Origin of the sequence: Cupriavidus gilardii (assembly GCF_017598945.1) — a bacterium.
GTDB lineage: Bacteria > Pseudomonadota > Gammaproteobacteria > Burkholderiales > Burkholderiaceae > Cupriavidus > Cupriavidus gilardii_E.
This window is the reverse complement of the sequence record NZ_JAGFTW010000003.1, coordinates 1-56449: the sequence shown is the minus strand read 5'-3', so window position 1 is coordinate 56449 and position 56449 is coordinate 1. Positions and strand designations below refer to the sequence as shown.

The following is a 56449-nucleotide window of genomic DNA, read 5'->3' as shown; positions in this document are numbered from 1 at the left end:
ACCGATCATCAGCAGGAAACTGAGGCACAGCACCACCACGGTAGGGTGGGCATTGACGAAGCGCGTCAGCGGCTTGGAGGCGAACAGCATCACCGCGATGGCGACCACCACCGCCACCATCATCACGCTCAGATGGTCGACCATGCCGACCGCGGTGATCACCGAGTCCAGCGAAAACACCGCGTCCAGAATGACGATCTGCGTTACCACCAGCCAGAAGCCCGCATAGGCCGGCTTCTCGGTCTCATGGTGCGACTTGCCTTCGATCCGCTCGTGCAGCTCCAGCGTGGCCTTGACCAGCAGGAAGATGCCCCCGCCCAGCAGGATCAGGTCCCGCCCGGAAAACTCCAGCGGCCCGAGCGCGAACAACGGCCGCGTCAGCGTGACCAGCCACGACATCACCGACAGCAGCCCCAGCCGCATGAACAGCGCCAGCGACAGGCCGATGATGCGTGCCCTGTCACGCTGGTCCGGCGGCAGCTTGTCGGCCAGGATCGCGATGAACACCAGGTTGTCGATGCCGAGCACGATCTCGAGCACGATCAGCGTCGCCAGGCCAATCCATATCGTGGGGTCAGTCAGCCATTCCATGTGAGCGTCGTCGTGTTGGGAAATAGGGCACGGCACGGCCAACAGGAGGGCCGCGGGAACCGGATACGCCACAGTGTAGGGCCGGGGCGGGTTCCCGCGTCAATAGGCGTCAGGATGACAAGGATTGCGGCGCGCGCGATGCCGGCCGGCTCAACGCGGCGTCATGACGGTGTAACAAGTTGTGGCCGGCTTGGGCCCGACGATGCGAGCCTGCGGGGGCTTTCCCGCTATCGCCGATGATCGAACCGCCGCGCCAGCCGTTCGCCGGCGAACTGCACCAACGTGACCAGGGCGATCAGGATCGCGATCACATGGAACATCACGGCGGTTTCGTAGCGCTCGTAGCCATAGCGGATAGCCAGATCGCCAAGGCCGCCGGCGCCGACCGCCCCAGCCATCGCGGAGGAGCCGATCATCGCGATCACGGTCACCGTGGCACCGCCGATGATCGCCGGCATCGCCTCGGGCAGCAGTACATGGCGGACGATATGCCAGCGGCGGCATCCCATCGCCCTGGCCGCCTCGACCAGCCCGCGGTCGATCTCGTTGAGCGCGACCTGCGAGATGCGCGCGAAGAACGGAATCAGGTGGGCGCTGAGCGGCACCACCGCGGCCCAGGTGCCCATCGTGGTGCCGACGATCATGCGGGTGACCGGCAGCATCGCCACCAGCAGGATGATGAACGGGATCGAGCGAAACATGTTGACCAGCACCGACAGCACGCGATGCAGCCGCGGCCGGGGCGCCAGGCCGGCGGGCGCGGTGACGGTCAGCACGATCGCCAGCGCCATGCCGGCGACGAACACCACCGCGCAGGCGCTGGTGGTCATCAGCAGCGTCTCGCCAAGCGCCTTCAGGTATTTGTCAGCCATGGGCGGCATCGTATGCGGTCTCCTCTGTGGTTCGCGGTATCGGGTTCCATGCTGCGCGTGCGGCGGCATCCGGTGTCGGCATGCGCTGCCGCAGCGGGCGCAACAGTGCGACGGTCGCCTCGGCGCGCGGTTCGGCAAAGACCTGCCAGACCGGCCCCTGTTCGACGATGCGGCCCCGGTCGAGCACCAGCACGCGCTCGCACGCCTCGCGAATCACCGCCATGTCATGCGTGATCAGCACCACGGTCAGTGCGAAGCGTTCGTTGATATCGCGCAGCAGCGCCAGGATCTGCTCGGTGGACTCCGGGTCCAGCGCCGAGGTGGCCTCGTCGCACAGCAGGATTTCGGGCCGGTGCACCAGCGCGCGGGCGATGCCGACGCGCTGCTTCTGCCCGCCGGACAGCATCGCCGGGTAGGCGCGGGCCTTGTCCGACAGACCGACCAGGTCCAGCAGTTCCATCACCCGTACGGCGATGTCATGGCGCGGCACACCGGCCACGCGCAGCGGCAGCGCGACGTTGTCGAACACGGTCTTGGCCGACAGCAGATTGAAATGCTGGAAGATCATGCCGATCCGGCGGCGCAGCGCCACCAGGCCGTTCTCGTCGAGCTGGCCGATATCGCGGCCGTCGATGCTGAGGCGGCCGGCGTCGGGGAGCTCCAGCATATTGATGGTGCGCAACAGCGTCGACTTGCCGGCGCCGCTGCGGCCGATGATGCCGAAGCGCTCGCCGCGGCCGATCGCGAACGAGATATCGTCCAGCGCCGGCGCAACCGAACCGGTGTAGGTCTTGCCGATCGAGTCGAACACGATATGGGGTTCGGCTCGTCGCAATGGCAGATTGGCATGCATGACAGCTCCCCTCGGATCGTCAGAAGGCAGGGATCACGGAGCCCTGGTACCGCGTCTGGATGAACTGGCGCACCTCGTCGGACTGGTAGGCCTTCACCAGCCGCGGCACCCACGGCGCATGGCGATCCTTCTCGCGCACCGCGATCACGTTCACATAGGGATTGCGCTCCTTCTTCTCGACGGCGATGCCGTCGCGCGTGGCGATCAGGCCGGCCTGGTACGCGAAGGTATTGACGATCGCCGCCGCGTCGACGTCGGGCAGCGCGCGCGGCAACACCACCGAGGCGCTCTCGACGAACTCGAGCTTTCGCGGATTGGCAGTGATGTCCGTCAGCGACGCCGTGCCGGTATAGGGATCGAAGCCGGGCTTGAGCTGGATCAGCCCGTGGTCGCGCAGGATCACCAGCGCGCGGGTCTGGTTGCTCGGATCGTTGGGGATGCCGATGCGCGCCCCGGTCGGCAGGGCCTCGAGCGACTTGACCTTGCGCGAGTAGAACGCGATCGGCGAGATCAGCGTATTGCCGACGTCGACGATCTTGTACCCGCGCTGCCGGATCTGGTCGCGCAGGAAGGGGATGTGCTGGAAGGCATTGGCGTCGAGATCGCCGTTGTTCAGCGCCTCGTTGGGGCTGGCGGTCCCGGTGATGACGATGGTCTGCACCTTCAGGCCCTGCTTCGCGGCCACGCGCGTGACCACCTCCCAGATCTCCTCGTCGACGCCGCCGCGCACGCCGACCTTGAGCGGGCGATCGCCGGACTGCGCGTGCGCAGCGCGCGGTGCCAGCGGGGCAAGCGCGGTCAGCGCGATGACGAGGGAAGCGAGGGCGGTGAGGAGCGAGCGTCGTGTCATGGTGTGGCGAGCAGGAGTGAGGAGCACGGTAAGGAATGGGCGGCCTGCGCGAAGTCGCGCAAGGACATCCGCGCAAGCCGATGCAAGGGGCCGATCTGGCAGCGCTCAGGCCGCGGCGCGCGCCGGTGCCCTGCCGATCGGACGGGTCAGCTGCAGATGGTCGCGCAGCGTCGACCCTGCGTACTCGGTACGGAAGATGCCGCGCCGCTGCAGGATCGGCACCACGCCGTCCACGAAGTCCTGCAGGCCATCGGGCAGCGCGTCCGGCATCAGGTTGAAGCCGTCGGCGGCGCCGTGGCGGAACCAGTGTTCGATGTCCTCGGCGATCTGTTCTGGCGTGCCGACGATCACGCGATGCCCGCCGCCGCCCGCCAGCTCGCGGATCAGCGCGCGCACCGTCAGGTTCTGCCGTCTCGCCGCCCCCAGGGTCGCGCGGAAGAACGTGTGGTTACCGTTGGCCGGCAAGGCCAGATCGTCCGGCAAGGGCGCATCCAGTTCGAGTCGCTCGACGTCGATGCCCAGCGTGCCGGCAAGACGGTTCAGGCTGTAGTCCCAGGGAATCAGGTCGACCAGCGCATCGCGCCGCTGCCGTGCTTGGGCCTCGGTGGCGCCGATGATGGTGGTCAGGCCGGGCAGCACCTTGACCGCATCCGCACCGCGCCCCAGCGCTTCGGCCCGCGCATTGATCGCGCGCTTGTAGGCCAGTGCCTCCTCGAACGACTGCGCCGCCGAGAACACGGCCTCGGCATGACGCGCCGCCAGCTCGCGGCCATCGTCCGAGCCGCCGGCCTGGAACAGCACCGGATGGCCCTGCGGCGGCCGCGGCAGGTTCAGCGGACCGTGCACGTCGAAGAACGCGCCATGGTGGGCAACCGGCTGCAGCTTCGCGGTATCGACGAAGCGCCCGCGCGTCTTGTCGCCGATGAAGGCGTCGTCTTCCCAGCTGTCCCACAGCGCCTTGACCAGCGCCGTGAACTCGTCGGCGCGCGCGTAGCGCTGGCCGTGATCGGGCGGCGCGGCCCGGCCGAAATTGCGCGCGGAGCCCGCATCGGCGGTGGTCACCACATTCCATCCGGCGCGGCCGCCGCTGACATGGTCCAGCGTCGCAAAACGCCGCGCGACGTTGTAGGGCTCGTTGTAGCTGGTCGATACGGTGGCCACCAGCCCGATATGCGTCGTCGCCGCGGCGACGCAGGCCAGCAGCAACGTCGGCTCCAGCGCGGTAATGGGCCGGAAATGGATCTGGTCGGCGATCGCGGCGTTGTCGGCGAGGAAGATCGCGTCGAACTTCGCCGCCTCGGCGATGCGCGCCACGCGGACGTAATGCTGCACGTCGACGAAGGCGCGCGGATCGCTGTCGGGCAGCCGCCATGCCGAGGGCACGAAACCCGAGTGCAGCGCGTTGATGTTCAGGTGCAGCTGACGCGGCGGTGTGGTGGATGTCATCGCTGGTTTCCCGTTGCTCATGGCTCAGAACATGGTTCAGAACACCCGGCCTTCGGTCAGGTGGGTGGTCTCGCCGTTCAGGTGGTAGGCGCCGACGACGCGCGCCTTGTGCAGCAGCGGGTTGTGGCTGAAGATCGTGCGCAGATTGCGCCAGTGGCGGTCGAAGTTGTAGCGCCTGGCGGTGAACGACGCCCCGCCGGCCTCGAACATCCGCTCGCCGACGTGCGGCGCCAGCTTGCTGACCACCAGCTGCGTCTGCGCGGTCGCCAGCGCGCCCTGCAGCACCAGCGCCTCGGCATCGTCGTTGCCGCCCTGCAGCGCATCGGCGGAACGGTCGAGAACACGCGCGTTCTCGCGAACGAGCGCGTCGATCGCATGGCTGTGCGCCGCCAGATCGCCGATCACCTGCTGGATGAAATGGTCCTCGCGCGCCGACGGCGCCGGACTGTGCAGCACCGGACGGCCGTGCTCCTGCACATAGCGTCGCGCATCGGCCCACGCGTTGCGCACGATGCCGGCCGCCACGGCCACCAGATGCAGCTGGCGCAGCGCCCCGCAATGGCGGCCCACCAGCGTGCTGTTGCCGCGCCGGGTCACCTCGTCGGCAAACACCTGCACGTCCTCAAACACCAGGCTGCCGCTGGCAGTCATGCGCTGCCCCATGCCGTCCCAATCGTCGACCACGCTGAAGCCGGGACGGTCCGTCGGGATGATGATCGACGCATCGCCGCCGTCGGCATCCTTGACGTTGATCCGCGCATAGTCGGCGAAGGCGGTGCCGGTCGAGTAGTACTTGCGGCCCGACAGCCGGTAATGGTCGCCGTCGCGGCGCAGCGCCGTGGTGATTTCACCGGGCCGCGCGGTGCCCACCTCGGTCGATGCCCCACCGAAGATCGCGCCGCCGATAATGCGCTGCACCTGCAGATCGTTGAACGCCGAGCGCGGCGACAGCCGCAGCGACTCGGTCTGGTCGAAATGGATCCGCAAGGCATGCGCGACATTGGACTCGTGCGCTGCGATGGTCGCGATCACCTCGAACAGATCGACCAGCGAGCCGCCCAGCCCGCCCTGCTCGATCGGAATCCGCAGCAGGCCCAGCCCCGACTGCCGGAACAGCGCAAAGCCCTCATAGGGCAGCAGGCGCCGCGCTTCGCGCTCGGCGGCATCGGTACCGATCTTCTGTGCCAGTTCAGGCAGCGACTCCAGCGCGGCCCGCAGGGCGTGGCGCGCATCGAAGTCCAACGGGGCATTCATTGGCGGGTCCTCTCGGCTGGATCAACAAGCCAAGAGGATAGGGACGGCGCTTCTCAAGCGGAACGAAGGAAAGGGGATATCGATATCTGCGGGGGTGTTCTTTGGATAGGCGCAGATGGGCAAACCCGCGGGCAACACCGGTTGCCCAAATGAAAAGAGCCCGCATGAAGCGGGCTCGATCGACTGCGGGTGAAGCGGTCAGGCCGGACTCAGAACGGAATATCGTCGTCCATGTCCTCGAAGCCGTTGGACGGCGACTGCTGCGGCCGGCGGGCGCCGCCGCTCTGGCCGCCACCGCCACCACCCTGTGCACGGCCACCGCCGCCGCCACCGCCATAACCGCCGCCCGACGATTCGCGGGCGTAGCCGCCGCCTTCCTCGCCGCCGCCACCGCCCTGGCGCGAGCCCAGCATCTGCATCTGCTCGGCGACGATCTCGGTGCTGTACTTGTCCTGACCCGACTGGTCCTGCCACTTGCGGGTGCGGATACGGCCTTCGATATAGACCTGCGAGCCCTTGCGCAGGTACTGACCGGCGATCTCGGCGAGCTTGCCGAAGAAGGCCACGCGGTGCCATTCGGTCAGCTCTTTCATGTCGCCGCTCTGCTTGTCCTTGTAGCGGTCGGTGGTGGCCAGCCGGATATTGGTCACGGCGTCGCCACTGGGCATATAGCGCGTTTCGGGGTCCGCGCCGAGATTGCCGACGAGGATGACTTTGTTGACGGATGCCATGAGGTGTTCTCCGATAACCGCGCCCCGGTGGGCAGCGCGGCAATGTGCTGACTGATTTGACTCTATTGACTGATTTGCGCCCGGCGCGCCGATGGTAGTGCGGGCCGGCGCCGCAAAGCGTTTCCGCGTGATGCGGCCGCCGCCGTGGACCGCCCTGGATACCTCGTGCTTCGCAGGCCGCCGCGTCAGTGCGCCGGCTGCGGCTCGCTGTCCGGGCCGCCGTGGCGGACCCTGGCGGGCGGCGGCTTCATGCCCCAGGCGATTATAAGCCAGAGCACCAGCACGGCCGCGCAGCCATGGAACACCGCGCTGCGGCCGGCATGCTGCAGCAGCCAGCCGCCCACCGCGCCGCCGAGAAACAGCCCGATCGCCTGCGTGGTGTTGTAGACGCCAAGCGCGGCGCCGCGCGACGAGGCCGCATAGCGCGACACCAGCGAGGGCTGCATCGCCTCCAGCACGTTGAACGCCACGAAAAACAGCAGCAGGACCCCGACCAGCGGCCACAGCCCGTGCACCGCGGCGAACAGCAGCTGGACCGCCGTCATCAGCGCGACCGCACCCAGCAGCACCGGGCGAATCCGGCCATAGCGCTCGGCCGCCATCATCGGCGCCAGCATCAGCAGAAACGACACCAGCACGACCGGCAGATAGACCTTCCAGTGCGAATCGACCGGCATGCCGGCATCGGCCAGCATGCCCGGCACGACCATGAACATGGCGACCTGCGACGCATGCAGCGCCAGCACGCCGACGTTCATGCGCGCCAGATCCGGGTTCAGCAATACCTTCGGCAACACCTTGTGCAGCGGCAGCTGGTCCGGGTGGGGCGGCGGCGGGGTCGGCACCAGGAACAGCGTGACGGCGATCGCCAGCAGCCCCAGCACCGACATCAGCGTGAAGATGCCCGGCATGCCGATGGTGCGCAGCAGCGGCGAGGCAATCACCAGCGACAGTGCGAAGGTCAGCCCGATGCTGCCGCCGACCATCGCCATCGCCTTGGTGCGATGGCGCTCGCTGGTCAGATCGGCGATGCAGGCGGTGATCGCCGCCGAGATCGCGCCGGTGCCCTGCAAGGCGCGGCCGGCAATGATGCCGGTCAGCGTGTCGGAGAACGCCGCCACCAGCCCGCCGGCGACGAACAGCAGCAGGCCGCCGATCATTACCGGCTTGCGGCCGACGCGGTCGGACAGCCAGCCGAGCGGAATATGGAGAAAGGCCTGCATCAGGCCGTAGATGCCCATCGCCAGGCCGATGCGCTGGGCGTCATGGCCATCGGGCAGCGTACGGGCGTATTCGGCGAAGACGGGCAGGATCAGGAACAGGCCCAGCATGCGCAGCGCGAAAATGCTGGCCAGCGACACGCTGGCGCGCAGTTCGAGACGGGTCATCCGTGCGGAGACTGCGCCGGCTGCTCGTTCGGCACCATCGGCCGCGGCTGGGGAAGAAGACTGGGTCGACGGCATTGCGCTCGTGGGGACTCGGGTGAGACGGGTGGCCGGCCGTGCGCCGGGCCCCGCGCCGCGGTGCGCGGCCATGCCGGGGCGCCATCCAAACCGCCACCGTGGCCACCGTGCCGGGCGCCGGAGCCGCGCCCCCTCGCCAGCAAGGGCAGAGGCAGGGCAACCCCGGAAACCGAAGTTCGGTATATTAGCAGGTTTGCTCCCGGCGCCCGACGCCGGATCGGCAGGAAATGGCCAGGCTGGCGAGTCCAACGACCAGCGGCACGGACGTGGCGGCAAGCGACGGCAAGTGGCAACGGAAACGGCGGCAAAGCGGCCGCCGGACGCCCTCTCCGCCCCACCCGTGTCGCCCGCCAAGGCCCCGGCCTGCTTCCTGCTTTGAGCGTACGCCCGCGGCCGGCCCTGGCCCGGGCGCTCCGTGAGACCGGCCTGTCGACCCCGACTGGCGGCCCCGCCTGGCGAAGACAAACGGTATATGGAAGAAATCAGAATCCGTGGGGCCCGTACCCACAATTTGAAGAACATCAATCTCGATCTGCCGCGCAACAAGCTGATCGTGATCACCGGCCTGTCGGGATCGGGCAAGTCCTCGCTCGCCTTCGACACGCTCTATGCCGAGGGTCAGCGCCGCTATGTCGAGTCGCTGTCCGCCTATGCGCGCCAGTTCCTGCAGCTGATGGAGAAGCCCGACGTCGACCTGATCGAAGGCCTGTCGCCGGCGATCTCGATCGAGCAGAAGGCCACCAGCCACAACCCGCGCTCCACGGTCGGCACGGTCACCGAGATCCACGACTACCTGCGCCTGCTGTACGCGCGCGCCGGTACGCCCTACTGCCCCAACCACGACCTGCCGCTGCAGGCCCAGAGCGTGTCGCAGATGGTCGACGCGGTGCTGGCGCTGCCGGAGGACACCAAGCTGATGATCCTGGCGCCGGTGGTGGCCGACCGCAAGGGCGAGCACACCGACCTGTTCGAGACGATGCAGGCGCAGGGCTTCGTGCGCTTTCGCATCCGTTCGGGCGGCGGCGCCGCGCACGAGGCGCAGGCCAAGGTCTACGAGGTCGACGCGCTGCCCAAGCTGAAAAAGACCGAGAAGCACAGCATCGAAGTGGTGGTGGACCGCGTCAAGGTGCGGGCGGACATCAAGCAGCGGCTGGCGGAATCGTTCGAGACGGCGCTGCGCCTGGCCGACGGCCGCGCGATCGCGCTCGAGCTGGACAGCGGCGCCGAGCATCTGTTCAGTTCGAAGTTCGCCTGCCCGATCTGCTCGTACTCGCTGCCCGAGCTCGAGCCGCGGCTGTTCTCGTTCAACAACCCGATGGGCGCCTGCCCGAGCTGCGACGGCCTGGGCCAGATCACCTTCTTCGATCCGAAGCGCGTGGTGGCCTTTCCGAACCTGTCGCTGGCTTCGGGCGCGATCAAGGGCTGGGACCGCCGCAACCAGTTCTATTTCCAGATGCTGCAGAGCCTCGCGGCGTTCTACGACTTCGACCTGGACAGCGCCTTCGAGGACCTGCCGGCCGAGGTGCAGCAGGTGGTGCTGCACGGCTCGGGCGAGACCGAGATCCCGTTCACCTACATGAACGAACGCGGCCGCACCACCACGCGCTCGCATGTGTTCGAGGGGATCATCCCCAATCTGGAGCGCCGCTATCGCGAAACCGACTCCGTCGCGGTGCGCGAGGAGCTGGCCAAGTACCAGAACAACCAGCCCTGCCCGGCCTGCCATGGCACGCGGCTGCGCACCGAGGCGCGCCACGTCAAGGTCGGCGATGGCGAACAGGCGCGCGCGATCTTCGAGATCAGCGGCTGGCCGCTGCGCGACGCGCTGACCTGGTTCCTGACGCTGCAGTTGCAGGGCGCCAAGCGCGAGATCGCGGACAAGATCGTGCGCGAGATCTCGGCGCGGCTGAACTTCCTGAACAACGTCGGGCTGGACTACCTGTCGCTGGAGCGCAGCGCGGACACGCTGTCGGGCGGCGAGGCGCAGCGCATCCGGCTGGCCTCGCAGATCGGCTCGGGGCTGACCGGCGTGATGTACGTGCTCGACGAGCCGTCGATCGGCCTGCACCAGCGCGACAACGACCGGCTGATCGGCACGCTCAAGCATCTGCGCGATATCGGCAACTCGGTGCTGGTGGTCGAGCACGACGAGGACATGATCCGCGCCAGCGACTATGTGGTCGATATCGGCCCCGGGGCGGGCGTGCATGGCGGCCAGATCGTTGCCGAGGGCACGCCGCCGCAGATCGAGGCGTCGCCGGCCTCGCTGACGGGGCAGTACCTGTCGGGCGAGCTGAGCATCGCGGTGCCGGACACGCGCGCCACGCCGGACCCGGAACGGATGCTGCGCATCCTGAACGCCAGCGGCAACAACCTGAAGCACGTCAATGCCGAGATTCCGGTCGGCCTGCTGACCTGCGTGACCGGCGTGTCGGGCTCCGGCAAGTCGACGCTGATCAACGACACGCTGTATCCCGCGGTGGCGCGCCATCTGTACGGCTCGACGCCCGAGCCAGCGCCGCACGACCGCATCGACGGGCTGGAGCACTTCGACAAGGTCATCAACGTCGACCAGAGCCCGATCGGCCGCACGCCGCGCTCGAATCCGGCCACCTATACGGGCCTGTTCACGCCGATCCGCGAACTGTTCGCCGGCGTGCCGTCGGCCAAGGAGCGCGGCTACGATCCCGGCCGCTTCTCGTTCAACGTCAAGGGCGGGCGCTGCGAGGCCTGTCAGGGCGACGGCGTGCTCAAGGTCGAGATGCACTTCCTGCCGGACGTGTACGTGCCCTGCGATGTCTGCCACGGCAAGCGCTACAACCGCGAGACGCTGGAGGTGCTGTACAAGGGCAAGAACATCTCCGAGGTGCTGGAGCTGACGGTCGAGCAGGCGTACGAGTTCTTCAGCGCGGTGCCGGTGGTGCGGCGCAAGCTGCAGACGCTGCTCGATGTGGGGCTGGGCTATATCCGGCTCGGCCAGGCGGCGACCACGCTGTCGGGCGGCGAGGCGCAGCGGGTCAAGCTGTCGCTGGAGCTGTCCAAGCGCGATACCGGCCGCACGCTGTACATCCTCGACGAGCCGACCACCGGGCTGCACTTCCACGATATCGCGCTGCTGCTGAAGGTCATCCACAAGCTGCGCGACCAGGGCAATACCGTGGTGATCATCGAACACAACCTCGATGTGATCAAGACCGCGGACTGGGTGCTGGACCTCGGCCCCGAGGGCGGCGCAGGCGGCGGGCAGATCATCGCGCGCGGCACGCCGGAGGACATCGCGGCCAGCAAGGCGAGCTTCACCGGCAAGTATCTGGCGCCGCTGCTCAAACGCCCGGTGGAAGAGCCGGCGCGGCGGGTCAAGCGCCGCTGAGGCGCGGGGGCGCCCTGCGCCCGCTGGGCGCTACCCCAATTATTCTGGCCGCACGCGCGGCGCGAGCGGCTGCGCGGGCGCGCCATTGCCGGCAGCGGCACCTGCGCCGGCGAGCGGCCGCGCCTGCTCGGCGTCGCGGCCGTCCTCGTCGCGCATCCGGCTGCGGTCCAGCGCGCCGGCTTCTTCCAGCACCGGGTAGGCGGTCGCGCAGAACAGCGAGTTCAGGCGCTTGAGATCGCTGATCACGTCCAGATGCAGCGAGCTGGTATCGATGCTCTCGATCGTCTGCGTCGCCACGCGGCGCAGGTGGGTATGCGAATACTTGCGCTCGAGCTCGCGGAAGGTGGCCTTCTCCATCATCAGCTGCCGCGCGCTCTTCAGGTCCCCGTTCAGGAACACCGACAGCCCGAGCCGCAGATTGCTGATCAACCGTGCGTGCATCTCGGTGATCTCCTGCATGCCGGCCTCGGAAAACACCAGGTTGTGCGCGATTTTCTTGTCGCGCGCATCGATCAGGATCCGCTCGATGATGTCGGCCGCGTGCTCCAGATTGATGTTCAGCGAGATGATCTCGGTCCAGCGGCGGCCATCGCGCTCGTCGAGCGCCTCGACGCTGATGCGCGTCAGATACAGCTTGATCGCGGTATAGAGATCGTCGATCTCGTCGTCGATGCGGCAGGTGGCCGCCGCCAGCTTGGCATCGTTGGTCCGCAGCACGCGCAGCATGTTGTCGAGCATCTGCTCGACGCGGTCGCCGATGCGCAGCACCTCGCGCGCGGCGTTGGCCAGCGCCAGCGTCGGCGTGGATAGCGCGGCCGGATCGAGATGGCGCGGCGTGACCTGGCTTTCGCCGGTGTTCCGGCCCGGCAATATCGTTTCGCACAGCCGCGCCAGCGGCGCGGTCAGGCCGATCAGCGCGATCGCCAGCACCACATTGAACAGCAGGTGGAAATTGACGATCAGCCGCTGCGGGTCGGCATCGATCGCGCGCAGCAGGGTCTGCGATTCGTCCAGCAGCGGCAGCGCCACCACGCAGCCGAGCAGCCGCGACAGCAGATTGCCCAGCGTCACGCGTTTGCCGGGCTGGTTGTTGCCCGAGGTGGTCAGGAAGGCCGAGATGCCGGAGCCCAGGTTGGCGCCCAGCACCAAAGCGAGCGCGACCTGCAGCGACACCACGCCGGCCGAGGCCAGCGCGCCGCAGAACAGCACCACCGCCAGGCTCGAATAGGACAGCACGGTCAGGAAGGCGCCGACCAGCATGTCGAGCGCGGTATCGCCGGTCAGGCTGGCGAACAGCACCTTGACGCCGGCGGCCTCGACCACGGGACGGGTCGCATTGGAGATCAGCTCCAGCGCCAGCGTGATCAGCCCGAGGCCGATCAGCACGCGCCCGACGTGGCCCGGCTTGCTGCCCTTCCAGCTCAGATGCGCGATCACGCCGACGAAGATCAGCAGCGGCGACAGCCACGACAGGTCCAGCGAGAACACCTGCACCATCAACGCGGTGCCGACGTTGGCGCCCAGCATGATGGCCAGCGCGGGGGCGACCGCGATCAGGCCCTGGCTGACGAAGGAACTGACGATGACGGCGGTCGCATTGCTGCTTTGCACCAGACCGGTCACGCCGAGGCCGGCGGCGAAGGCGGTGAAGCGATTGGCAACGCTGGCCGAGAGCACGTGGCGCAGATTCGCGCCGTAGACGCGCAGAATGCCGACCTTGACGATATTCGTGCCCCAGACCAGCAGCGCGACCCCGGAGAGCAGATGAAGCAGAACGCCCATGGTGTGGCACCCATTGCGGCCGGTGCGGCGGTCAGAGGCAGGGGCCGCCCGGCCCTTGTTGTGAATGAACGGCCATTATGCGCCCGGGCTGCGGACGAGGGCAACGCGGGTGTCCGGGGTTGGTGCGGTTTGCAACGCTTGCGGCAAGGGCTTTTCCGCGGGTATCGCCCGAAGAGCGCGGCGGTCGAACGGCGCAGTTGCGCTCGCTCCCGGCTCAATGGCCCTCGAAGCGGCACACGGTGAACAAGGGCAGGCCGCTGTCGAGCAGATGGCGCGAGCCGCCCAGTTCAGGCAGATCGACGATCGCCGCGCCTTCGACCACGGTCGCGCCGAGCCGCTCCAGCAGCCGGCGTCCGGCCATCATGGTGCCGCCGGTCGCGATCAGATCGTCGACCAGCAGCACGCGGTCGCCCGGCTTGCAGGCATCGGCGTGGATCTCGACGGTCGCGCTGCCGTATTCGAGCTCGTATTCCTCGGCCACGGTCTGGAACGGCAGCTTGCCCTTCTTGCGGATCGGCACGAAGCCCAGGTTCAGCTCGTAGGCGACGATCGCGCCCAGGATGAAGCCGCGCGCATCGATGCCGGCGACCATGTCGAGGCCGGCGTCCATATAGCGGTGCACGAACACGTCGATCAGCACGCGTAGCGTCTTCGGATCCTGCAGCAGCGGCGTGATGTCGCGGAACATCACGCCGGGCTGCGGCCAGTCCGGCACGGTGCGGATGCGGTCGCGCAGATAGGTGGTGACGTCGCCCAGGGGCGGGGACTGAATGGTGGGATTGGACATGGTGGACAACGCTCAAGACGGCTGAATGACGGAATGCCGGAATGGCTCCGAGGCCAGGCCTCAAGGATAACTGTCTGGCCCTCAGCGCTCGGTGATCCGCTGCTCGGCCGCCTCCAGGGCCTCGGGCGTGCCGCGCAGCACCAGGATGTCGCCGGGCTCGAGCACGGTGTCGGGCTGCGGATCGAAGGCGCGGATGCCGCGCCGCCGCACGGCGGTGACCTCGACGCCGATATGCTCGAGGCCCAGCGTGCCCAGACGCCGCCCGACCGCGGTGGCGTCCGGCCCCAGCGAGAACGAATGCAGCCGCACCGACTCGCGCTCGATCATGTCCTCTTCGTCGTCGCGCCCGTGGAAATAGCCGCGCAGCAGGCTGTAGCGGGCGTCGCGCGCCTGCTGCACGCCGCGCACCACGCGCCGCATCGGCACGCCCAGCAGCACCAGCGCATGCGAAGCCAGCATCAGGCTGCCTTCGATGATTTCGGGCACGACCTCGGTGGCGCCGGCGCGTTGCAGCACGTCGAGCTCCGAATCGTCGACCGTGCGCACGATCACCGGCAAGGCGGGCTCGAGCTCGTGCACATGGTGCAGGACCTTCAGTGCGGACGGCGTGTTGGCATAGGTGACGATCACCGCCGCGGCGCGATGGATGCCGGCCGCGATCAGCGCCTCGCGCCGGCCGGCATCGCCGTAGACCACCGTATCGCCGGCCGCGGCCGCCTCGCGCACGCGGTCCGGGTCCAGGTCCAGCGCGACATAGCCGATGCCCTCGCGCTCGAGCATGCGCGCCAGATTCTGGCCGCTGCGGCCGAAGCCGCAGATGATCGCGTGCTTCTCGGTCTGGATGCTCTGCGCGGCGATGCGCGTCATGTTCAGCGACTGCATCAGCCATTCGTTGGCGGCAAAGCGCAGCGCGATCGCGTCGCTGTACTGGATCAGGAAAGGCGCCACCAGCATCGACAGCAGCATCGAGGCAAGGATCACCTGCGTCAGCACCGGATCGACCAGACCCAGCCCGTCGATCTGGTTCAGCAGCACGAAGCCGAACTCGCCGGCCTGCGCCAGCCCCAGGCCGGTGCGGATCGCCACGCCGGGCCGCGAGCCGAACAGCCGCGCCAGGCCGGCGATCAGCAGGAACTTGAACAGCACCGGCACGATCAGCAGCGTCAGCACCAGCCACAGGTTTTCCATCACCACGCGGACATTGAGCAGCATGCCGATGGTGACGAAGAACAGGCCGAGCAGCACGTCGCGAAACGGCTTGATGTCTTCCTCGACCTGATGCCGGTACGGCGTTTCCGCGATCAGCATGCCGGCCATGAAGGCGCCCAGCGCCATCGACAGCCCGAGCCGCTCGGTCAGCGCCGCCATGCCCAGCGTGACCAGCAGCAAGTTCAGCATGAACAGTTCCTGCGAGCGGCGCGCGGCGACCACATGGAACCAGCGGCTGACCACGCGCTTGCCGAGCACCAGGATCAGCGTCAGCGCCACGACGATCTTGACGATCGCCAGCGCCAGCGCCATCGGCAGCTCGCCGGGGTCGCGCGACAGCGCGGGGATCACGATCAGCAGCGGCACCACCGCCAGATCCTGGAACAGCAGCACGCTGAAGATGTTGCGGCCGTGCTCGGTCTCGAGCTCCAGCCGCTCGGACAGCATCTTGGAGACGATCGCGGTCGACGACATCGCCAGCGCGCCGCCCAGCGCGATCGACGCCTGCCACGACAGGTCGAACACTGCGCTGAACAGCCAGCCGACCGGAGCCACCGCCAGCATGGTCAGCACCACCTGGCTGCCGCCGAGGCCGAGTACCAGCCGGCGCATCGACCGCAGCTTGGCCAGATTGAACTCCAGCCCGATCGAGAACATCAAAAAGACCACGCCGAACTCGGCAAGGTACTTGGTCTGGCCCGAATCGCTGGCCAGCCCCAGCGCATGGGGCCCGATCAGGATGCCGACCGCGAGATAGCCGAGCATCGGCGGCAGCTGCAACATGCGGAACGCGACCACGCCGAGCACGGCGGCGGCCAGCAGCACAAGGGTCAAGTCCAGCGGAGAATGCATTCGGGCGGGCCGGTGGTGGTGCGAGCGAGGGGCGAGCGAAGTGAGCGCGAAGTGAGAGCGGTGTGCGAGCGTGGTGCAGGTAGCCGTGCAGCGGTTGCGGGTTGCGCGGGCAGTAAAGCAAGCGGTGGACCAGGGACGGCCTGCCGGCCCCGGGTATTTCGCCAAGGGCGGCCAGCCGGCGGAGACGGAACCCGGACGCGAAGGCGGACGCCGTGCCCGACGCGCCGCGACCGGCCGGGCGTCATCGCATTCATTGGTATACTTCGTCGCCATGATAGCCAATTTCAATGCGGAAAGAGCACTCGAGCTCGCACGCCATACCCTGCAGATCGAAGCCGATGCGGTTGCCGCGTTGTCGTCGCGGCTGACGCCGGACTTCGCGCAGGCGGTGCGGCTGGTACTGCAGTGCTCGGGCCGCGTGGTGGTCTCGGGCATCGGCAAGTCGGGCCATATCGGCCGCAAGGTTGCGGCCACGCTGGCCTCGACCGGGACGCCGGCCTTCTTCGTCCACCCTGCCGAGGCCTCCCATGGCGACCTCGGCATGGTCACGCGCGACGACGTGCTGATCGCCTTCTCCAATTCCGGCGAGACCTCCGAACTGCTGTCGATCGTCCCGATCGTCAAGCGCATCGGCGCCAAGCTGATCTCGGTCACCGGCAATGCCGAATCGAACCTGGCGCAGCTGGCCGACGTGCATCTGGACGCCCGCGTCGAGAAGGAAGCCTGCCCGCTGAACCTCGCCCCGACCGCCAGCACCACGGCGGCGCTGGCGCTCGGCGATGCGCTGGCGGTGGCGGTGCTCGATGCGCGCGGCTTCGGCGAAGAGGACTTCGCCCGCTCGCACCCCGGCGGCGCGCTGGGCCGCAAGCTGCTGACCCATGTGCGGGACGTGATGCGCACCGGCAACGCGGTTCCCGAGGTGCGCGAGAGCACGCCGCTGGCGCAGGCCCTGATGGAAATCACCCGCAAGGGCATGGCCATGACGGCGATCGTCGATGCCGACGGCCGTGCGATCGGCGTCTTCACCGACGGCGACCTGCGCCGGCTGCTGGAAACGCCGCGCGACTGGAAGACCGTGCCGATCGGCGACGTCATGCATGTCAATCCGTTCACCGTCGGGCCGGACCAGCTCGCGGTCGAGGCCGTGCAGATCATGGAAGCGAACCGCATCAATCAGCTGCTGGTGGTCGACGCCGACCAGCGCCTGGTCGGCGCGCTGCACATCCATGACCTGACCCGGGCCAAGGTCATCTGACGCACGCCATGCGCGATCTGTTTCCTTCCCTGTCCCGGCTCGCGTTGCGGCTGATGCCGCTGCTGCTGATGGCGCTCGTCGCCGGCAGTACCTTCTGGCTGGTGCAGATCAATACGCCGCGCCAGGTCAGCGATACCGAACGGCAGAAGCGCCATGTGCCCGATTACTGGATGGAGCGCTTCACCGCGACCGAACTGGCCGAGGACGGCAGCACCAAGATGCGCTTTACCGGCGAGCGGATGATCCATTACGAGGACGACCAGACCTACGAGGTCACGCGGCCCGCGATGCGCGCCTACGAGCCCGATCGGCCGCCGGTCACCGGTACCGCCGATGTGGGCAAGATGAACGCCGACGCCAGCGTGATCGACCTGTACGGCAACGCCCATATCGTGCGCGTGCAGGGCGCCGATCCGTCGCAGGACCCGCAGATGAGCGCGACCTCGAGCTACTTCCAGATCCTGATCAACGACGACATCGTCAAGACGGACAAGCCGGTCAAGCTGACCCGCGGCCCCTCGGTGATGACGGCCAACGGCCTGGTCTTCAACAATGTCACGCGCGAGGTCAACCTGCTCGGCAATGTGCGCGGCACCATCGTGATGGCACCGCGCGGCGGCGGCGCGAAACCATGACGCCTGCCGGCGCGCCAGCCGCCCAACATTCGCACCACCCAAACGATCCTTGCGCCAGTCCGGGGCCCTTGCCCCTTCTGGACGATTCCCGGACAACGCCAATCAACGCCATCGTGGCCAACATGACCCTGACCCTGACGACCTGGACCCGCCGCCGCGCCACCGCCGTGCTGCTCGCCTTCGCCGCCGGCATGACGCTCGCCCTGCCGGCGCTCGCCGAACGCGCCGACCGCGACAAGCCGCTGGTGCTCGAGGCCGACAACGCCAGCTACGACGACGTCAAGCAGATCTATACGCTGACCGGCAACGTGGTGCTGACCAAGGGAACCATGGTGCTGAAGTCCGATGCGGCCGAGGTGCGCACCGATCCCGAGGGCTATCAGTACGCGGTGGCGACCTCCAAGGGCGGCAAGCAGGCCTATATCCGGCAGAAGCGCGACAACGTCGACGAGTACATCGACGGCTGGGGCGACCGCATCGAATACGACGGCAAGCAGGAAGTGGCCAAGCTGATCGGCAATGCGCGCATGGCGCGGCTGGCGGGCGCCAAGGTGGTCGACGAGATCCGCGGCGCGGTGCTGACCTACGACAGCCGCAACGAGTTCTACACCGCGGCCGGCGGCAGCGGCAACGCGGCGCCGGCGAATCCGTCCGGCCGCGTGCGCGCCGTGCTGTCGCCGCGCCAGAGCCAGGGCACCGGCGGCAGTGGTGCCGGCGTCGACCTGAAGGGCTCGCCGACGGCCAAACCCTGATCGCTTCCCGCCCGGGTCCGCACAGTACGCTCCGTACGCTACGCATCACGCAGTATCAAAGGATTGCCCACATGTCCGTTGCCGACACCGCTACCGCAACCGCTCCTGCCGCCAACGCCAACGCCAACACCGCAGCCGGCGCCGGGGCCGGCACGATGCCCGTCACCAGCAATCTGGTGGTGCGCCATCTGAAGAAGCGCTACGGCTCGCGCACCGTGGTCCAGGACGTGTCGCTGGACGTCAAGAGCGGCGAGGTCGTGGGCCTGCTCGGGCCCAACGGCGCGGGCAAGACCACCTCGTTCTACATGATCGTGGGGCTGGTCGCGCTCGACGAAGGCGACATCGTGCTCGACGGCCAGCACATCAGCGGCCTGCCGATTCACGAGCGCGCCCGCATGGGGCTGTCGTATCTGCCGCAGGAAGCGTCGGTGTTCCGCAAGCTTAATGTCGAGCAGAACATCCGCGCGGTGCTGGAACTGCAGCGCGACAACGGCAAGGCGCTGTCCGCCGCGGAGATCGAGCGCCGCCTGGACAGCCTGCTCGACGATCTGCAGATCGCGCACCTGCGCAACAACCCGGCGCTGTCGCTGTCCGGCGGCGAGCGCCGGCGCGTCGAAATCGCACGGGCGCTGGCCTCCGCGCCGCGCTTCATCCTGCTCGACGAACCGTTCGCCGGCGTCGACCCGATCGCGGTCGGCGAGATCCAGCGCATCGTCAGCTTCCTGAAGGCGCGCAATATCGGCGTGCTGATCACCGACCACAACGTGCGCGAGACGCTGGGCATCTGCGACCACGCCTACATCATCAGCGAAGGCGCGGTGCTGGCGGCGGGCGAGCCCAAGGACATCATCGCCAACGAGTCGGTGCGGCGCGTCTATCTGGGCGAGAACTTCCGCATGTAATGGCGGGTTGCGCGCAGCCACGCTCGGTCGGAGCGCGGTTGCTCCTGAACGTCTGCGCGAAATGCACGATGGGCAATCGGCTTGCGGCCGGTGATCCATCAGGCAATCGCTTCTGACCACGCAATCGAAACTTCCGATAGCAAATTCCGTTCCATCGCGGCCGAAGTTGCGCATAAAATAGGCCGCATGAAACCGTCGCTACAGCTACGCCTCTCCCAGCATCTGGCCTTGACGCCGCAGCTGCAGCAGTCGATCCGGCTGTTGCAGCTCTCCACGCTGGAACTGCAACAGGAAGTCGAGCAGGCGCTGACCGAGAATCCCCTGCTCGAACGCGAAAACGACTGGATCGAAAGCCCGTTGCGAGTCGCCGCCGACGGCTCGATCAATGTACAGACCACGCCGGCGAGTCCCAACGCCGAATCCACCGCCCCCACCGACTCGCGCGCCGATGGCGCGGCCCCTGCGGACGACGGCTATGCCGACGGCGCGGGCGACGATTATGGCGGCGACTGGAGCCTCGACGATTTCGCGCGCCGTCCGCAGAGCGACGAGGACGAGAAAACGCCGCTGCAATTGCGCGATGCCGAACCGACGCTGCGCGAATATCTGATGGAGCAATTGGCGCCGCTGAAAATCTCGACGCGCGACAAGGGCCTGGCGATTTTCCTGATCGAATCGCTCGACGACGACGGCTATCTGAGCGCCTCGCTCGAGGAAATCCTTGCCGAATTACCCGACGAGCTCGAATTCGAGCTCGACGAAGTGCATGCGATGCTGACGCTGCTGCAAAGCTTCGATCCGCCGGGAGTCGGTGCACGCAATGCCGCCGAATGCCTGTCGCTGCAATTGCGCCGCATCGAACATCCACAGCGGGATCTGGCGATGACGATCGTTCGCCATCACCTCGAACTGCTGGCCGCACGCGACTACACGCGGCTGAAGAAGGCGCTGCAGGTCGACGACATGCAGCTGAAAGCCGCGCACGAGCTGATCCGCTCGCTCGCGCCCTACCCTGGCCACGCCTATAGCCGCCCCGAAGCGGACTTCGTGGTGCCCGACGTATTCGTGCGCAAGAGCGGTCATAACTGGATCGCGCAGCTCAATCCCGATGTGATGCCGCGGCTACGCATCAACGATATGTATGCGCAAATCTTGCGCGGTGCGAAAGGCGATACCGGCGCGGCGGGATTGCAGCAGAAACTGCAGGAGGCGCGCTGGCTCATCAAAAATATCCAGCAGCGTTTCGACACCATTTTGCGCGTCGCACAAGCCATCGTGGAGCGGCAGAAGAATTTCTTCACGCACGGTGAAATTGCGATGCGCCCCTTGGTTTTGAGGGAGATAGCCGATACACTGGGTCTACACGAGTCAACTATTTCTCGTGTGACGACCAATAAGTACATGGCCACCCCGATGGGGACATTCGAGCTGAAATATTTCTTCGGCAGCCATGTATCGACCGAGACCGGCGGTGCCGCCTCTTCCACCGCAATCCGTGCGCTGATCAAGCAGCTGATAGGAGCCGAAGACCCCAGAAACCCGTTGTCCGACAGCCGGATTGCCGAACTGCTGGGGGAACAAGGCTTCGTCGTGGCGCGACGTACCGTCGCCAAATATCGTGAAGCCTTGAAGATCCCGGCCGTGAACCTTCGCAAGTCTTTGTAGCCGAGTCGCATCGCCTGCCTGGTGCGACTCTTTCAGAAGGAGAAGCGCTATGAACTTCAAGATCAGTGGACACCACCTGGACATCACGCCTTCCCTGCGTGAGTACGTGGAAACGAAACTGGAGCGAATCCTCAGGCATTTCGATCAGGTTATTGACGTCAGCGTGCTGCTATCGGTGGACAACCAAAAGGAAAAGGATCGCCGGCAACGCGCGGAAATCAATGTGCATCTGAAGGGCAAGGACATCTTTGTCGAGGCACACCACGAAGATCTCTATGCGGCCATCGACATGCTGGTCGACAAGCTGGACCGGCAAGTGATCCGCTACAAGGACAAGGTCCAGAGCCACGACCGCGAATCGCTGAAGTATCACGGCAGCCTCGTGGCCAATCAGGCCCAGCAGTAGCTTGAGACGATTCGGCGCGGCCCGAACACCGGCCGGCCTTGAAGCGAGGAAAGAAGCCGTGCCAGGAGCACGGCTTTTTTGCGCCCTGCGCGTGTGGACGCGCCCGTTACCGCGTTGCCGTACTACCGCTGCTGCCGCTGCAGCTGCGCTACCAATAGGATGAAACCGGAATGGGGTTCCGTCTGGCGGGCTTCCCGGTGTATGCTGTGCAATACATCTAGAGAATGCCCGCCCCGTTCCCTTGCGCAATGCCGCTCGGGGCGATCGGCATCGGACGGCAGGGAGCCCCCCTGCACTATAATGTGCCGCACGCTGATAGTCGGGAAGCGGCGGCAACGAAGGCATCGCCTTGCAACGGCAGGCCGGCCACCCGGCCGGCGAGAACCGCATGGCGGTGCCAGCTTCAGGATTCCGCGCATTTTCAAATGAACCGTTTGGCCAAACTGCTGCCGCCCGGCAATATCTCGCTCGACGTCAGCGTCACCAGCAAGAAACGCGTGTTCGAACAGGCAGGGTTGCTGTTCGAAAACAACCATGGCGTGGCGCGCGCCACGGTGACCGACAATCTTTTTGCCCGCGAGTCGCTCGGCTCGACCGGCCTTGGCGCCGGCGTGGCGATTCCGCATGGCCGCATCAAGGGGCTGAAGCATCCGCTGGCCGCCTTCATGCGGCTTGCCGAGCCGATCCCGTTCGAATCGCCCGACGGCAAGCCGGTTTCGCTGCTGATCTTCCTGCTGGTGCCGGAACAGGCGACGCAGCAGCATCTCGAAATCCTGTCGGAAATCGCTCAGCTATTGTCCGATCGCGATATGCGTGAAGGCCTCGCCGCTTTGCCGACGCCCGATGCGGTTCACCAGCTGCTGGTGCAATGGCATCCTTGACCCTCTCGGCGTAAGCGGCCGACCGCCGCACCGATCGCATTTACCACCGCCCTAGCGCCCCGCCTCATCCCCGCATGGAACTCACCGGCGTCACCTCCCAGTCGATCTTCGACGACAACGCAGCCGACCTCAAACTGTCCTGGGTGGCCGGGCTGGAGGGCGCCGATCGCGCCTTCGATCTGGACTTCGCACGGGAGGCGACCTCGGCGGCCGACCTGGTCGGTCACCTGAACCTGATCCACCCGAACCGGATCCAGGTGCTGGGCAAACCCGAGATCACCTACTACCAGCGGCTCGACGACGAAACGCGAAAGCGCCAGATGGGCGAGCTGATCCTGCTGGAGCCGCCGTTCCTCGTCGTCGCCGACGGCATGGAGCCGCCGCCGGATCTCGAACTGCGCTGCACCCGCTCGTCCACGCCGCTGTTTACCACGCCGGTTTCCTCCGCGGCGGTGATCGACCATCTGCGCCTGTACCTGTCCCGCATTTCCGCGCCGCGCGTAACCATGCACGGGGTGTTTCTCGACATCCTCGGCATGGGCGTGCTGATCATGGGCGAATCGGGTCTGGGCAAAAGCGAACTCGGCCTGGAACTGATCTCGCGCGGACACGGCCTGGTAGCCGACGATGCGGTGGATTTCGTGCGTCTTGGCCCCGATTTCGTCGAGGGCCGCTGCCCACCGCTGCTGCAGAACCTGCTCGAAGTGCGTGGCCTTGGCCTGCTCGATATCAAGACGATCTTCGGCGAGACGGCGGTGCGCCGGAAGATGAAGCTGAAGCTCGTGGTTCAGCTCGTTCGCCGCAACGACGGCGAATTCGAGCGGCTGCCGCTCGATTCGCAATATCTCGACGTGCTGGGTCTGCCCATCCACATGGTGAAGATCCAGGTGGCGGCCGGCCGCAACCTTGCAGTGCTGGTCGAGGCGGCGGTGCGCAACACCATCCTGCGCCTGCGCGGCATCGACACGCTGCGCGACTTCATGGACCGCCAGCGGGCCGCGATGCAGGCCGACGCGGCGTCGCGCGGCCAGGGCCGGCTGCTCTGAGCCTACGAAAGATTCCACATCGACGCATCGGCGTGTCGGGCACGCCGAAAGCGTCAACCTGATTGGGGTTTTCAGCGTTTTGTGCTGTAATGGGCATCACGCCCAGCCTGCGCCGTTGCGCATCGTGCGCTTGGCGACCCGTCCTCAGTCAGGAGAATCCAGCATGAAGTCACTGATCGCAACCTGCGTGCTGCTGTGCCCTCTGGTCGCCACCGGCGCCTTTGCCCAGACCGCCTCGGAAAACAGCCAGCAGAGCAAGATGAAGACGTGCAACGCCCAGGCGGCCGGCAAGACCGGCGACGAGCGCAAGGCCTTCATGAAGGAATGCCTGTCTGCCAAGCCCGCCGCAGCCGGCAATGCCCAACAGCAGAAGATGAAGGCGTGCAATGCGCAGGCCAGCGGCAAGAAGGGCGACGAACGCAAGGCGTTCATGAAGGAATGCCTGTCCGCATGACGGCAAGCTGATTCGGGACTGTCCCGCAGCGAACAAAAGGCGAATCGCGAGCCACAAGCGATTCGCCTTTTTGTTTGCCGCCGGCCCCGATTCGCGGTGCTTGCGCGGTTTTTCGCACGCTTTACGCACGTTGTGCGGCTTTTCCGCGCATGCTTCGCTCCGGTTTCATCGGACCGTCATGACGCAATCATCACGCGATGCTATCCTTCAAGGGTTATGCGCATCGTCCTCATCACCGGCATTTCCGGCTCCGGCAAATCGGTTGCATTGAACGTGCTTGAAGACGCAGGCTACTACTGCGTCGACAACCTGCCCGCGCAGTTCATCCCCGAACTCGCCCGCTACCTCGCGGCCGAGGGCTACACGCACCTGGGTATCGCCACCGATATCCGCAGCCGCGAATCGCTGGCGCGCCTGCCCGAAACGCTGCGCAGCCTGTCCGCCGAGCACGAGGTCCGCGTCGTCTTCCTGACCGCCAATACCGATTCGCTGGTGCAGCGCTATTCCGAAACGCGGCGACGTCATCCGCTGTCAGTGCGACTGGCGGCCGGCGAAGCTGGCGGCGCCCCCGCGCTGAACGAGACCCCGCTGGTCGAAGCGATCGAGATGGAGCGCGAGCTGTTGAGCCCGCTTGCCGAATCCGCGCACCGGATCGATACCAGCAATGTGCGCACCAATACGCTGCGCGCGTGGATCAAGGACTTCATCCGCGACGACAATCTGCAGCTGACGCTGCTGTTCACCTCGTTCGGCTTCAAGCACGGCGTGCCCAGCGATGCGGACATGGTGTTCGACGTGCGGTCGCTGCCGAATCCCTACTACGATCTGCAACTGCGGCCGCTGACGGGGCGCGATGCGCCCGTCATCGATTTCCTGCAGAGTCAGCCGATGGTGCTGGCGATGGCCGAGGATATCCGCGCCTATGTCGAGAAATGGCTGCCCAGCTTCGTTGCCGACAATCGCAGCTATCTGACGGTGGCGATCGGTTGCACCGGCGGGCAGCACCGCTCGGTCTATATCGCGGAAAGGCTTGCCAACTACTTCCGCGCGCATGGTAATGTGCTGGTCAGACACCGCGAGCTGGTGCCGGTAAGCTGAACCGGGCCGGCCTGCAGGCGGTGGATCCCGGCGGCGGCGCAGCGCGCGTGCCTCCGCCCCTGTCAGCGAAAGTCTTCCCGGGATCGCATGTCGTCCAGTTCCCCAGCGCCCAATCACGCGGCACCGCTGCACGTCGAAGTCGACACCCTGCCGCTGTTTCCCCTCCATACCGTGCTGTTCCCTGGCGGCCGGCTGCCGCTGCGCGTCTTCGAACCCCGCTATGTCGACATGGTCCGCAATTGCCTGCGCGACAACGCGTCCTTCGGCGTTTGCCTGATCGCCAGCGGCACCGAGGTAGCGCAGCAGGGCACCGTGACCGTGCCCGAATCGATCGGCTGTCTGGCCGAGATCGTCGACTGCAATATGGAACAGCTCGGCGTGCTGCTGATCGAGACCCGCGGCCGGCAGCGCTTTCGCGTGCTCGAGCACCATGTGCGCGACGACGGGCTGCTGGTCGCCCGCGCCGAGCTGCTGCCCGACGACGTGATCGACTGCAAGCTCGAACTGCTGGGCGAATGCGTGGCCGCACTGCGCCGGATCGTCGCCTCGCTGCACGCGCCGCCGCACAAGCTGCCGTTCGCCGAGCCGATGCAGTGGGACGATCCGAGCTGGGTCGCGAACCGGCTGTGCGAACTTTTGCCGGTGCCGATGAAGGCCAAGCAGATGCTGATGGCGCTGCCCGATGCCGGCATGCGGATCGAGATCGTTCATCGCTTCATGCGCCAGCACCATATGCTGTAGCGATGCTGTAGCGATGCTGGAGCGACGCTGTCGCGCTGGCGCCCCGCCTTCAGAACATTCAGAACAATTGCGGCCGCACCTCGCCGGCAAGCAGCTTGCGCACGGGGGCCGGCATGCCGAGTTCGTCGAGCCGGTCCAGCGACAGCCAGCGCCACTGCTCCGCCGCTGCGACCCCATCGTCCGCATCGCGCAGCGCCAATGCCGCCATGTCGACCCGCACCGCGCGGATCAGCAGCCGGAAATGGGTGAAGACATGCGTCATCTCGGCGACCATTGCGGCGCGAGCCGGGGTGCCGAAGGTCCGTCCGAACGCGAGCGCATCGTCCGCGGCCTGTTCGGCGTCGAACGGCAGCGCCGGCACGGGCAGTTCGGGCAGGCTCCACAGTCCGCCCCAGATGCCGCTGTCCGCGCGCAGCCGCAGCAGCACCTCGCGGCCATGCCGCAATACCACCATCACGGTGCTGCGCTCCGGCACCGGCGCGCGCGTCTTCGGCGTCGGCAGCACGGCGGTCAGCCCGTCGCGCCGGGCCACGCACAGGTCCGACAACGGACAGCGCGCGGCGTCGTCAAGGCAGGCCGGCTTGCCGCGCGTGCAGACGGTTGCACCGAGATCCATCAGGCCCTGCGTGTAGGCGACCATGTCGTCGGACTGGCGCGGACCCGGAGCCGGCAACGCGGCCTCGGCCATCGCCCACATCCGGTTTTCGATCGCCTTCTCGCCCGGATGGCCATGCACGCCGAAGCAGCGGGCGAACACCCGCTTGACGTTGCCATCGAGAATCGGCGCGCGCACGCCCACGCTGAACGCGGCGATCGCCGCCGCGGTCGAGCGCCCGATGCCGGGCAACTCGGCGAGCAGGGCCGGATCGCTGGGAAATTGGCCGCCGTATTGCTCGACCACCAGCTTGGCGCAGCGGTGCAGATTGCGTGCGCGCGAGTAGTAGCCCAGGCCGGCCCACAGGGCCATCACCTCGTCGGCCGGCGCCTCGGCCAGCGTCTGCACGGTGGGCAGCCGCGCCAGAAAGCGCTGGTAGTAGTCGATTACCGCGCTGACCTGGGTCTGCTGCAGCATGATCTCCGACAGCCAGATCCGATAGGGGTCGCGAGTGTTCTGCCAGGGCAGATCGTGGCGTCCATGCTGGCGCTGCCATTGCACCACGCGGGCGCCGAGATCGGGCGGCACTGCGGCGGCGGGATCAGGCAGCACCGCGGCAGCGGGATCGGTGGCGGAACGTGCGGTGGAACGGCGAGGCATCGATAGCGAGGGGCGTGGGTGGTTTCTGAATCAGAGGCGGCGCGTCGTGTCGCTCAGCGCTGGCACTGCGGGCAATAGAAGGTCGAGCGCTGGCCCTGCACGATCTGCCGGATCGGCGTGGCGCAGTGCCGGCAGGGCTTGCCGGCGCGATCGTAGACCAGGCAGTCGAGCTGGAAATAGCCGCTGGCGCCATCGCTGCCGACGAAATCGCGCAGCGTGCTGCCACCGCGCTCGATCGCCAGCGCCAGCGTCTCGCGCACTGCGGCCGCGAGCCGATCGCAACGCGGCCGCGACAGCCGGCCGGCGGCGATGGTCGGCCGGATCCCGGCGCGAAACAGGCTCTCGGAGCAATAGATGTTGCCCACGCCGACCACGATATCGCCCGACAGCAGCACCGTCTTGATCGCCGCGCTGCGCCCGCGCGTATGGCGGTACAGCCAGTCGCCGTCGAAGGCCGGGTCGAACGGCTCGATGCCGAGATTGCGCAGCAGCGGATGGGTGGGCAACAGCGCTCCGGGCAGCGTGGTCCACAACACTGCACCAAAACGGCGCGGATCGCGGAAACGCAGCGTCAGCGCCCGGCCGGCCGCATCGTGCAGCAGCAGATCGACATGGTCGTGCGTGCCCGGCGCGGGCGGCTCGTGCCAGACGCGCAGCGTGCCGGTCATGCCGAGGTGGATCAGCAGCCAGCCGGCCTCGTTACAGGCCCCGTGACCGGCATCGTTTCCGACCTGACCGCCGCCCGCACGGGCTGCCTCATACACGCATTCCAGCAACAGATACTTGCCGCGCCGCTCGATCCGCCGGATGACCCGCCCCGGCAGGCAGCTCTCGAGCTCCTCGGGCACCGGCCAGCGCAGGCCGCGATGGCGCACGGCCACCCCGGCGATGCGGCTGCCCTCCAGATGCGGCAGCAGTCCCCGTCGGGTCACCTCGACCTCGGGCAATTCCGGCATCGAACCTCTCCTTTGCGCACGACTCCAAGCGGCAGACGCCATGTCCGTCATGGTGCGCCGCAGCCGGGCATTGTAGCGGCACGTTACAATGGCCCTAACTTGTCATATGGCACGACGCGTGCCGGAGTCCCATCCATGCCGGACCGCCTGGACCGCATTCCCGCTCTGCTCCTTTCCCACGTACCGCCTGACGAGCCGCCCGCGCAGACCGCCGCGCGCCGTGCGGCGCCACGCCGGCGCCTGCTGCCGTTGCTGGCAGCGGCCCTGGTGGGCGCCAGCGCCCTGACCGGCTGTGCCAGTGCGCGCGATGCCAGGTCGGCGCAGGCCGATGCCGCACGCGTGCAGGCGCAGTCCGACGCGGCCGAAACCGACCGGCCGATGTTCACGCTCGGCACCGACGGCGAACTCGAACCGACGCCGGCGACGCCGCTGCCGCCCAAGATGCCGCTGCCCGAGCTGCCGCTGACGGCCGACATCATGTACCGCGTGCTGGCCGCCGAGATCTCGATGCAGCGCGGCCTGACCGGCCCGGCCTACCGCACCTATGTGGAACTGGCCCGCTCGACCCGCGACCCCCGCTTCGCACAGCGCGCCACGGAAATCGCCTTCAATGCGCGCGTACCGCAGCAGGCGCTGGACGGCGCTCGCCTGTGGACCGATCTGGCGCCCACCTCGCCCGCCGCGCGTCAGGTGCTGTCCACCCTGCTGGTGCTCAATGCGCGCTGGGAGGAAGCCGAACCGCTGCTGGCGCTGCAGTTGAACGGCGTGCCGCCAAGCCATCGGCCCGAGGCGATCCTGCAATTGCAACAGCAACTGTCGCGCACCAGCGATCCGGCCGGCGCGGCCGCGCTGCTGCAGCGGCTGGTCGCCAACGACATGCAGTCGGCCGAAACGCGGCTGGCGCTGGCGCGGGCCAAGGAAACCGCCGGGGACGTGCCCGGTGCGCTGGCCGAGCTCGACGAAGCCCAGCGCCTGCGTCCCGACTACGAAGCCGCGGCGCTGATGGCGGCCGAACTGCGCGCCGACAGCGCGCCCGAGCAGGCCATCGATAGCCTCAAGCGCTTCCTCGACAAGGCGCCCGCCTCGGTGAACGGCCGCATCACGCTGGCGCGGATCTATCTGCAGCGCAACGAGATGGACGCGGCGCGGCGCGAGTTCGAGGCGCTGCGCAAGGTCGCACCCAACGATCCGCGCGTGCCGCTGGCGCTGGGCCTGACCGGGCTGCAGGCGCGCCGCTATGACGAGGCCGAACGCTATCTGCAGGAATATCTGCGGCTGGCCGAAAAGGCGCCCAGCTCCAATCCCGACATCGCCTACCAGTACCTCGCGCAGATCGCCGAGGAGCGCAAGGACTATGCGGGCGCGGTGCAGTGGCTCGACCGGATCGAGGACCAGCGCATGGTCGCGGCGGCCTCGGTCAAGCGCGCGCAGATGCTTGGCCGCATGGGCCGGCTCGACGATGCGCAGGGGATCTTCGGCGACATGCTGGCCGACGCCGAGGACATTGCCGATCCCGATCAGCGCGCGCAGCGCATGATGGCGGTGCGCCAGGCCGAGGTCGGCATGCTGATGGAAATCAAGGCCTACGACCGCGCGCGCAAGGTGCTCGACGAACGCGTCAAGGCCGAGCCCAACAATGCCGAATGGCTGTACGAGCTGGCGATGCTGGACGAGCGCGAGAAGCGCTACGACAGCATGGAACGCCGGCTGCGCCAGTTCATCGCAATGCAGCCGGACCAGAAGCAGGGCTACAACGCGCTGGGCTATTCGCTGGCCGATCGCAACATCCGCCTGCAGGAAGCGCTGAAGCTGCTGGAGAAGGCCACGGAGCTCGGCCCCGACGATCCCTACATCATGGATAGCCTGGGCTGGGTCAAATTCCGGCTGGGGCAGCTGCAGCCTGCCGCCAAGCTGCTGCGCGACGCCTATGCGAAGGCGCCCGAAGCCGAGATCGCCGCGCATCTGGGCGAGGTGCTGTGGCAGCTGGGCGAACGCGACGAGGCTCGCAAGACCTGGCAGGAAGGCGTCAAGCTGGACCCGAACAACGAGACGCTGGTCGAAACGCTGCGGCGCTACAACGTGCAATTGGCGCAGTAGCGCCCCGGGGCTTGCCGCGCGTGCCGTGCAATCTGCCGACGTTCATCGTCATTCATCGCCCTCCATCGACATCCCTCGCCGGCACGGTCTGCGCCGCCGCGCGCGCCGTGACCCGGCATCGATCTCCGCTTACCGCATGGACCGATCCCGCCGTACCCTGACCCTGCTTTGCCTGTCCGCGCCGCTTTGGCTCGCCGCCTGCGCCAGCGTCACGCCGTCGCGCCAGTTCGATGCCGCCGCCGGTGCGCGCGCCAGCGAGCTGACGGGGCGCTTTGCCGCCAACTACGTCCGCTATGGACGCGACGAAGGCGTGCAAGGCAGCTTCCATTGGCGCGAGCAGGGCAACAACGTGCGGCTGGACCTGATCTCGCCGCTCGGCCAGACGCTGGCGGTGGTCACCGCGACGCCGTCGGGCGCGACGCTCGATCTGCCCAACGAACCGCCGCGCAACGCGCCCGAAGTCGATGCGCTGCTCGAGCAGAGCCTGGGCTTTGCGTTGCCGGTGGCAGGCATGCGCGACTGGCTGCGCGCGCGCCCGGCGCCGGGCGCCCCTGCCAGCGCCACGCGCGATGCGCAGGGCCGGCTCGAGACGCTGTCGCAGAACGGTTGGACCGTGCGCTACGCGGCCTGGCAGGCCGCGCCGGACGGCGCCGAAACGCTGCCGCGCCGGATCGACCTGGCCCGCGACGGCGCCGGCGGGCCGATGTCGGTCAAGCTGGTGATCGACGCCCCCGCTTCGCATTGAATGCATTGAATGCATTGAGCGCGGGACGTCGATCGCTCGAAGCCGCCGTCCGATCCGTCCGACCTGATCGATTTCATCCGACCTCCGACCTGCTACGGCCCGATGTCCGCCCCCCTGCCTCCCGCCCAACTGCGCGACTGCCCCGCCCCGGCCAAGCTGAACCTGTTCCTGCATGTGACCGGCCGGCGCGCCGATGGCTATCACACGCTGCAGACCGTGTTCCAGCTGATCGACTGGAGCGACACGCTGCATTTCGCGCGCCGCGACGACGGCGCGGTACTGCGTGCGACCGACGTGCCCGGCGTGCCGGCCGACAGCGATCTGGTGGTGCGCGCGGCCAGGGCCCTGCAGGCCGCCACGGGTACCCGCTACGGCGTCGAGATCGCGCTGGACAAGGTGCTGCCGATGGGCGGCGGCATCGGCGGCGGCTCGTCCGACGCCGCCACCACGCTGCTGGCGCTGAACCGCCTGTGGGGGCTGGGACTGTCGCGCGAGCAATTGATGCGGATCGGCCTGAGCCTGGGTGCCGACGTGCCCTTCTTCGTGTTCGGCCAGAACGCCTTCGCGCAAGGCATCGGCGAGGAGCTGGCCGCGGTGGATCTGCCGGACAGCTGGTTCGTCGTCATTCATCCACGTCAGCATGTGCCGACCGCAGCAATTTTTTCGGACGAACGCTTGACAAGGAATACGCCCATCTCCATAATTGCGGACTTCGCTGCTTGCACAAACAAATTCGGTTTCGGTCGCAACGATCTGGAAGCGATAGCAGCAGCGAAGTTCGGCGAAGTTGCCCGAGCCCTTGCCTGGCTGAAACAGTTCAGTCCGGAGGCAAGGATGACCGGTTCCGGTGCCTGTGTGTTCGCGCGCTATACTGACGCGCAAACTGCGCAACAGGTACTCGATCGGTTGCCTCCCGAATGGGATGGCAGATGCGTGAGAAGCTTGTCGCGCCATCCGCTCGCAGCATTCGCATAGCAAGTTTTCGTTCGGCGTTGTGCGCTGTCGGTGCAACGAAGAACGGTCCCGGTTGTGTAGGGGAGTCGCCAAGTCGGTTAAGGCACCGGATTTTGATTCCGGCATTCGAGGGTTCGAATCCTTCCTCCCCTGCCATTACATTCCTCGCAGATCTGCAGAATCCGTCGCCGGCAGCGCCGGCGACCATCCCCCAGCAGCAAGACAGGTGCCCCTCATGAGTAGCGACGGCTTGATGGTATTCACCGGCAACGCCAACCCCAAACTCGCGGAGGCTGTCGTGCAGCACCTCGGCATTCCGTTGGGCAAGGCGCTGGTGGGACGATTCTCCGATGGCGAAGTCCAGGTCGAAATCCAGGAAAATGTCCGCGGCAAGCACGTGATCGTGCTGCAGTCCACCTGCCAGCCGACCAACGACAACCTGATGGAACTGATGGTGATGGTCGACGCGCTCAAGCGCGCCTCGGCACGCAGCATCACCGCCGCCATGCCCTACTTCGGCTATGCCCGCCAGGATCGCCGCCCGCGCTCGGCGCGCGTCGCGATCTCGGCCAAGGTGGTTGCCAACATGCTGGAAGTGGCCGGTGTCGAGCGCGTGCTGACGATGGACCTGCACGCCGACCAGATCCAGGGCTTCTTCGATATCCCGGTCGACAACATCTACGCCTCCCCGGTGCTGCTGGGCGATCTGCGCGAAAAGAACTACGGCGATCTGCTGGTGGTCTCGCCCGACGTCGGCGGCGTGGTGCGCGCCCGTGCGCTGGCCAAGCAGCTGAACTGCGACCTGGCCATCATCGACAAGCGCCGTCCCAAGGCCAATGTGGCCGAGGTGATGAACATCATCGGCGAGGTCGACGGCCGCAACTGCGTGATCATGGACGACATGATCGACACCGGCGGCACGCTGTGCAAGGCGGCCCAGGTGCTGAAGGAACGCGGCGCGCAGAAGGTGTTCGCCTACTGTACCCACCCGGTGCTGTCCGGCGGCGCGGCCGCCCGCATCGCCGAGTCGGCGCTGGACGAAGTGGTCGTCTGCGACACCATTCCGCTGCGCGACGATGCGCGCCAGACCGGCAAGATCCGCCAGCTGTCGACCGCCTCGCTGCTGGCCGAGACGTTCACCCGGATCGTCAAGGGCGACTCGATCATGTCGCTGTTCGCCGATTCCTGAGCTTCCTGTTAGAATTCAAGGCTTTGTCGCGTCCGCCGGCTTGTCCGCAAGCGGCGATGCGATGCAGAGGCGCCCGGTCACCGTACCTGGCGCCGATTCATCGGGCTGTCTGGTCGCGGGCAGCCCTCTTACTTTTTGGAGTCCACAATGAAAGTCATCGCTTTCGAGCGTAGCGTACAGGGTACGGGTGCGAGCCGCCGCCTGCGCAACGCCGGCAAGACCCCCGGCATCATCTACGGCGGCACCGCCGAACCGAAGATGATCGAGCTCGATCACAACGCGCTGTTCCACGCGCTGAAGAAGGAAGCCTTCCACTCGTCGATCCTCGACCTGGAAGTGGGCGGCACGACCGAGAAGGCCCTGCTGCGCGCCTTCCAGATGCACCCGTTCAAGCCGCTGGTGCTGCATGTCGACTTCCAGCGCGTGTCGGCCACCGAGAAGATCCACGTCAAGGTGCCGCTGCACTTCATGAACCAGGAAACCGCTCCTGGCGTGAAGCTGGGCCACGGCATCATCAACCACATCCTGAATGAACTGGAAGTGTCGTGCCTGCCGGGCGACCTGCCGGAATTCATCGAAGTGGACATGGGCGCGGTCGAACTGGGCCAGACCATTCACCTGTCGGACCTGAAGCTGCCGAAGGGCGTGACCCCGATCACGCACGGCGACGACAACCCCGCCGTGGCGACCGTTGCGCTGCCGGCCGGCGGCGTGTCGGAAGCGGCCAGCGAAGGCGAAGGCGAAACGCCGGCTGCCTGATCGGCGCCAGCCCTCGGCTGACCCGCGGCACTGTCGTATCGACAGGCGCCGCCACAAAGACCGCCGGTTCGTCCGGCGGTTTTTTTTCGCGTATGCTTGCCTGCTGCGGCGCGCCGGAATGGCTGCGTGCGTGCCCGCCCCCGAACCCGTTTGCACCATGATCAAGCTCATCGTCGGCCTCGGTAACCCCGGGGCGGAATACGAAGCCACCCGGCACAATGCCGGCTTCTGGCTGATCGACCAGCTGGCCCGCATGGCCGGCGCCGCGCCGCGCGTGGAAGGCCGCTTCCATGGGCTGGCGGCGCGCGCGCGCCTGTGGGATCAGGATATCTGGCTGCTGAAGCCGTCGACCTTCATGAACCGCTCGGGCCTGGCGGTGGTGTCGCTGGCCCGCTTCTACAAGATCCTCCCGGACGAGATTCTGGTCGCGCACGACGAGATGGATCTGCCGGCCGGCGCGGTCAAGCTCAAGCGCGGTGGTGGCTCCGGTGGGCATAACGGCTTGAAGGACATCTCGGCGCATCTGTCGACGCCGGACTACTGGCGCCTGCGCATCGGCGTCGGACATCCGCGCAACGCCGGCGGCGCCGCCGATCGGGAAGACGTCGTCAACTTCGTGCTCAAGCCCCCCCGCCGCGAGGAGCAGCAGGCGATCGACGAGGCGATCGACCGCAGCGTGGCGCATTTGTCCCTGCTGGCCAAGGGAGAGGCGGAGCGCGCAATGATGCAGTTGCATTCGGCCAAATGATGCTTTGAGTAGTCGCTGCCGAGCCGCTGCGAAGCCCAGGTGCGCGTTGCGGTAGGGCGGTTCAAGCCCGGTTCACGGGCGGGCGGTTCACGATATCGCGGCCCGCTCGGCGTCCGGAACGGGAACCAACCTTTTTTCGGCAGCGCACCGCGCGCCATCGCCGTCCACAAGATTGCGGATCTTTATTTTCAGTTCCTCGACGAGGGGGCCCTTGGCGGCCGGATCCGGCAAACAAAAACGCAGCGGCCAAAGCTCTGCGCGGTCCAGGCCCAACTGCATCAGCGTGTGCTTGATCAGCCGGCGCGAGTCCGTATCGGGATTACCAGCCCTGTCCAGCAGCTGGATCGCTTGCTCGATCGCGCCATCCAGCGCCAGCGGCTGATCGTCCCGGAGCGCACCGTCCCCCGATGCGGCGACGTTGCTATTACCCTTCTCGATCGCATCCTGAACGGATTTCGCGGCCTTGCGATGGCGATATCCCGCATGGAGGGTCCAGCCCGCCAATGCCAACCCGCCGACGATGCCGATGAGTATGCCTCCGGTTGACACCCCGCCCACGACAAGGAACAGGGCCAGGGAAGCCCCGCCGACCGCCATCGCGGCAGCGCCATAGGTCATCCGCCATTTACCCAGGCGGATCTGGCTCCTGGCGTCATCCCGGGCGCGCCGTTCGTTGCGCTTGGCATGCGATACCAAGGACACCGCTACCCTGGCCGCATTGGCCAACTCGGCTTGCCGTCTCTCCTTCGCTTCCTTGACTATTCTTTTGGCCCGTCTTATTGCATTCAGGGCTTCACGCGCTGCCGCCAGCTTCTTCAGACCGTCGCGCCACCGCAGTGCACCGGCGATGATATGTAGCGCACCGCAGCCGAGACTGAAGGCAAAACCGCAGATCGTAGTCGCCATGGCATGGATAGGCACTGCCACCAGGTGCAGCAGTTCGGAGATCTTCAGGCCGTCCCAGAGCAACGCCAGGTTGCAGCCGACCCCCGCGCCCTGCAAAACGCCGTCGCGGGCAAACATGACGAAGGAGTGCTTCAAGGTATCGGAGGCCTCGCGGCGGTCCATCTGCGCGGTTTGATAGTGCAGATAGCCGACTGCCAGCACCGCCATGGCGCCCGGGCCGACCGGTGCGCTCGTTGAAGTCGGCTGAGACAAAGTGCTCCGCCCAAGCGGATATGCGGCACTCGCTCCACGACTCGCGGACGTCATCGCCATGGCCCGCGATATCGCTGCCGCGCTCTTTTGGCGTGCAATTCGCTCTATAAATATCTCGCGCAGTTCCCTGGTAGCGACAAGCTGCCTTGCGATTCGAAAACGCGCGCGCAGGTGCCTGCCGAACACGACCGTCGTGATCACGATTTCCACAATGGAGGCCGCGGTACCTAACGCCATTGCGGCTTGCGAAATCGCGTGCCTGGGACCATCAGTGCTGAATCGTGTGGTCAAGGGCGACGACGACGGATTGGCGCGGAAGAAGGCCGTGATGGACTCGACAAAAGCGCCGGCCCGGCATAGGGCAATGCCGCTCCATCCAAAGTACAAGGACGAATTGGCAAGGGCGATATGTCGGGCTTGAGGCAGCGCATCTGTCCGTTCGACGATGCGGCTCGCACATGTAACGTGACAGCATTCCTCGCTCATTGATCGTCCCTCCTCTGCCCTGCCTCGTGCGAAACCTCGTTACCGTTGCGCACCGCCCCCTGCGGCCTCGCATAATCGCACGACGTGACGCTCGTACCTGCCCGCCAGAATTTCGTTCTGCAAGCATTGACTTCGGGCACAGTCTTTTGCGCTCCGTGGACTGTCCCTGAAATGCAATATGTGGGGCTCTTCAGCGTCCGACTCTTCCGGAATAGAAACGCACGCCACGAACGCTTCGATCGCGACAGCGGACGGAAATGCCTTGAACCGGTTTCGCATCATTGATACGGCGGCAAAGCCGTCTTCGCACTGTTGGCCCCGTGTTTCCCAGCGGCACTGAATGAGGATGGCGGTCCTGGCCAAACCGAGCACGGCGGCCGAATTGACAGAGGTCGAAGGGGGCACCAACCACAGTATTGTTTTCCACCTTCTTTCGTCCCGGGCTCGCGTGGTGTCGTGCAGCCGCTGCGCAATGGCTCCGATCAGCAGCTCCGCCTCTTTCCTGGTAATCGGGTCACGCAGAAGCGGCGCTGCATATTGAAGCAGCTTGTCGTGGAAGTCGGCACCGATGTCTTGCTGACCAATCGTCCGGCGTGCGAATTCGGTCAGCACCATGACGACCCAATTTGGGGAACGCTCCAACGCAAGGTGGAACGCCTCTTGCAGGACGTCTTGCTTGGCCTTCCGGGTGAGCGCGTTGAACAATGGCCATACCTCGCGAAAGGCCCGCTCCGGTATGCGGGGGTACATCCTGCCCAGCCGCTTGAACGTCTCCACGAATACGGTTCTTGCGCGCCAGCTCGTCCAACGGTCCCCGGTCAGGAGATCGAGCAGGAGCGTCACATCGGCCATACAAGACGGCTGCGACATGTAGCTCAGGCTCTTCCTGCTCGCAATCAGATCCCGAAACAATTCGAACTCTGGCCAATAAGGCTTGAGCTGCTGCTGGAGGAGACGACAGGTCAGGGCGAGTCTGGCGCGTTCGAAGGGGTCGGCAAGGTAGGCGAAAATCTTGTCGGTCGCCAGTTTCGGCAAGCGGGCGATGTGCTCGTTTTCCGTTTCGGGCGTGCCTCTTGGAATGCCGGACCGCGAGAATATCCTCGCCAGTGCGGCCACGACTCCGTGCGAATCGTCGCGCATGGCGATGGCGGATCCATCGTAGTGGAGATGGCCCTTGCACTGGCGGAACGGCGCGGTCTCATGGGTGCGGGTACCCGGCAATGCCGGACGCGGATGACCCTCGGTACAGACTTGCGGCATGGCGCTCTCCCGAGCTGTTGGGGGATGCCATGCACGGTTGCACGTTAGCGAATGCGCGTACTTAACAAACCATCAGTGCCCGACAACTATTGATCTCAATTGTTACCAAGATGTGGCGGTGTGCTGGATAGGCAACCCAAAATGGCAGCCATCGACGTAAAAAAACCCCGCTATCGTCGGATAGCGGGGTTCCGTTGTTGCTGCGTCTACAACGCGGCCGCGCCGCCTCAGGCAGCGTGCTTGGCCGCAGTCAGCAGCCGATAGCGCTGCATCAGCACCTCATGCGTTTCGACCCGGTTCGGATCGTGCGGAATGCACGCGACGGGGCACACCTGCTGGCATTGCGGCTCGTCGAAGTGACCGACGCACTCGGTGCATTTGTTGGGGTCGATCTCGTAGATTTCCGGCCCCATCGAAATGGCTTCGTTCGGGCACTCGGGCTCACAAACGTCGCAATTGATGCAATCGTCGGTGATCATCAGCGCCATGGTGTTTCCTTCTGCTGTCCGGCCATCGCCGTGCCATTTGCATGCGGTCGGCCGTCGGAGCCGCCCGCGCCCGACTGGCCGCGTCCTGACGGTTTCCGAAGCCCGTATTCTAGGCGTTTTCGGGCCGGCACGCCGAGGGCGGCCACGGGCTGAGGCGCTGGCGATCGAGACCGGGGGCTCAGCCGCCCTTGCCGATCTTTTCCTTGAGCCAGCGCTCGACCGAAGGGAACACGAACTTGCTGACGTCGCCGCCCAGCACCGCGATCTCTCGCACGAAAGTACCCGAGATGAACTGGTATTGGTCGGACGGGGTCAGGAACATCGTTTCGACGTCCGGCAGCAGATAGCGGTTCATGCCGGCCATCTGGAACTCGTACTCGAAGTCCGACACGGCGCGCAGGCCCCGCACGATCACGCGCGCATTGTTCTTGCGCACGAAATCCTTCAGCAGGCCCGAGAAGCCGTCGACGCGCACATTCGGATAGTGGCCCAGCACTTCCTTGGCGATGCCGATGCGCTCCTCCAGCGAAAAGAAGGGGCGCTTGTTGGGGCTATGGGCGACTCCGACCACCAGTTCATCGAAGATATTGGACGCCCTGCGCACCAGATCCTCGTGTCCCCGGGTCAATGGATCGAACGTGCCGGGATAGACCGCGACGACCATGCTTCCTCCTTGTTCTGCCCGCTGCCGTGAACCGGCAAGCCGCACCGGCACCGGCTTTGCAGCCGGCTTGCGCCGATGCCGCCAGGCGAGCGTTGGCGACAGCGGCGTAGTGTACCCCTAAATGCACGGCTTGAAAGCCGCCGCGCCAAGCTGGCGCGAGCGCCTTGGGCGATCATCGCGCACCGGCGGGCGATGCGCCAGCGGGCCGAATCAGTCGGCCGCGCCGCGATGGCGCAGCAGGTGGAAATGCACCGCGCCGGCACGTGCGTGACGCACGATCTCGAGAGAGGCTGGTACCGGCGCATCCGGGCCCTGCAAGGGGCTCTCCGATTCGACATAGACCAGCCCCGCGGCATGCGTCAGCCGCTCGGCATGGGCCAGCGCCGGGCCGATCCAGTCCTCGGCGAACGGGGGATCGAGAAAGACCACGTCGAAGCTGGCGGCCGGCATCTGGGCCGCAATGGCGAACGCATCACCTTGAATGACCTGGATCTGCTCGGCGCCGAGCCGGTCCTGGTTCTCGCGCAGCTGGCGCACGACGCGCGGATTGGCCTCGACCATCGCGACATGGGCGGCGCCGCGCGAGGCGGCCTCGAAGCCCAGCGCGCCGGAGCCGGCGAACAGATCCAGGCAGCGCTGGCCGCTCAGGTCCTGGCCCAGCCAGTTGAACAGCGTCTCGCGGACGCGGTCCGGCGTGGGCCGCAAACCTTCGGCGTCGAGCACCGGCAGCGGCGTGCGCTTCCATCTGCCGCCGATGATGCGCACCTGGGCGGGGGCCTGACGGGAGGAGAACGAGGGGACGCGCGCACGGGGCGCGGTCTGGCTGCGCCCGCCGGCGGCGGGCTGCGGAGAGGGGGAACGCGGACTCATCCCGTGATTGTAGAGCCTGCCGCGGTCGGCGCTGCGGCGGCCGCGCCCGGGCCGCCGAATCGCTATGCGCGCCAGCGCACCGAGCGCCGCGCCCCGGCCGGCGTCAGACCAACGCCGGCGGGGATCGCCCGCGGGCTCAGCGGGCCGCGGCGGTCGGCGCGCCGCCGGGGGGCCCGCCGACGATCACGGTGGCCATCGCGTCGGGGCGGACATGGCGCTGGAAGGCCTGCCTGACGTGCTGACGGTCGACCTTGGCGATCTGCGCGGTCCAGGTATCGAGATAGTCCAGCGGCAGTCCGTACCAGCCGATATTGGCGACGTTGGTCAGCAGCTTGCGGTTGCTGTCGATCCGCAGCGGGAAGCCGTTGATCAGATTGTCCTTGGCCGCCTTCAGCTCGGCCTCGGTGGGCCCCTCCTCGACGAAGCGCTTGAGCACCTGCCGCACCAGCGCCAGCGCCTCGTCGGTCTGCGCCTTGCTGGTCTGCAGGCCGATGCCGAACGGGCCAGGCTGCTTGGACGGGGCGAAATAGCTGTCGACGCCGTAGGTCAGCCCGCGCTTCTCGCGGACCTCCTCGGTCAGCCGCGAACTGAAGCCACCGCCGCCGAGCACATAATTGCCGACCAGCAGCGCGAAATAGTCGGGATCGCCGCGGGCGATGGCGGGCTGCCCCAGCACCACGGTGGCCTGCTGCGCCGGGTGCGGGACGCGCTGTACGCTGGCGCCGATGTCCATCTTGACCGGCGGCATCGCCGGCGGCGCGGCACCGGTAGGCAGGCCGCGCGTCAGCAGTTCGGCGATCTGCTCGGCCTGGCGGCGGTCGATCGCGCCGATCAGCGTGACCACCGCACGCGAGGCCGCGTAGTTGTCGCGCCAGAAGCGTTCCAGATCGGCGCGCGTGACCGACGCGACCGACTCCGCGGTCGCCGACATGCCATACGGATGGTTGGGGTAGATGGCCTTCGACAGCAGCTTGTCGGCGATCACGCCCGGGCGCGTATCGCCCTCGCGGATCGCCGCGATCATGCGCTCCTTCTCGCGCGCCACCACGGCCTCGGGGAAGGTCGGCGCCTTGACCAGCTGCGCGGCCAGCGTGACCGACTGCGTCAGTTCCGGGTTGGAGGTCAGCGTACGCAGGCCGATGCCGCCGCGGTCGCCGCCTGCCGCGCCGCCGAAGCTGGCGCCGGTATCGGCGAAGGCGTCGGCGATCTGCGCCTCGTCGCGTGCCGGCTGGCCATCGACGGCGCCGGTGCCCTTGTCGAGCAGCGCCGCGGTCAGCGCCGCCAGGCCGGCCTTGCCCGCCGGGTCATAACGGCTGCCGGCGTCGAAGTCGACGTTGATGTCGAGCATCGGAATCGACGGACTGCGGACGAAATAGACGCGGGCGCCGGTCGATGCGGTCCAGTGTTCGATCGGAATGGCGGCTTGTGCGGTGGCGGCGCCCAGACCGGCCAGCAGGCCGGCGGCGGCGACCAGCGCTCGGCGCAGCCGGGCCGAGGGACGGGAAAACGAGAGCGAATCCATGGCGAACATCGGCGGTCCTCAGTGGCGCAGGCCGGACGGGGCCTGGGACTTGGGCTGGTTGGGATCGATCGGCTGCGGCAGCAGCGTCGCCACGGTCAGGTTGTCATCGCTGAAGTATTTGCCCGCTACCTCCTTGACCTGCTCGGGCGTGACCTGCTTGACCCGTTCGAGGATGCGATCGAGCTGCTGCCACGAGATGCCGGCGATCTCGGCCACGCCGATCTCCATCCCCTGGCCGAACACCGAATCGCGCTTGTAGATCTGGCCGGCGACGACCTGCGCCTTGACCCGCCGCAGCTCTTCGTCCGACACGCCTTCGCGCGCGATGCGCTCGATCTGCTGCCGCAAGGCGCGCTCGATCTCCTCGGTGGTATGGCCGTTGGCCGGCGTGCCGTCGAGCACGAACAGCGACTCGCCGCGATTGATGCCGTCGTAGCCGACATTGACGTCGTCGGCCAGCCGCTGCGTGCGCACCAGATCGCGCGTCAGGCGCGCATTGTCGTAGCCGTTGAGCACGGCGGCCAGCACCTCCAGCGCATACGGATCGATGTCCTTTTCGACATCGCGCAGGCGCGGCACCTTGTAGGCCATCACCAGATAGGGATTCTCGGCGGGCGCCTTGACCCAGATCCGCTTGACGCCCTTCTGCGGCGGCTCGATCTGCGGCTTGCGCACCGGCAGCGCGCGGGGCTTGAGCCTGCCGTAGGTGCGCTCGGCCATCGCGCGCACCTCGGCGGGCTTGACGTCGCCGGCCACTACCAGGATCGCGTTATTGGGCACGTACCACTCGCGATACCAGCGGCTGACATCGTCGACGCGCATATTGACCAGGTCGTTCATCCAGCCGATCACCGGGTGGCGGTAGCCCGCGCTGGTATAGACGGTGGCCAGCAGCTGTTCGTAGACGGTGCCGCGCGGCGAGTCGTCGGTACGCAGCCGCCGCTCTTCCATCACGACCTTCATCTCGCGCTCGAACTCCTCGGGGCGGATGATCAGATTGGCCATCCGGTCCGCTTCCAGCTCCGTCATCCGCTGCAGATGCTGCTTGCCGATCTGCTGGAAATACATCGTGAAATCGCGATTGGTCATCGCATTCTCGCGGCCGCCGAGCGCGGCGATCTGCCGGGAGAACTCGCCCGGCCCGACCTTGGGCGTGCCCTTGAACATCATGTGTTCGAGCATATGGGCGACGCCGGTGGTGCCGCTGACCTCGTCGATGCCGCCGACGCGATACCAGACCTGATGGGCGACGGTGGGCGCGCGGTGGTCTTCCTTGACGATCACGCGCATGCCGTTGGCCAGCTTGAACTCGGTGGTGCCGCTGTCGGCAACCGCCGCCTGTACCGCCGCCCCCGGGGCCGGCGGCGCGTCGACCGCGACGCCTTGCGCATGCGCCAGCGGCAGCCAGGCGCTGGCCGCCAGCAGTGCAAGCGCGGTCCATCCGGCCAGACGATGCGGCCGCCATGATGACGAGGGAGAATGCCGGCGCCGGTCGGCGCCTTTGGTGACATGCTGATGGGCGGGCGTTGCGCCCTGCCACGTCGACGCCGCGGTCGACCCTGCGCGATGGTTCATGCGACCCCGTCTGCTAGAATTTTGGCGATTGATTCTACCGGGGTATGGACCCCTTTCCCAATGTTTAGTTTCTGGAAGAAGCGCAAGGCCGAGCCGGCCGGCGCGCCCGCCGAGGCGCCAGCCGAAGCAACATCGGCCCCGGCAGCGCAGGCACCGGCCGCCGAAGCGCCGTCGGTCGCCGCCGCTCCGCCGCAGCCGGAAACGGCGGCGCCCTCCGCGCCGATTGCACCGCCGGCACCACCGGCGCCGGCCGCACCGGCGGCCGAACCCAAGCCCGCACCGTCCCGGCTGTCTCCGCTGTCCTGGTTCACGCGATCGTCGCAGCCCGCGGCGGAAGCGGCGCCGCCGGTGTCGACGCAAACCGAGCCACTGCGCGAGCCGGCGCTACCCGCCGCGGCACCACCCGAACCACAAGCAACACCCCAACCGGCGCGCGACATCGCTGCCGAACCGGTTCCCGCAGCACCGCCTCAGCCGGCACCGCTGTTCCCGCCCGCGTCCGTCACCACCGCCGACGACGACGAGGAGATGGTGCTGGTCCCCGTCCCGCCGCCGAGCGAGGAGGCCAAGCGCGGCTGGATGCAGCGGCTGCGCACCGGCCTGTCGAAGACCAGCCGCGGCATCAGCACGCTGTTCGTCGGCGTCAAGGTCGACGAGGCGCTGTTCGAGGAACTGGAGACCGCGCTGCTGATGGCCGATGCCGGCGTCGAGGCCACCGAATACCTGCTCGGCGAACTGCGCCGCCGCGTCAGGAGCGAGCGCATCGACACCGCCGAGGGCGTGCGCGTCGCGCTGCGCGATCTGCTGACCGAGCTGCTGCGTCCGCTCGAAAAAACGATGGCGCTCGGCCGCGAGCAGCCGATGGTGATGATGATCGCGGGCGTCAACGGCGCCGGCAAGACCACCAGCATCGGCAAGCTGTGCAAGCACTTCCAGCACTACGGCCAATCGGTGCTGCTGGCCGCGGGGGATACCTTCCGTGCGGCCGCGCGCGAGCAGTTGACGATCTGGGGCGAGCGCAACAACGTCACCGTGGTGGCGCAGGAGAGCGGCGATCCGGCCGCGGTGATCTTCGACGCGGTCAATGCCGCGCGGGCGCGCCGCGTCGACATCGTGATGGCCGACACCGCCGGCCGGCTGCCGACGCAGCTGCATCTGATGGAAGAGCTGCGCAAGGTCAAGCGCGTGATCGGCAAGGCGATGCCCACCGCGCCGCACGAGGTGCTGCTGGTGATCGACGCCAATACCGGGCAGAACGCGCTGGCGCAGGTCAAGGCCTTCGACGATGCGCTGGAGCTGACGGGCCTGATCGTGACCAAGCTCGACGGCACCGCCAAGGGCGGCATCCTGGCCGCGATCGCGCGGCAGCGTCCGGTGCCGGTCTACTTCATCGGCGTCGGCGAGAAGGTCGAGGACCTGCAGCCGTTCAAGGCCGACGAGTTCGCGCAGGCGCTGCTGGGCGACTGAACGCGCATCGGCAACGGCCGCGAGAGCAGCAACAAAAAACGGGCGCCGCTGAAAACAGCGGCGCCCGTTTTTCTTTGACGGCCCTGCGCCTGGTGGCGTGGGCTACTCCGCGTCGGGCTGGGCCTTCGGTGCGGCCTGCTGGAACGCCGGCATTTCCATGCAGGCGTCGAAGATCCGCACGATGGTCGGATAGGGTTCCAGATCGACCTGGAAGCGCTGCGCGTTGAACACCTGCGGCACCAGGCAGATATCGGCCAGCGTCGGCGTATCGCCGAAGCAGAAGCGGCCGGCCTTGCCCTCGCGCGTCAACGTGGCCTCGAGGCCGGCAAAACCGAGTTCGATCCAGTGGCGGTACCAGGCATCCTTCGCTTCCTCGCTGACGCCGAGCGTGTGCTTCAGGTACTTGAGCACGCGCAGATTGTTCAGCGGATGGATCTCGCAGGCGATCGACTGCGAGACCGCACGCACGTAGGCGCGGTCCAGCGCCGTCCCGGGCAGCAGCGGCGGCTCGGGATGCGTCTCGTCGAGATATTCGACGATCGCCATCGATTGCGACAGCGCATGATCGCCGTCGAGCAGCGTCGGCACCAGCGCATTGGCGTTCAGCGCGCGGTACTGCTCGCTCAGTTGCTGGCCGCCATCCTTCAGAAGATGCACCGGCACGTATTCGAACGGCAGGCCCTTCAGCGCCAGCGCGATACGCACGCGAAACGCCGCGGAACTACGGAAATAGCTGTAGAGCTTGAGCATCGCTTCAGACCACCTTGACCGCCAGTTCGCCCACGCCTTCGATCGCGCACTGCATGCGATCGCCCTTGACCACCGGGCCGACGCCCTCGGGCGTGCCGCTATAGATCAGATCACCCGGCTGCAGTTCGAACAGCTTCGAGAGATAGGACACCATCTCCGGCACCGACCAGATCAGGTCGGACAGATCGCCGCGCTGCTTTTCCTCGCCATTGACCGCCAGCGTCACCGCGCCGCGCTCGGGATGGCCGATGGCCTGCACCGGCACGATCGGGCCGATCGGCGCCGAATGGTCGAAGGCCTTGCCGGTCTCCCAGGGACGGCCGGTCTTCTTCGATTCGTTCTGCAGGTCGCGGCGCGTCATGTCCAGGCCCACCGCATAGCCGAACACATGCGAGGCGGCCTGCTCGACCGGGATGTCGCGCCCGCCCTTGCCGATCGCGACCACCAGCTCGACCTCGTAATGCACGTTGTTCGAGCCCGGCGGATACGGGAACGTGCCCTCCGCGCCGTCCGCGATCGGGCTGACCGCATCGCTCGGCTTGCAGAAGAAGAACGGCGGTTCGCGGTCCGGATCCGATCCCATCTCGCGTGCGTGGGCGGCATAGTTGCGCCCGACGCAGTAGACCCGCCGCACCGGGAAACGCGCGCTGCTGCCGCGCACCGGCACGCCGGTGGGCGCGGGGGGTTGGAATACGAACTCCTCGGTCATGCATCTCTCCACTGGATGGATTTGGAATGGAAACGGAAGGGCGAGCCGCGGACCTGCGCTGCGCCGGCCAACGCGCATGGTGCCTTCCGCGCGTGGGCCCGGACGGGTTGCCGGCCCCCGCGGCAGGGCATCAGCATACACCCGCCGCCCCATCGCGGGGCAAGCCGCGGGCCAAAAGCGGGCGTGATTCTTGCGTGAATCCGTTGCCAGACAGCGGCCGCGGAAAGCGGCCCCAGAGAGTCGGCCACCTCCTGACCGAACCATGAATCGCCGCCCGTCCCCTCCTCCGCCCGCGGGTTCCGCACCATCGGCCGCACCCTCGGCCACCGCGCCGGCCGCCCCTGCTTCCAGCGGACGCCCGCTGCGCATTCTGCTGGTGCGCGATCCGCTCGACGCCGATCCGCTGAACGTCGACACCATCCGCGCCGGGCTGGCGGCCGCCGGCTTCAGCGAGGTCGAGACGGCCGACGCCGACCTGGCGCTGCCGGACATCATCGCCGCGCGGCAGCCGGACCTGATCATCATCGCGTCGGAGTCGGCCGCGCGCGATACGGTCGAGCACGTATGCGTGTCGACCCAGCACGCGCCCCGCCCGATCGTGCTGTTTACCGACAACGACGATGCCGAGCGCATCAAGGCCGCGCTGACCGCCGGCATCACCGCCTATATCGTCGACGGGCTGCGCGCCGAACGCGTCAAGACCGTGCTCGACGTCGCCTACGCGCGCTTCCAGCTCGACCAGGCGCTGCGCGCGGAGCTCGATGCGACGAAGCTGAAGCTGGCCGAACGCAAGCTGGTCGAGCGCGCCAAGGGCCTGCTGATGCAGGCGCGCGGCCTCAGCGAGGACGAGGCGTACAAGCGCCTGCGCACCATGGCGATGGAGCGCGGCATCAAGCTGGTCGATGCCGCGCAGCGCGTGATCGACGTGATGAGCTGACGCTGCCCTCCGGGGCGCACGCGGTCCTTCACCGACGGCCCTTCGCGAAGGCCCCGGCGCGCACGCCGCCGGTGCAATGCACAACGCCGAGGCCGACACGTCCGGTGCGCTGCACGGCAAGCGCACCACCATTGCGGCGCACGCCCTGCTTTCACGCGGATTTCGGCACCGTCGCGCGGCATGTGCGCGCCATCGTCGTGCCCACGGCGCGCGATGCTGCATGGCACAGGGATTGCGAGATGTCAGCCGTACCGGTCAACGGCGGCCGGCACCACACGATGCAGCCGGTCGACGACGACCCGCGGCATTCCCGGACAACGGCGTCCTGATCCTCCGTGCCCTGCGGCGCGGCGGAGCGGGACGCTTTTTCTTTGGAGCCTTGCATGCCCTCTCGCCTCAGTCCCGCCAAGCCCAAGCGCCCGGCGGTCGCTGCCCATGCCATCGACGGCGGCGCCGAAGCGGCGCCCGCCAGCCAGGGCCGTCGCCGCGCGCTGGCGACCATTGCGGGCGCCAGCGTGATGACGCTGGTCGATCCGATGGTGCGCGCCGGGGCGTGGGCCGCGGGCTCGGATGCGCCCGAGAAAGCGGAAGTGCGGATCGGCTTCATCCCGCTGACCGACTGCGCCTCGGTCGTGATGGCGGCCACGCTGGGGCTGGACAAGAAGTACGGCATCAAGATCACGCCAACCAAGGAGGCCTCGTGGGCCGGCGTGCGCGACAAGCTGGTCAACGGCGAGCTCGATGCCGCGCACGTGCTGTACGGGCTCGTCTATGGCGTGCAGCTGGGCATCGGCGGACCGAAGAAGGACATGGCGGTGCTGATGAACCTGAACCACAACGGTCAGGCGATCTCGCTGTCGTCCAAGCTCGCCGAGAAGGGCGTCAAGGACGGCGCCAGCCTGCGCGCCTACATGACGCGCGAAAAGCGCGAGTACACCTTCGCGCAAACCTTCCCCACCGGCACGCACGCGATGTGGCTGTATTACTGGCTGGCGGCCAACGGCATCCATCCGATGCAGGAGGCGCGCGCGATCACGGTGCCGCCGCCGCAGATGGTGGCCAATATGCGCGTGGGCAATATGGACGGCTTCTGCGTCGGCGAGCCATGGAACGCGCGCGCGATTGCCGATCGCATCGGCTTTACCGCCGAAACCACGCAGGGCATCTGGCGCGACCATCCGGAGAAGACGCTGGGCACCACCGCCGAGTTCGTGCAGAAGTATCCGAACACGGCACGCGCGATGGTGGCGGCGGTGCTCGAGGCCTCGCGCTTCATCGACGCGTCGGCATCGAACCGGCGCAAGACGGCCGAGACCATCGCCGCGAAGTCCTACGTCAACACCGACATGGACATCATTCTCGACCGCATGCTGGGCCGCTACTCCAATGGCCTGGGCAAGACCTGGGACGACCCCCATGCGATGAAGTTCTATCAGGACGGCCATGCCAACTACCCCTTCCTGTCCGACGGCATGTGGTTCCTGACCCAGCACAAGCGCTGGGGACTGCTGAAGGAACACCCGCACTATCTGGCGGTGGCTCGCAAGGTCAATCGGATCGACGTCTACAGGCAGGCCGCCGCGGCCGCGCAGGTGCCGCTGCCCGCCAGCGAATTTCGCACCGCGAAGCTGATGGACGGCGTGGTGTGGGACGCGACCAAGGACCCGAAGGCGTACGCCGACGGTTTCAAGATCAAGGTCTGAAGCCGCTCGCGCTCGGGCGCGGTACCGGCGCGGGCGCGCCGCATCGGATGCCACCGGCCGCGGGCAAAGCGGCACAACCAGGAGTCCGCAATGAACGTCATCGTGCAGTCGACGCAGGATACCGGCGCCATGCCGGCCGATCGAGATGCGGCGAGCCCGGCCCGCCGTGCCGCGCGCCGGGCCGCGCTTTCCGCCGCCACGGCCAAGCTGATGCCGCCGCTGCTCGGCCTGGCGCTATTCGTGCTGGCCTGGCATGGCATCGCCAGCTGGATTCCGGCGCTGCCCACGCCGGGCGCGACCTGGCAGGCGGCGCTGCCGCTGTTCGCCGACCCGTTCTATCGCAACGGCCCCAACGACCAGGGCATCGGCTGGAACGTGCTGGCCTCCCTGGCGCGCGTCGGCGCCGGCTTCGGGCTTGCCGCGTTGATCGGCATTCCGGCCGGCTTCGCGCTGGGCCGCTTCGCCTTTCTGAACGGCATGGCGGCGCCCGTGATCAGCCTGTTGCGGCCGGTGTCGCCGCTGGCCTGGCTGCCGATCGGCCTGCTGCTGTTCAAGGCGGCCAACCCGGCGGCGATCTGGGCGATCTTCATCTGCTCGATCTGGCCGATGGTGATCAATACCGCGGTCGGCGTCAGCCGTGTGCCGCAGGACTATCTGAACGTCGCGCGCGTGCTCGACCTGTCCGAATGGAAGGTCTTCACGCGCGTGCTGTTCCCCGCGGTGCTGCCCTACATGCTGACCGGCGTGCGGCTGTCGATCGGCACCGCGTGGCTGGTGATCGTCGCGGCCGAGATGCTGACCGGCGGCACCGGCATCGGCTTCTGGCTGTGGGACGAGTGGAACAACCTGAAGGTCGAGCACATCGTGATCGCGATCGTGGTGATCGGCGTGGTCGGCCTGCTGCTCGAGCACGCGCTGCTGGCGCTGGCGCGGCGCTTTCAGTACGGCGGCTGATCCACGGCAACGAAACCACCGCAACGGCTCACAACAACGCACTACAGCGGCGGACGCCTCGGTCCCCGGAGGACATATGGACAAATTCGTCAGCATCGAACAGGTCGGCCAGACCTTCCAGACCCGCAAGGGGCCCTTCGTCGCGCTGCGCGATATCGACCTCGCCATCGCCGCCGGCGAATTCATCGCGCTGATCGGCCATTCGGGCTGCGGCAAGTCGACCCTGCTGAATCTGCTGGCGGGCCTGACCGCCCCGACCACCGGCACGCTGATCTGCGCCGGCCGCGAGATTGCCGGTCCGGGACCGGACCGCGCGGTCGTGTTCCAGAACCATTCGCTGCTGCCTTGGCTGTCGTGCTTCGACAATGTCTATCTCGGCGTGGAGCGCGTGTTTGCGGCCAGCGAGAGCAAGACGCAGCTGAAGGCGCGCACGCGCGATGCGCTGGCGCTGGTGGGCCTGGCGCATGCCGAGCACAAGTACCCGCACGAGATCTCGGGCGGCATGAAGCAGCGCGTCGGCATCGCCCGCGCGCTGGCGATGGAGCCGAAGATGCTGCTGATGGACGAGCCCTTCGGCGCGCTCGATGCGCTGACGCGCGCCCATCTGCAGGACGAGCTGCTGAAGATCGTGGCCGCCACGCGCAGCACGGTGGTGATGGTGACGCACGACGTCGACGAGGCGGTGCTGCTGGCCGACCGCATCGTGATGATGACCAACGGTCCGGCCGCGACCATCGGCGAGATCCTGCCTGTGCCGCTGCCGCGCTCGCGCGAGCGCATGGCGCTGGCGAGCGACGCCGATTACCTGGCCTGCCGCACCGCGGTGCTCGATTTCCTGTATCGCAAGCAGTGTCATCCGGCGCTGCAGCAGGCGGCATGAGCGCGCCCGAGTTGGCGCGGGGCGGCTCGACGTATCGCGCTATCATCGGTCCAAATCCGCCCTCCCCGCACCGCCATGTCTTCTGACCGCCACGACACCACGCCGCGCTTTTCCGCGGCGCCCTATATCAAGGAAATCGGCCGCGGCGTGGCCGGCGCACGCGCGCTGCCGCGCGACGATGCGCGGCTGCTGTTCGACGCGATGCTGGCCGGACGGGTCTCGGACCTCGAGCTGGGCGCCGTGCTGATGGCGTACCGGATCAAGGGCGAGGCCCCGCACGAGCTCGCCGGCATGCTGGAGGCCGCGCATGCGCACTGCCTGCCGCTGCCCGCGCCGGAGCGCCAGGTGGTGGTCATTCCGAGCTACAACGGCGCGCGCAAGCAGCCCAATCTGGTGCCGCTGCTGGCGCTGCTGCTCGCGCGCGAGGGCATCCCGGTGCTGATACATGGAACCCGGGAGTTCAATCAGCGCGTTACCAGCATCATGCTGTTCGAGGCATTGGGGATCCCGCCGTGCGCGACGGTGGACGAGGCCGCGCGCCGGCTGGCGCTGCCTGGCCGCGGCGGCGATACCGATCCCGGTCCGCTGGCGGTGCTGCCGATCGACGTGCTGTCGCCGGCCCTGTCGACGCTGCTCGACAAGCGCACCGTGATCGGGCTGCGCAATTCCTCGCACACCATCGTCAAGATGCTGCAGCCGGTCGGCGCGCATACGCCGGCCGAGGCGCTGCGGCTGTACAGCTACACCCATCCCGAATATCGAGAAACGCTGACCGACTACTTCTCGCACGAGCCGGCCAACGTGCTGCTGGCGCGCGGCACCGAGGGCGAGGTGGTGGCCGACGCCCGCCGCGGCAGCCGCATCGACTGGCTGCACGACGGCCATCAGCGCACGCTGGTCGATCCGATGTCGGGCTCCGTCGCCGACGTGCCGGCGCTGCCGCCGGGCACCGACGTGGCGCTGACCGCGGCGTGGATCCGTCAGGTGCTGTCCGGCGCCGTGCCGGTGCCGGCGCCGATCGCGACGCAGATCGAGACGATCCTGGCCTGCCTGCGGGAGAGTGCGCGGGTCAGCTGGGTCAGTCCGCTGTAGCGAAAACCTTTCCCTCTCCCCCAGCCGCTCTCCCGCAAGCGGGTGAGGGGCGCCAACCAGCGACTTCCCTGGTCAAACCCGCCGCGGCGGCAGCGGAATCCGCTCGGTCTCGCCCGGCACATGCGGAAACTCGTCGTTCTCCCAGCGCCGTGCCGCCTCCTCGATCGCTTCGCGGCTGCTGGCGACGAAATTCCAGAAGATATGCCGCCGGCCATCGACCGGCTCGCCGCCCAGCAGCATCAGCCGCGTCGGCTCCAGCGCCGTGACGGTCGCCTCGACCCCGGGCGTCAGCACCGCGAGATGCTCGGCCGGCAGCGCGATGCCGTCGATCGCCGCCGCGCCGTCGACCAGGTACAGGCCACGCTGTTCGTGCTCCGGCGGAATCGCCAGGCTGGCGCCGGCGTCGAGTTCCAGCGCCGCATAGAGCGTGCGGCTGAACACCTGCACCGGCGAGCGGGCCCCGAAGGCGTCGCCGGCGATCACGGTGATGCGGGCGCCGCCATGGACCAGCTGTGGCAGCGTCGCCGCCGGATGGTGGAAAAACGACGGGGCCACGGTCTCATGCTCGCGGGGCAACGCGACCCAGGTCTGGATGCCGTGCAGCCGCGGGCCGGCGTCCCGCGCGGCCTGCGGCGAGCGCTCCGAATGCACGATGCCGCTGCCCGCGGTCATCCAGTTGACATCGCCCGGCCGGATGGTCTGTTCGCTGCCGACACTGTCGCGATGGACGATTTCGCCCTCGAACAGATAGGTGACGGTAGCCAGCCCAATATGCGGATGAGGACGCACATCCATGCCCTTGCCGGCCGGCAGCTGGACCGGGCCCATATGGTCGAAGAAGATGAACGGCCCGACGGTCTGGGCGGCGGCAGAGGGCAGTACGCGCCGCACAGAAAAGTCGCCGATATCTCTTACATGCGGTTTCAACAGATGTTCAATGGCGGACATGGCTGACACTCCAAGGGCGTGGGCGGATCGACGCAATGCTGGCAAGTGTAGCCCCTTGTGGCGGCATGGCATGGTCCCTGCAGCTGAACCCCGGCCGAGGCCGGCCCTCTAACCCCATTGCCGTCCGATTGGACCGATGTTGCGCATCCGGCTTTCCGGGCGATTTTTAGTCCACCCAGCAGCTATGAAGAGTTTTCTGCGATATCCTGGAACTATCACAGTCGCCCGGACTCCAATTAGCACTCACCCGGCTGGAGTGCTAATATGCGTTGCATTGCAATGCGGGAAGCGCCGGCAAAGCCGCCGATGACGCTTTCTGCACGCGGGCATGCCACCCGCCGGATGCGAAAGGAGCCCTGAGTGAACGCAGTCCTGTCTGCCGATTCGATCACCATGAACAACACCCTGCCGATGGTGCCCCAGCGCGCCAACAGCATGGCCCTGACCCTGCCCGCCGGGCTGGGCAATCTCGACAGCTATATCCAGGCTGTCCACCGTATTCCGATGCTCACCGCCGAGGAGGAGCAGCGGCTCGCGCGCGAGTTGCGCGACCACGATTCCGTCGAGGCCGCCCGCCGCCTGGTGCTGTCGCACCTGCGCCTGGTGGTGTCGATCGCGCGCCAGTATCTGGGCTACGGCCTGCCGCACGCGGACCTGATCCAGGAAGGCAATATCGGCCTGATGAAGGCCGTCAAGCGCTTCGATCCGGATCAGGGCGTACGGCTGGTGTCGTACGCGATCCACTGGATCAAGGCGGAGATCCACGAGTACGTGCTGCGCAACTGGCGCATGGTCAAGGTCGCGACGACCAAGGCCCAGCGCAAGCTGTTCTTCAACCTGCGCAGCCACAAGCAAGGCGCCCATACCTTCACCCCGGACGAGATCGACGCGGTCGCCCGCGAACTGAACGTCAAGCCCGAGGAAGTGATGGAGATGGAAACCCGGCTGTCGGGGGGCGATCTGGCGCTGGAAGGCCAGGTCGACGACGGCGAGGAGGAGTTCGCGCCGATCGCCTACCTGGCCGACAACCATAACGAGCCGACCCGCGTGCTCGAGGCCAAACGCCAGGACCGGATGCAGGTCGAGGGCCTGGAACAGGCGCTGACCAAGCTCGATCCGCGCAGCCGCCGCATCATCGAGGCGCGCTGGCTGCAGGTCAACGACGACGGCTCGGGCGGCGCCACGCTGCACGAACTGGCCGACGAGTTCGGCGTCTCGGCCGAGCGCATCCGCCAGATCGAGTCCGCCGCGATGAAGAAGATGAAGGGCGCGCTGCAGGCCTTCGCCTGATCGGATACCGACAAGCAGCAAGCCGTAAGCCATTGCCATAAGCCGCTGGTCCCCGCATGCGCGGGGACGACGGCAGGATGGGCCGGGTTCCGCAAGGGACCCGGCCCTTTTCTTTTGCGCTGCCCCGCCACCGTGCCTGACCGCCGGCTGCGCGCCGTACGCCGCACCGATGCGCCCTCTCCTCGGGGTTTGCCCGTATCGGCCCGCCGTGATGTTGACAATCACTGAGCGGTGATCTACAAATCCGTACACAACTACAAACGATTTTGTAGACAATCCTGTCCACAAAACAAATCCTGAGAGCGGACCCGAATCCTTCGGTCCATACCGCCCGCCCGGCGCGCCCGCGCGCCAACCACCGCATGGCATCGCCTTGAGGAGACAAACATGATGCACACCACCGCGCCTGCCGCCGAGCTGCAGGACAGCGCGTCAGTCCACCACGGCAACGCGCTGATCAAGCCCTCGTACGACGAACGGCTGACCAACGAAGACCTCGCGCCGCTGAAGAAGCAGACCTGGAGCACCTACAACATCTTCGCCTTCTGGATGTCGGATGTGCACAGCGTCGGCGGCTACATCACCGCCGGCAGCCTGTTCGCGCTGGGCCTGTCCAGCTGGCAGGTGCTGGTGGCGCTGCTGGTCGGCATCGTCATCGTGCAGTTCTTCTGCAATCTGGTCGCCAAGCCCAGCCAGGTCACCGGCACGCCGTATCCGGTGATCTGCCGCGCCTCGTTCGGCGTGCTGGGCGCCAATATCCCGGCCGTGATCCGCGGCCTGATCGCGGTGGCGTGGTACGGCATCCAGACCTATCTGGCCTCGTCGGCCTTCCTGATCCTGGCGCTGCATTTCTTCCCCTCGCTGGCGCCCTACGCCGACGTCAAGCTGCATGGCTTCGCCGGGCTCTCGACGCTGGGATGGGCCGCGTTCATGACGCTGTGGGTCCTGCAGGCGCTGGTGTTCTGGACCGGCATGGAGACCATCCGCAAGTTCATCGACTGGGCCGGCCCCGCCGTCTATGTGGTGATGATCCTGCTGGCGATCTGGCTGGTGAACAAGGCCGGCTGGAACAACATCAGCTTCACGCTGAGCTTCGTCAAGTACAGCGGCTGGGAAGCGGTGCCGGTGATGCTGACCGCGATCGCACTGGTGGTGTCGTACTTCTCCGGCCCGATGCTGAACTTCGGCGACTTCTCGCGCTACGCGAAGAATTTCGGCGCGGTCCGCAAGGGCAATTTCTGGGGGCTGCCGGTCAACTTCCTCGGCTTTTCGCTGCTGACCGTGATCACGACCTCGGCCACGCTGCCGGTGTTCGGCAAGCTGATCACCGACCCGGTCGAGACCGTCAGCCATATCGACAGCACCTTCGCCATGGTGCTGGGCGCGCTGACCTTCATGATCGCCACCATCGGCATCAATATCGTCGCCAACTTCGTGTCGCCGGCGTTCGACTTCTCCAACGTCTCGCCCAAGCACATCAGCTGGCGCACCGGCGGCATGATCGCCGCGGTCGGCTCGATCTTCATCACGCCCTGGAATCTGTACAACAACCCGCAGGTCATCCACTACACGCTGGACGTGCTGGGCGCCTTCATCGGACCGCTGTTCGGCATCCTGATCTCGGACTACTACCTGGTGCGCCGGCAGAAGATCGATGTCGACGACCTGTACACGATGCGTGCGCAGGGCAAGTACTGGTACACCCGCGGCTACAACCCGGTAGCGATCGCCACGATGATCCCGGCCGCGATCATTCCGATCCTGTGCGTGGTGGTGCCGGCCTGGCAGGGACTGGCCAACTACAGCTGGTTCATCGGCATGGGCATCGCCCTGGTGCTGTACCGCCTGCTGGCGCGCCGCATGATGCCGCATTTCTTCGCCACCGCCTGACCGCGTCGCCGGTCCGGGAGCCGCCATGGCGGCCGCGCCCGGACCGGCGGCAGGCATCCTGCCGATCGTCTTTCCGAGTCACTGTGTCACCCGACCCCGACCGTTGCCATGAAGCTCAAGATCATCAATCCCAATACCACGCAAAGCATGACCGACAAGATCGGCCAATGCGCCCGCACCGTGGCCTCGCCCGACACGCGTATCGTCGCGGTCAGCCCGCGCATGGGTCCCGCTTCCATCGAGAGCCACTATGACGAAGCGCTGTCGGTGCCGGGCATCCTCGAGGAGATTCGCCTGGGCGAGGCCGACGGCGTCGACGGCTACGTGATCGCCTGCTTCGGCGATCCGGGGCTGTACGCGGCGCGCGAGATGGCGCGTGGACCGGTGATCGGCATCGCCGAGGCCGCGATGCACATGGCCAGCCTGATCGGCACCAGCTTCAGCGTCGTGACCACGCTGGCGCGCACCTGCAATATCGCGTGGCATCTGGCCGAGCGCTATGGCATGGAACGCTTCTGCCGCAACGTGCACGCCTGCGACCTGCGGGTGCTGGAGCTGGAGCGGCCCGGCTCCGATGCGCGGCGGATCATCACCGAGTCCTGCCGCCAGGCGCTGACGCAGGACCGCAGCGACTGCATCGTGCTCGGCTGCGCCGGCATGACGGACCTGTGCGAGGAGATCGCCGACGCGATCGGCGCGCCGGTCATCGACGGCGTGGTGTCGGCGGTCAAGATGGTCGAGTCGCTGGTCGCGATCCGGCTGCGCACCAGCAAGCGCGGCGACTGGGCCAAACCGTTGCCGAAGCCGTATGCCGGCATGCTGGCACCGTTCGCGATCAATTGAGGCGCCGCTGTCCCTCGCCGCTCCCATCGATTTCCGCTCACCGCAGATCATGTCCACTTCGATCTCCCCTTCCCGCCCGCCGTCCGGCGCCGATGCCGGCCAACCGTACCCCCGCGACCTGATCGGCTACGGCGCGCAGCCGCCGCATGCCCGCTGGCCGGGCGGCGCGCGCATCGCGCTGCAGTTCGTGCTCAATTACGAGGAAGGCGGCGAGAACTGCGTGCTGCACGGCGACGCGGCCTCCGAGCAGTTCCTCTCCGAGATCGTCGGCGCGGCGGCCTATCCGGACCGCCACATGAGCATGGAGAGCATCTACGAATACGGCTCGCGCGCCGGCGTCTGGCGCATCCTGCGCGAGTTCGAGC

At 67.1% G+C, this 56449-nt stretch carries 51 protein-coding genes, 1 tRNA gene and 1 pseudogene (1 of these 53 cut by a window edge); 29 read left to right on the top strand and 24 right to left on the bottom strand.

All coding sequences use genetic code 11. From position 1 onward, the window contains the following. The 8 genes from J5T34_RS01535 to J5T34_RS01500 form a co-directional block, all read right to left on the bottom strand. Nucleotides 1-591 carry the 5' end (the start) of a TerC family protein gene (locus J5T34_RS01535; RefSeq protein WP_208577966.1) on the bottom strand. The gene continues 993 nt to the left of window position 1, outside the view, so only the first 591 of its 1584 coding nucleotides appear in the window; its start codon is at nucleotides 589-591; its stop codon lies off the left edge, out of view. 227 nt (nucleotides 592-818) lie between these two features. After that, nucleotides 819-1463, bottom strand: a complete 645-nt coding sequence (locus tag J5T34_RS01530) for a methionine ABC transporter permease (protein ID WP_208577964.1) — start codon at nucleotides 1461-1463, stop codon at nucleotides 819-821. Next, nucleotides 1456-2316 carry a methionine ABC transporter ATP-binding protein gene (locus J5T34_RS01525; protein WP_208577962.1) on the bottom strand — a complete coding sequence of 287 codons (861 nt, stop codon included), beginning with the start codon at nucleotides 2314-2316 and terminating at the stop codon, nucleotides 1456-1458. Before J5T34_RS01525 ends, J5T34_RS01530 begins: the two co-directional genes overlap by 8 nt. A 19-nt stretch (nucleotides 2317-2335) precedes the next feature. Next, nucleotides 2336-3166, bottom strand: coding sequence for a MetQ/NlpA family ABC transporter substrate-binding protein (locus J5T34_RS01520; protein ID WP_208577953.1), 831 nt, complete (start codon nucleotides 3164-3166; stop codon nucleotides 2336-2338). Nucleotides 3167-3271: 105 nt separating this feature from the next. After that, nucleotides 3272-4612: an LLM class flavin-dependent oxidoreductase gene (locus J5T34_RS01515; protein WP_208577951.1), complete on the bottom strand. Its 1341-nt coding sequence runs from the start codon at nucleotides 4610-4612 to the stop codon at nucleotides 3272-3274. Nucleotides 4613-4648: 36 nt separating this feature from the next. Next, the gene (locus J5T34_RS01510; RefSeq protein WP_208577949.1) at nucleotides 4649-5866 is read right to left on the bottom strand and encodes an acyl-CoA dehydrogenase family protein; all 1218 of its coding nucleotides are present in this window, start codon (nucleotides 5864-5866) and stop codon (nucleotides 4649-4651) included. 209 nt (nucleotides 5867-6075) lie between these two features. Beyond that, nucleotides 6076-6597: a single-stranded DNA-binding protein gene (locus J5T34_RS01505; protein WP_208577947.1), complete on the bottom strand. Its 522-nt coding sequence runs from the start codon at nucleotides 6595-6597 to the stop codon at nucleotides 6076-6078. 185 nt (nucleotides 6598-6782) lie between these two features. After that, nucleotides 6783-8060 (bottom strand): MFS transporter, encoded by a 1278-nt coding sequence (locus tag J5T34_RS01500; protein WP_208577945.1) that lies wholly within the window; start codon nucleotides 8058-8060, stop codon nucleotides 6783-6785. A 472-nt stretch (nucleotides 8061-8532) separates the two neighbouring features. On the opposite strand from J5T34_RS01500, the gene uvrA reads away from it, so the two are divergent. After that, nucleotides 8533-11430 (top strand): excinuclease ABC subunit UvrA, encoded by a 2898-nt coding sequence (gene uvrA / locus J5T34_RS01495; RefSeq protein WP_208577936.1) that lies wholly within the window; start codon nucleotides 8533-8535, stop codon nucleotides 11428-11430. 39 nt (nucleotides 11431-11469) lie between these two features. Here uvrA and J5T34_RS01490 read toward each other — a convergent pair whose 3' ends face one another. The 3 genes from J5T34_RS01490 to J5T34_RS01480 form a co-directional block, all read right to left on the bottom strand. Further along, nucleotides 11470-13212, bottom strand: coding sequence for a Na/Pi cotransporter family protein (locus J5T34_RS01490; protein WP_208577927.1), 1743 nt, complete (start codon nucleotides 13210-13212; stop codon nucleotides 11470-11472). A 214-nt stretch (nucleotides 13213-13426) separates the two neighbouring features. Further along, nucleotides 13427-13999: an adenine phosphoribosyltransferase gene (locus J5T34_RS01485; RefSeq protein ID WP_208577925.1), complete on the bottom strand. Its 573-nt coding sequence runs from the start codon at nucleotides 13997-13999 to the stop codon at nucleotides 13427-13429. Between the two features lie 81 nt (nucleotides 14000-14080). Next, nucleotides 14081-16060: a monovalent cation:proton antiporter family protein gene (locus tag J5T34_RS01480; RefSeq protein ID WP_208577923.1), complete on the bottom strand. Its 1980-nt coding sequence runs from the start codon at nucleotides 16058-16060 to the stop codon at nucleotides 14081-14083. Nucleotides 16061-16331: 271 nt separating this feature from the next. Between J5T34_RS01480 and J5T34_RS01475 the strand changes: the two genes are divergently transcribed. The 11 genes from J5T34_RS01475 (at nucleotide 16332) to J5T34_RS01425 (ending at nucleotide 25895) form a co-directional block, all read left to right on the top strand. Then, nucleotides 16332-17315 (top strand): KpsF/GutQ family sugar-phosphate isomerase, encoded by a 984-nt coding sequence (locus J5T34_RS01475; protein WP_208577907.1) that lies wholly within the window; start codon nucleotides 16332-16334, stop codon nucleotides 17313-17315. 8 nt (nucleotides 17316-17323) lie between these two features. Next, the gene (lptC, locus tag J5T34_RS01470) at nucleotides 17324-17950 is read left to right on the top strand and encodes an LPS export ABC transporter periplasmic protein LptC (protein ID WP_208577904.1); all 627 of its coding nucleotides are present in this window, start codon (nucleotides 17324-17326) and stop codon (nucleotides 17948-17950) included. Nucleotides 17951-18072: 122 nt separating this feature from the next. After that, entirely contained in the window at nucleotides 18073-18702 is a 630-nt protein-coding gene (gene lptA, locus J5T34_RS01465; RefSeq protein ID WP_149320118.1) for a lipopolysaccharide transport periplasmic protein LptA, read from the top strand. A gap of 155 nt (nucleotides 18703-18857) precedes the next feature. Continuing rightward, complete coding sequence (gene lptB, locus J5T34_RS01460; RefSeq protein ID WP_208578130.1) at nucleotides 18858-19604, top strand: LPS export ABC transporter ATP-binding protein; 747 nt, start codon at nucleotides 18858-18860, stop codon at nucleotides 19602-19604. Between the two features lie 186 nt (nucleotides 19605-19790). Further along, complete coding sequence (locus J5T34_RS01455) at nucleotides 19791-21269, top strand: RNA polymerase factor sigma-54 (RefSeq protein ID WP_208577902.1); 1479 nt, start codon at nucleotides 19791-19793, stop codon at nucleotides 21267-21269. 49 nt (nucleotides 21270-21318) lie between these two features. Next, nucleotides 21319-21675: a ribosome hibernation-promoting factor, HPF/YfiA family gene (gene hpf, locus J5T34_RS01450; RefSeq protein WP_208577900.1), complete on the top strand. Its 357-nt coding sequence runs from the start codon at nucleotides 21319-21321 to the stop codon at nucleotides 21673-21675. A 425-nt stretch (nucleotides 21676-22100) separates the two neighbouring features. Next, the gene (locus tag J5T34_RS01445) at nucleotides 22101-22556 is read left to right on the top strand and encodes a PTS sugar transporter subunit IIA (protein ID WP_174108616.1); all 456 of its coding nucleotides are present in this window, start codon (nucleotides 22101-22103) and stop codon (nucleotides 22554-22556) included. Between the two features lie 74 nt (nucleotides 22557-22630). Further along, nucleotides 22631-23602: an HPr(Ser) kinase/phosphatase gene (hprK, locus tag J5T34_RS01440; protein WP_006576781.1), complete on the top strand. Its 972-nt coding sequence runs from the start codon at nucleotides 22631-22633 to the stop codon at nucleotides 23600-23602. 163 nt (nucleotides 23603-23765) lie between these two features. Next, entirely contained in the window at nucleotides 23766-24056 is a 291-nt protein-coding gene (locus tag J5T34_RS01435; protein ID WP_208577898.1) for a PsiF family protein, read from the top strand. Nucleotides 24057-24272: 216 nt separating this feature from the next. Beyond that, nucleotides 24273-25154, top strand: coding sequence for an RNase adapter RapZ (gene rapZ / locus J5T34_RS01430; protein WP_208577896.1), 882 nt, complete (start codon nucleotides 24273-24275; stop codon nucleotides 25152-25154). 87 nt (nucleotides 25155-25241) lie between these two features. Then, nucleotides 25242-25895, top strand: a complete 654-nt coding sequence (locus J5T34_RS01425) for an LON peptidase substrate-binding domain-containing protein (RefSeq protein WP_208577894.1) — start codon at nucleotides 25242-25244, stop codon at nucleotides 25893-25895. Between the two features lie 58 nt (nucleotides 25896-25953). On the opposite strand, the gene mutY is transcribed toward J5T34_RS01425, so the two are convergent. Together mutY and mutM are read right to left on the bottom strand one after the other, a co-directional pair. Continuing rightward, a complete protein-coding gene (gene mutY / locus J5T34_RS01420) occupies nucleotides 25954-27150 on the bottom strand; it encodes an A/G-specific adenine glycosylase (RefSeq protein ID WP_244258638.1) in 1197 nt (398 codons plus the stop codon). A gap of 53 nt (nucleotides 27151-27203) precedes the next feature. Then, on the bottom strand, nucleotides 27204-28106 hold the full coding sequence (gene mutM, locus J5T34_RS01415; RefSeq protein WP_208577885.1) for a bifunctional DNA-formamidopyrimidine glycosylase/DNA-(apurinic or apyrimidinic site) lyase: 903 nt from the start codon (nucleotides 28104-28106) through the stop codon (nucleotides 27204-27206). A 135-nt stretch (nucleotides 28107-28241) separates the two neighbouring features. Here mutM and J5T34_RS01410 point away from each other — a divergent pair, with 135 nt between their 5' ends. The 7 genes from J5T34_RS01410 (at nucleotide 28242) to pth (ending at nucleotide 34598) form a co-directional block, all read left to right on the top strand. Next, entirely contained in the window at nucleotides 28242-30203 is a 1962-nt protein-coding gene (locus J5T34_RS01410) for a tetratricopeptide repeat protein (protein ID WP_208577883.1), read from the top strand. Between the two features lie 136 nt (nucleotides 30204-30339). After that, nucleotides 30340-30948 (top strand): lipoprotein insertase outer membrane protein LolB, encoded by a 609-nt coding sequence (lolB, locus tag J5T34_RS01405; protein ID WP_208577881.1) that lies wholly within the window; start codon nucleotides 30340-30342, stop codon nucleotides 30946-30948. A gap of 102 nt (nucleotides 30949-31050) precedes the next feature. Then, the gene (gene ispE / locus J5T34_RS01400) at nucleotides 31051-31923 is read left to right on the top strand and encodes a 4-(cytidine 5'-diphospho)-2-C-methyl-D-erythritol kinase (RefSeq protein ID WP_208577878.1); all 873 of its coding nucleotides are present in this window, start codon (nucleotides 31051-31053) and stop codon (nucleotides 31921-31923) included. Nucleotides 31924-31981: 58 nt separating this feature from the next. Then, nucleotides 31982-32058, top strand: a tRNA-Gln gene (locus J5T34_RS01395). Nucleotides 32059-32137: 79 nt separating this feature from the next. Further along, complete coding sequence (locus J5T34_RS01390) at nucleotides 32138-33091, top strand: ribose-phosphate pyrophosphokinase (RefSeq protein ID WP_174108633.1); 954 nt, start codon at nucleotides 32138-32140, stop codon at nucleotides 33089-33091. Between the two features lie 147 nt (nucleotides 33092-33238). Beyond that, complete coding sequence (locus J5T34_RS01385) at nucleotides 33239-33850, top strand: 50S ribosomal protein L25/general stress protein Ctc (RefSeq protein WP_208577876.1); 612 nt, start codon at nucleotides 33239-33241, stop codon at nucleotides 33848-33850. A gap of 157 nt (nucleotides 33851-34007) precedes the next feature. Further along, nucleotides 34008-34598, top strand: coding sequence for an aminoacyl-tRNA hydrolase (gene pth, locus J5T34_RS01380; RefSeq protein ID WP_208577874.1), 591 nt, complete (start codon nucleotides 34008-34010; stop codon nucleotides 34596-34598). Between the two features lie 87 nt (nucleotides 34599-34685). Here the strand turns inward: pth and J5T34_RS01375 are convergent, their stop codons facing one another. From J5T34_RS01375 to J5T34_RS01345, 7 genes are all read right to left on the bottom strand, one after another. After that, on the bottom strand, nucleotides 34686-36242 hold the full coding sequence (locus tag J5T34_RS01375; protein WP_208577872.1) for a hypothetical protein: 1557 nt from the start codon (nucleotides 36240-36242) through the stop codon (nucleotides 34686-34688). 39 nt (nucleotides 36243-36281) lie between these two features. Continuing rightward, a complete protein-coding gene (locus J5T34_RS01370) occupies nucleotides 36282-37502 on the bottom strand; it encodes a hypothetical protein (RefSeq protein WP_208577870.1) in 1221 nt (406 codons plus the stop codon). 227 nt (nucleotides 37503-37729) lie between these two features. Beyond that, nucleotides 37730-37990, bottom strand: a complete 261-nt coding sequence (locus tag J5T34_RS01365; protein WP_208577867.1) for a YfhL family 4Fe-4S dicluster ferredoxin — start codon at nucleotides 37988-37990, stop codon at nucleotides 37730-37732. 178 nt (nucleotides 37991-38168) lie between these two features. Then, nucleotides 38169-38654 carry a pantetheine-phosphate adenylyltransferase gene (gene coaD, locus J5T34_RS01360; protein ID WP_144831552.1) on the bottom strand — a complete coding sequence of 162 codons (486 nt, stop codon included), beginning with the start codon at nucleotides 38652-38654 and terminating at the stop codon, nucleotides 38169-38171. Between the two features lie 210 nt (nucleotides 38655-38864). After that, a complete protein-coding gene (gene rsmD / locus J5T34_RS01355) occupies nucleotides 38865-39524 on the bottom strand; it encodes a 16S rRNA (guanine(966)-N(2))-methyltransferase RsmD (protein ID WP_208577858.1) in 660 nt (219 codons plus the stop codon). 136 nt (nucleotides 39525-39660) lie between these two features. Continuing rightward, a complete protein-coding gene (locus tag J5T34_RS01350; protein WP_208578126.1) occupies nucleotides 39661-41046 on the bottom strand; it encodes a M16 family metallopeptidase in 1386 nt (461 codons plus the stop codon). 18 nt (nucleotides 41047-41064) lie between these two features. After that, a complete protein-coding gene (locus tag J5T34_RS01345) occupies nucleotides 41065-42621 on the bottom strand; it encodes a M16 family metallopeptidase (protein WP_244258636.1) in 1557 nt (518 codons plus the stop codon). Between the two features lie 60 nt (nucleotides 42622-42681). Here J5T34_RS01345 and ftsY point away from each other — a divergent pair, with 60 nt between their 5' ends. Then, nucleotides 42682-44088 (top strand): signal recognition particle-docking protein FtsY, encoded by a 1407-nt coding sequence (gene ftsY / locus J5T34_RS01340; RefSeq protein ID WP_208577849.1) that lies wholly within the window; start codon nucleotides 42682-42684, stop codon nucleotides 44086-44088. A gap of 102 nt (nucleotides 44089-44190) precedes the next feature. Here ftsY and maiA read toward each other — a convergent pair whose 3' ends face one another. After that, the gene (gene maiA / locus J5T34_RS01335; RefSeq protein ID WP_208577841.1) at nucleotides 44191-44838 is read right to left on the bottom strand and encodes a maleylacetoacetate isomerase; all 648 of its coding nucleotides are present in this window, start codon (nucleotides 44836-44838) and stop codon (nucleotides 44191-44193) included. A 4-nt stretch (nucleotides 44839-44842) separates the two neighbouring features. After that, on the bottom strand, nucleotides 44843-45547 hold the full coding sequence (locus J5T34_RS01330) for a fumarylacetoacetate hydrolase family protein (protein WP_208577839.1): 705 nt from the start codon (nucleotides 45545-45547) through the stop codon (nucleotides 44843-44845). Between the two features lie 262 nt (nucleotides 45548-45809). Between J5T34_RS01330 and J5T34_RS01325 the strand changes: the two genes are divergently transcribed. After that, the gene (locus J5T34_RS01325; RefSeq protein WP_208577837.1) at nucleotides 45810-46484 is read left to right on the top strand and encodes an ANTAR domain-containing response regulator; all 675 of its coding nucleotides are present in this window, start codon (nucleotides 45810-45812) and stop codon (nucleotides 46482-46484) included. Between the two features lie 151 nt (nucleotides 46485-46635). On the opposite strand, the gene J5T34_RS01320 is transcribed toward J5T34_RS01325, so the two are convergent. Continuing rightward, nucleotides 46636-46869 (bottom strand): hypothetical protein, encoded by a 234-nt coding sequence (locus J5T34_RS01320; protein ID WP_208577827.1) that lies wholly within the window; start codon nucleotides 46867-46869, stop codon nucleotides 46636-46638. On the opposite strand from J5T34_RS01320, the gene J5T34_RS01315 reads away from it, so the two are divergent. The 4 genes from J5T34_RS01315 (at nucleotide 46868) to ybiB (ending at nucleotide 51113) form a co-directional block, all read left to right on the top strand. Then, complete coding sequence (locus tag J5T34_RS01315) at nucleotides 46868-48187, top strand: CmpA/NrtA family ABC transporter substrate-binding protein (protein WP_208577825.1); 1320 nt, start codon at nucleotides 46868-46870, stop codon at nucleotides 48185-48187. The genes J5T34_RS01320 and J5T34_RS01315 overlap by 2 nt on opposite strands. Before the next feature lie 90 nt (nucleotides 48188-48277). Continuing rightward, nucleotides 48278-49141, top strand: coding sequence for a nitrate ABC transporter permease (gene ntrB / locus J5T34_RS01310; protein WP_208577823.1), 864 nt, complete (start codon nucleotides 48278-48280; stop codon nucleotides 49139-49141). Nucleotides 49142-49217: 76 nt separating this feature from the next. Then, complete coding sequence (locus tag J5T34_RS01305) at nucleotides 49218-50021, top strand: ABC transporter ATP-binding protein (RefSeq protein WP_208577821.1); 804 nt, start codon at nucleotides 49218-49220, stop codon at nucleotides 50019-50021. A gap of 75 nt (nucleotides 50022-50096) precedes the next feature. Next, a complete protein-coding gene (gene ybiB, locus J5T34_RS01300; protein ID WP_208577819.1) occupies nucleotides 50097-51113 on the top strand; it encodes a DNA-binding protein YbiB in 1017 nt (338 codons plus the stop codon). 72 nt (nucleotides 51114-51185) lie between these two features. Here ybiB and J5T34_RS01295 read toward each other — a convergent pair whose 3' ends face one another. Then, a complete protein-coding gene (locus J5T34_RS01295) occupies nucleotides 51186-52061 on the bottom strand; it encodes a pirin family protein (protein WP_174108665.1) in 876 nt (291 codons plus the stop codon). 393 nt (nucleotides 52062-52454) lie between these two features. Here J5T34_RS01295 and rpoH point away from each other — a divergent pair, with 393 nt between their 5' ends. From rpoH to J5T34_RS01275, 4 genes and pseudogenes are all read left to right on the top strand, one after another. Then, nucleotides 52455-53351: an RNA polymerase sigma factor RpoH gene (rpoH, locus tag J5T34_RS01290; RefSeq protein ID WP_217435707.1), complete on the top strand. Its 897-nt coding sequence runs from the start codon at nucleotides 52455-52457 to the stop codon at nucleotides 53349-53351. Nucleotides 53352-53738: 387 nt separating this feature from the next. Further along, nucleotides 53739-55241 (top strand): NCS1 family nucleobase:cation symporter-1, encoded by a 1503-nt coding sequence (locus J5T34_RS01285; protein WP_208577817.1) that lies wholly within the window; start codon nucleotides 53739-53741, stop codon nucleotides 55239-55241. 108 nt (nucleotides 55242-55349) lie between these two features. Further along, the gene (locus J5T34_RS01280) at nucleotides 55350-56084 is read left to right on the top strand and encodes an aspartate/glutamate racemase family protein (RefSeq protein ID WP_208577815.1); all 735 of its coding nucleotides are present in this window, start codon (nucleotides 55350-55352) and stop codon (nucleotides 56082-56084) included. Between the two features lie 49 nt (nucleotides 56085-56133). After that, nucleotides 56134-56449, top strand: a pseudogene (locus tag J5T34_RS01275) (hypothetical protein); the annotation flags it as partial.

What these genes read in the sequence shown, in the direction of transcription:
- J5T34_RS01530 (WP_208577964.1), bottom strand. Translation starts at nt 1,463, where the DNA reads ATGGCTGACAAATACCTGAAGGCGCTTGGCGAGACGCTGCTGATGACC.
- J5T34_RS01525 (WP_208577962.1), bottom strand. Translation starts at nt 2,316, where the DNA reads ATGCATGCCAATCTGCCATTGCGACGAGCCGAACCCCATATCGTGTTC.
- J5T34_RS01520 (WP_208577953.1), bottom strand. Translation starts at nt 3,166, where the DNA reads ATGACACGACGCTCGCTCCTCACCGCCCTCGCTTCCCTCGTCATCGCG.
- J5T34_RS01515 (WP_208577951.1), bottom strand. Translation starts at nt 4,612, where the DNA reads ATGACATCCACCACACCGCCGCGTCAGCTGCACCTGAACATCAACGCG.
- J5T34_RS01510 (WP_208577949.1), bottom strand. Translation starts at nt 5,866, where the DNA reads ATGAATGCCCCGTTGGACTTCGATGCGCGCCACGCCCTGCGGGCCGCG.
- J5T34_RS01505 (WP_208577947.1), bottom strand. Translation starts at nt 6,597, where the DNA reads ATGGCATCCGTCAACAAAGTCATCCTCGTCGGCAATCTCGGCGCGGAC.
- J5T34_RS01500 (WP_208577945.1), bottom strand. Translation starts at nt 8,060, where the DNA reads ATGCCGTCGACCCAGTCTTCTTCCCCAGCCGCGGCCGATGGTGCCGAA.
- uvrA (WP_208577936.1), top strand. Translation starts at nt 8,533, where the DNA reads ATGGAAGAAATCAGAATCCGTGGGGCCCGTACCCACAATTTGAAGAAC.
- J5T34_RS01490 (WP_208577927.1), bottom strand. Translation starts at nt 13,212, where the DNA reads ATGGGCGTTCTGCTTCATCTGCTCTCCGGGGTCGCGCTGCTGGTCTGG.
- J5T34_RS01485 (WP_208577925.1), bottom strand. Translation starts at nt 13,999, where the DNA reads ATGTCCAATCCCACCATTCAGTCCCCGCCCCTGGGCGACGTCACCACC.
- J5T34_RS01480 (WP_208577923.1), bottom strand. Translation starts at nt 16,060, where the DNA reads ATGCATTCTCCGCTGGACTTGACCCTTGTGCTGCTGGCCGCCGCCGTG.
- J5T34_RS01475 (WP_208577907.1), top strand. Translation starts at nt 16,332, where the DNA reads ATGATAGCCAATTTCAATGCGGAAAGAGCACTCGAGCTCGCACGCCAT.
- lptC (WP_208577904.1), top strand. Translation starts at nt 17,324, where the DNA reads ATGCGCGATCTGTTTCCTTCCCTGTCCCGGCTCGCGTTGCGGCTGATG.
- lptA (WP_149320118.1), top strand. Translation starts at nt 18,073, where the DNA reads ATGACCCTGACCCTGACGACCTGGACCCGCCGCCGCGCCACCGCCGTG.
- lptB (WP_208578130.1), top strand. Translation starts at nt 18,858, where the DNA reads ATGCCCGTCACCAGCAATCTGGTGGTGCGCCATCTGAAGAAGCGCTAC.
- J5T34_RS01455 (WP_208577902.1), top strand. Translation starts at nt 19,791, where the DNA reads ATGAAACCGTCGCTACAGCTACGCCTCTCCCAGCATCTGGCCTTGACG.
- hpf (WP_208577900.1), top strand. Translation starts at nt 21,319, where the DNA reads ATGAACTTCAAGATCAGTGGACACCACCTGGACATCACGCCTTCCCTG.
- J5T34_RS01445 (WP_174108616.1), top strand. Translation starts at nt 22,101, where the DNA reads ATGAACCGTTTGGCCAAACTGCTGCCGCCCGGCAATATCTCGCTCGAC.
- hprK (WP_006576781.1), top strand. Translation starts at nt 22,631, where the DNA reads ATGGAACTCACCGGCGTCACCTCCCAGTCGATCTTCGACGACAACGCA.
- J5T34_RS01435 (WP_208577898.1), top strand. Translation starts at nt 23,766, where the DNA reads ATGAAGTCACTGATCGCAACCTGCGTGCTGCTGTGCCCTCTGGTCGCC.
- rapZ (WP_208577896.1), top strand. Translation starts at nt 24,273, where the DNA reads ATGCGCATCGTCCTCATCACCGGCATTTCCGGCTCCGGCAAATCGGTT.
- J5T34_RS01425 (WP_208577894.1), top strand. Translation starts at nt 25,242, where the DNA reads ATGTCGTCCAGTTCCCCAGCGCCCAATCACGCGGCACCGCTGCACGTC.
- mutY (WP_244258638.1), bottom strand. Translation starts at nt 27,150, where the DNA reads ATGCCTCGCCGTTCCACCGCACGTTCCGCCACCGATCCCGCTGCCGCG.
- mutM (WP_208577885.1), bottom strand. Translation starts at nt 28,106, where the DNA reads ATGCCGGAATTGCCCGAGGTCGAGGTGACCCGACGGGGACTGCTGCCG.
- J5T34_RS01410 (WP_208577883.1), top strand. Translation starts at nt 28,242, where the DNA reads ATGCCGGACCGCCTGGACCGCATTCCCGCTCTGCTCCTTTCCCACGTA.
- lolB (WP_208577881.1), top strand. Translation starts at nt 30,340, where the DNA reads ATGGACCGATCCCGCCGTACCCTGACCCTGCTTTGCCTGTCCGCGCCG.
- ispE (WP_208577878.1), top strand. Translation starts at nt 31,051, where the DNA reads ATGTCCGCCCCCCTGCCTCCCGCCCAACTGCGCGACTGCCCCGCCCCG.
- J5T34_RS01390 (WP_174108633.1), top strand. Translation starts at nt 32,138, where the DNA reads ATGAGTAGCGACGGCTTGATGGTATTCACCGGCAACGCCAACCCCAAA.
- J5T34_RS01385 (WP_208577876.1), top strand. Translation starts at nt 33,239, where the DNA reads ATGAAAGTCATCGCTTTCGAGCGTAGCGTACAGGGTACGGGTGCGAGC.
- pth (WP_208577874.1), top strand. Translation starts at nt 34,008, where the DNA reads ATGATCAAGCTCATCGTCGGCCTCGGTAACCCCGGGGCGGAATACGAA.
- J5T34_RS01375 (WP_208577872.1), bottom strand. Translation starts at nt 36,242, where the DNA reads ATGAGCGAGGAATGCTGTCACGTTACATGTGCGAGCCGCATCGTCGAA.
- J5T34_RS01370 (WP_208577870.1), bottom strand. Translation starts at nt 37,502, where the DNA reads ATGCCGCAAGTCTGTACCGAGGGTCATCCGCGTCCGGCATTGCCGGGT.
- J5T34_RS01365 (WP_208577867.1), bottom strand. Translation starts at nt 37,990, where the DNA reads ATGGCGCTGATGATCACCGACGATTGCATCAATTGCGACGTTTGTGAG.
- coaD (WP_144831552.1), bottom strand. Translation starts at nt 38,654, where the DNA reads ATGGTCGTCGCGGTCTATCCCGGCACGTTCGATCCATTGACCCGGGGA.
- rsmD (WP_208577858.1), bottom strand. Translation starts at nt 39,524, where the DNA reads ATGAGTCCGCGTTCCCCCTCTCCGCAGCCCGCCGCCGGCGGGCGCAGC.
- J5T34_RS01350 (WP_208578126.1), bottom strand. Translation starts at nt 41,046, where the DNA reads ATGGATTCGCTCTCGTTTTCCCGTCCCTCGGCCCGGCTGCGCCGAGCG.
- J5T34_RS01345 (WP_244258636.1), bottom strand. Translation starts at nt 42,621, where the DNA reads ATGAACCATCGCGCAGGGTCGACCGCGGCGTCGACGTGGCAGGGCGCA.
- ftsY (WP_208577849.1), top strand. Translation starts at nt 42,682, where the DNA reads ATGTTTAGTTTCTGGAAGAAGCGCAAGGCCGAGCCGGCCGGCGCGCCC.
- maiA (WP_208577841.1), bottom strand. Translation starts at nt 44,838, where the DNA reads ATGCTCAAGCTCTACAGCTATTTCCGTAGTTCCGCGGCGTTTCGCGTG.
- J5T34_RS01330 (WP_208577839.1), bottom strand. Translation starts at nt 45,547, where the DNA reads ATGACCGAGGAGTTCGTATTCCAACCCCCCGCGCCCACCGGCGTGCCG.
- J5T34_RS01325 (WP_208577837.1), top strand. Translation starts at nt 45,810, where the DNA reads ATGAATCGCCGCCCGTCCCCTCCTCCGCCCGCGGGTTCCGCACCATCG.
- J5T34_RS01315 (WP_208577825.1), top strand. Translation starts at nt 46,868, where the DNA reads ATGCCCTCTCGCCTCAGTCCCGCCAAGCCCAAGCGCCCGGCGGTCGCT.
- J5T34_RS01320 (WP_208577827.1), bottom strand. Translation starts at nt 46,869, where the DNA reads ATGCAAGGCTCCAAAGAAAAAGCGTCCCGCTCCGCCGCGCCGCAGGGC.
- ntrB (WP_208577823.1), top strand. Translation starts at nt 48,278, where the DNA reads ATGAACGTCATCGTGCAGTCGACGCAGGATACCGGCGCCATGCCGGCC.
- J5T34_RS01305 (WP_208577821.1), top strand. Translation starts at nt 49,218, where the DNA reads ATGGACAAATTCGTCAGCATCGAACAGGTCGGCCAGACCTTCCAGACC.
- ybiB (WP_208577819.1), top strand. Translation starts at nt 50,097, where the DNA reads ATGTCTTCTGACCGCCACGACACCACGCCGCGCTTTTCCGCGGCGCCC.
- J5T34_RS01295 (WP_174108665.1), bottom strand. Translation starts at nt 52,061, where the DNA reads ATGTCCGCCATTGAACATCTGTTGAAACCGCATGTAAGAGATATCGGC.
- rpoH (WP_217435707.1), top strand. Translation starts at nt 52,455, where the DNA reads ATGAACAACACCCTGCCGATGGTGCCCCAGCGCGCCAACAGCATGGCC.
- J5T34_RS01285 (WP_208577817.1), top strand. Translation starts at nt 53,739, where the DNA reads ATGATGCACACCACCGCGCCTGCCGCCGAGCTGCAGGACAGCGCGTCA.
- J5T34_RS01280 (WP_208577815.1), top strand. Translation starts at nt 55,350, where the DNA reads ATGAAGCTCAAGATCATCAATCCCAATACCACGCAAAGCATGACCGAC.